Genomic DNA, 55,511 nt, shown 5'->3' with positions numbered 1-55,511 from the left:
GCATGATTTCGATATCACGCTGAACTTCTTCGTCTTCAAAACGACGACCGATCAGACGCTTAATAGCAAATAGCGTGTTCTCTGGGTTTGTTACTGCTTGACGTTTTGCAGGTTGGCCTACTAGCGTTTCGCCGTCGGTGTAAGCGATAACCGATGCGGTGGTGCGTTCACCTTCTGCATTCTCGATTACGCGTGGTTTGTCGCCATCGAGTACTGCAACACATGAATTTGTTGTACCTAAGTCAATACCGATAATTTTACTCATAATAATACCTCTCCGCTTCGCATTATTTTTTCTAATGCAAAGTATGTAATTCTATTCTTTATTTGAGTGCAAGTATTTCACTCTTGCACTCTAGATGTCGCTACACTGCATGTGTAGACAGCAATACTTTTTAGATAAGGCTAGTGAGATCCAATTTCAAATCGAATCCTAAAGTCGCCTTACCACATTCCACTTCTCAATAATTATTTGTTGATTGAGATTTTACGTGGCTGCATTGCTTCTGGAACTTCACGAACAAGATCGACGTGCAATAAACCGTTTTCCATGCTCGCTGCCTTAACAGTTACGTAGTCAGCAAGTTGGAATTTACGTTCAAAGTTACGCTCTGCGATGCCTTGATAAACGTAATTAGGTTTGGTTTCTACAGGCTTAACTTCACCAGAAACGATCAGCATATTTTCGTTCTGAGTAAGAGTTAGTGCATCTTCGGAGAAGCCGGCAACAGCCATCGTAATACGATAGTTATTTTCGTCTTTCTGCTCGATGTTGTATGGAGGGTATCCATTAGAAGATGGCTTTTTCGCGCTATTTTCCGCTAGGTTAAATAAGCGATCAAAACCAATGGCATGACGGTATAGGGGAGAAAAATCTACATTACGCATAATACTATCCTCATAAATAAGCAATAGTTCTTGGTGTTTTATTCACCAAGACCGGAGACATACTCTGTTGCACCTCATTGGCGCCTTAAGACATATGTTCCAAGTGTTAACAGGTTAAAGGAGCTTGTTGATATCGACTATTGCAACGTCAACGTCCCTTGATTACAGTTGCCATTACTTCCCTAATTAGGCGAAGTGGACAACTTAAGAACTCCATTCGGCAGTTCGTGTAATCAATATATGCTTCCGATATAAACCTGTCAACACTAATATTAGTTTTTTTTATTCTTCTTTTTATTTTGGCAGTACCGCAACTGTGATCATATCTTTCAGATTGATTTGTTTTGCTAACTGTTGAACATCAGCCACAGTCACCGCGGATGCTAACTGTTTAAACGTCTGCTCATTGGTAAGGTTCTCGGGATAACTTGAGGCTTTGTACATCAGACCAAACCAAAAACCATTATTCTCGTAGCTCTGTTCGATACCGTCAATCATAGGCGTCACTGCACGCTTAAGTTCATCACTCGATACACCCGTTTGCTGGATGTCGCTGATCAACTTACGATAGATATCAAAGACGACATCAACATTATCGACCGTGGTATTGCTGTTCAAACTAAGATAACCGTAGTCCTTGTACAGTAGTGACTGTGACGAATCTACCCATGGTGAATACGCCTTACCCGTCTTTTCTCGAATAGCATCGTTGACGCGTAGCTGCAAAATAGAACGCAGTACCGCTAATCCAACCACTCGCTTATAATCGCGTCCATCAGGCAGAGAGAAGTAGCCCGATGCTAGTGCCGTGTTCTGCTCTCCTTGGTGGTACAACGTATAATGCTCGCCCACGTTAAGCTGGATATCATCTCTTGGTCTAGGAACAAAATCTTGTGCCTTGATATTTAACGCCCCAAACGTCTGAGCGACATAATCCACCGCCTGTTGTTGGGTGATGTTACCCAGCAAAGACACTTCGATTGGACCTTGATTAACAGAGCGATCAACAAATGGCTTCAATGCGGTTAGCGGTAGTTTGTCGATTACCTCCACTTTCGGGTACTCCCAGCGAGGGTCATCTTGATACAGCACCTTACCGACATTAAAACCTAATACGCCTTCTGGAGTTGTCGGGTAACTGTCATAAACTGACTTGAGGCTCTGTACAGCAAGTGCATGACCGCTTGGTCTGTATCCAGGGTGCGTCAAAAATGCCGCAGCCACTTTTAGTTGGTCAAGGGCATCTTGTGGTGGAACTCGATAATGACCTTCGATAGCATCATCAGTCAGGTAGTAATTGGCGCCAATTTGTCTCCCTGAAAAAACCGATCGCAAATCGTTAATATCATGAGCTTCCAAACCTCCAGCAATAAAGGCCGAATCAAACAAGGTGGCTAATGCGGCATCTTTCTTCGCGAGATCAAGCTTGCCTTTACCCACTCGAATACTGATATAGACCGCGTTGGATTCAAACTCAGTTGGCTTAACATTGAGATAAACCCCATTATCGAATCGATATCGTGTTACACCTCCAAAGGCGGTTTTCTCGATTAGCTTGGCGTTACCTCGTTGCCCGAAGTTCTGATAGGCAAACTGTACTTTATCTGCTTCTGCATACGGCTTAACTTGTGTCGATTCACTGTCTTTGTATGCCTCAAGTACCGTCTGGGCCGTAACCTTGGACTGGGGTTTGTCCATCACATAAATTCTTGGGTGCTTGTCGCTCCAATGCTTGTTGAATATTTGGTTATACGCTGCAGTATCTTTCGGTAATACATCACTTTCGAATAATGACAGTGCAAACTCATTGCTCGTTGATACCGATTTATTGTTGATATCATTAACGACACCTGCTGCGTAGCTCGAACTCAGCGTATCTTTAGTGGCTTCAGCATCGAGCTTTAATAATGTGTGATATTTATCTAATTGACGCTGAATTTCTTGTTTAGAAAACCCGTACTTAACCGCCTGCCTTAGGGATGATTCCAGCATATTAACCCCGGCCTGCCATTGGTCCGACTTTGTCGCAACACTCAGTTGATTACTCGTAACAACATCAAACTGATTGTAAGAACCAACATAGGGAGATAACAGTTCGCCTTGGCTGGCGAAAGCTGTTGTCTCTAGGCGGTATTGAAGCGCCTGATTAGCTATATGAAGCATGAACTCTTCAACTCGCTTGGCACGAGAATCCGGCGCTCGGTTGATAGGCTCTAAGTAGTTAAGTTCAATATGTGTCGTCACATTGCTATCTTTAAACACTCTTGCTTCGGCTGTGGTTGGCAACGTCACTTGCTTGCCATAAGGAACAATGTCATGACCTTTGCTATCCCAGCTGGCAAATTGTTTCTCTACCATGGAGAACACAGATTGGACGTCAACATCTCCCGCAATAACTAAGGTTGTATGATTAGGCGTGTAATAGTTGTGGTAGAACGCTTTTAATCTCGCTTGATTAACTTCCTTCATACCTTCTAACGTACCAAGTGGGATACGATCGATAATATTCGCCCCTTGAAGTACATAGCTAGACCAATCTTTGAGTATTCTTAAGTCTAAAGTTGTTCGTTCGCGAACTTCTGATGAAATAACGGGTAACTCACGAGCAATAGCGTCCTTATCTAGTGTTAATTCTGATGCCGTTTCTCTCATCAAAAACAGGGCCGTCGATAGCGTCTCTTTATCGTTTTTAGGCAGTTCTAACATGTAAACCGTCTGCTTGAAGTTCGTCTCTGCATTACTGTCTTTACCAAAAGACAATCCGTGTCGCTCTAGAATCTGAACCATGTCTCCTTCAGGCACATGAGTAGAACCGTTAAACGCCATATGCTCTAAAAAGTGCGCAAGACCCGGTTGCTTGCCAGTTTCTTGTAACGATCCCGCACCAACTCGCATTCGAATCGAAATCGCTTTTTTCGGTTTTACGTTCTGAATCACGACAACCCGCATACCATTGTCTAAGACTTTTACATGCAATTTCTCATTCAACGGCAAATCGGACTGTTCAAACCAAAGAGTTGCTTTATTATTCGGCGTCTCAACATGTGCATTAGTTGCATATGAGAAAGATAAAAGGAGCAAGGTAACGATAAATGCTGATGATTTCATCAGATAAGCTCGACCTAATTGAGGAAAAACCATATCAAAAATTCCCTGAAAGTTGGTGTTGTCACTTGGGCGTAACAATACACAGATAGTGTGCATAGTTTCTTATTGTATTAAAAACTAACCAATGTCTTTGTAATAGTCTGTAGTAGCGTGTTTCGCAATTACATTGTTGCGAGGCATATGTGACAAATCACCTATTTCATAATTTTTGATAAATCTTTACCTACTATGGTATGGATTGCATAAGAGAATTCTGCTCTTATGGAAAGGATTATTAACGACGTCATCGAGCGTGAGAGTCGACAAAAAACCGTCCCAAAGAAGGGCGACGACCGCCACACTCCCCCGAAACGTCTTTTGTGCTTGTAATATAAGGAGTTATGCAATGCCGAAGGAAAATCAATATTCCCACATTTCTAGTAACGCTCGTCTTCGCAATACCACCGCGATGATCCTAGCGGGAGGTAAGGGAACACGGCTTAAAGAACTCACCTCAACTATCGCTAAACCAGCGGTCTCATTTGGCGGCAAGTTCAAAATCATCGACTTTGCCTTATCAAACTGTATCAACTCTGGTATTCGCAAAGTTGGCGTACTCACTCAGTACATGGCTCAAGACCTAATTAGCCATATACAATCAGGTTGGCAATCGTCCTATTCTGCCTTAGGTGAAGGTGTCCATATCATTCCTGCGCAACAACGTGTAGGCGAAAACTGGTATCGAGGCACCGCGGATGCTATCTACCAAAACCTCGATCTAATAAAACGACATGATCAAACTGAGCGCATCTTGATTCTTGGTGGTGACCATATCTACAAGATGGACTACTCCCGAATGATCAACTTCCACGTAGAAAGCGGCGCTGATGTCACCGTGGCTTGTATTCAAAAGCCTATCGAGCAAGCATCGGAATTCGGCGTAATGGGATTAAACGACGAAGGCGATATCATCAACTTTGTAGAGAAACCAACCAACCCAACTCCTATGCCTAACGATGACTCTAAGGCTCTCATTTCAATGGGCATTTACATTTTTAACGTAGACGTTCTAGATGCAGAGTTACGTCAGGCTCTTACCTGCCCTGACTATAAGCACGATTTCGGACACAACATCATCCCTAGCCTTATCGGTCGCAGCAATCTCAAAGGCTATGTATTTACAGAGCGTGGTCATCCGGGCGCCAATGGCTATTGGCGAGATGTCGGTCATGTAGATGAATATTATGCTGCTACCATGGACTTACTCGCACCGACACCAGAACTAGATATCTATGACAAGAGCTGGCCTATTATGACCAACCAAGTTCAGCGTCCTGGAGCTAAGTTTCTATTTAACGACCCGAATCGTCGCGGGTACGCCGTAGACTCAGTAGTTTGCGCTGGAGCAATTATCTCGGGGGCACAGGTTACACATACTTTGGTCTCTTCTGATGTTCGCATCGATGATTTTACCGAAATCACTGACAGTATTTTGCTGCCAAGTGCTTCGGTAGGACAAAACTGCAAGCTGAAGAAAGTGATTGTCGGCGAAAACTGTCACATTCCACACAGTATGGAAATCGGCTTTAACTTGGAATTGGATAAGCAGCGCTTTACCGTTACCGACGAAGGCATCATCCTCGTAACTCAGGACATGTTCCCGCTGAAAGAGGACAGCCCTCTCGTTTCCGAAGATCAGAAAAACGCTCAAACCGCATAACGACTTCTCGCATTTCTCTATCAAAACGCCCTATACCTAGGGCGTTTTTTTATCGATTAGGTTATACGTTGCGCGAGTTCTTTATAACTACCACCAGCACGAGCAGCACAAAGTACAGCCCAAGAAGCGGAAATGCAGAGCCGACTGGCAAAGTCGAAGCAACAAACGAGATCAACGCCGTACACAGCCAACTGCCCGAAAAAACGATGGCATTAGCGACACCGGCAATATGCGGGAAAGGTAGTAGCGCCTTTCCCAGATATAACGGAAACAGCATTCCCAGAGAAACGATAATCACGGCAACTGGCAACAAGAACGCCAACAGATTCAGCCCATAGATATATTGAAATGACATCCCAATCATTAACGCGGCTAGTGACACAGTGATTGCAACGTTAGTTTTCCGTTCAGCGGATATACTAAATAAAAAACGATTCGCCAAATTACCTAGCAACCAACATGCACCCAACGCTAAAGCAATGTTGCCATAAAACACCGGACTATAACCCAAACGAGATTGGATGATGAAAGGGCCGACGGTATTGAACGCTGGCAAAATACTATAGAAGACACCACAAATGATGGCAGTGCGTTGAAAGTTTCGATTTAAAACAATCTCGGTAAGATTGCTTCTGATTTGCTCCCCTCGTAATGGCTGTGCAACTTGCAGCGTTTCACTAAAAAACAACCAAAGAAAAACACCTCCTAATGCGACCCAGATTGCCAGCGCAATAAAGATCGATTGCCAACCAAACATAGATTCTAAATGTCCACCTACAAACGGAGACAAGGTAATTCCCATCGCAAACGAAATCGTAATCCAGTTAACCGCTTTCAGATACTCCGCTCCATGATACATATCTTTGATCACGGCCCTGCCGCCAACACAAACGAAAGACACGGCAAGCCCTTCAATCAGTCGAAGTACGATTAAGCTGTAGATATTGGGAGAAATGATGGATAGGAGTAAGGCAGTCACCAGCAGGAAGACTCCAATGAGCATTGGTTTCTTGCGGCCATATGCGTCGACAATGAAACCAGCAACTAGCTGTCCAAGACCAAAACCCAACATTGCTGCCGTAAATGACCACTGAGTCACCGTTTCAGAAGCCGAAAATTCGGTTCTGATGGAAGGAAGGGATGGTACGACAATATCCACTACTATCCCGCCTAAAGAGATGAGCAGGTACATAAGAATTGCGAGGTTATTTCTTTGCTGGTTAGTCATAGCAAGTAATAAAAGTATCAAGTTGGCCGTGTATCTATTCTTCCAATCGTAGCTCCCGTCAAAGTCTAGATAACAAAAATTCACAACTAACTCAGCGTAACGTTAATCTCACCATAACATTTTATCGATGCAATCCAAGAGTTCACCTCGTTGTCGTCAGGCATTTTCGCATCTACACCATACGTTTTGCCAATTTCGCTCGCTTTTCCTTTGCCGAAATTATGATAAGGAAGCACCTCTACCTTCTGGATATTTGTCATCAACTTCGCAAGCTGCGCAATTGCTGCAAAGTGGTCATCGGAAAGATTGTAACCGGGGATCATAGGGCAACGTAGAATCACCGATGAGTTGATTTCGTTAAGCAGCTGAAGGTTGGTATCTACCAAGCGGCGGGTCATACCCGTTAGCGTTTTATGAAGCTCATCTCCGGTGGCCTTGTAGTCAAATAAGAACAGATCAACATACGGTGCTATCGTTCGATAATGATCCGTTTTGGAAGCACCATTGGTTTCAACACATACATGCACACCATTAGCTTTGCACATTTTCGCCAGTGCTAAACAGAATTCGAATTGCTTAAGCGCTTCCCCACCGGATAGCGTAATGCCACCGCCTGACTTGTCGAAATACACCTTGTCTTTAATGACCTCAGCAAAAACCTGTTCTACCGTCATCTCTTTCCCATAGATCTTGAGTGCATCCTGCATACAAGCATCAACGCATTGACCACAGGTTTGGCAAGCTTCAAAATCAACGTGGTGGTTACCTTCAGCATCAAAGCTATGTACGTTGTTAGGACATACTTGCTCGCAGTGACGACAACCAACACATTTATCCGCATTAAACGCGAGCTGTTTCTGAGCGCTCAGTGATTCAGGATTGTGGCACCACACACACTTCATTTGGCAACCTTTCATGAACACTGCTGTTCTAACACCTGGGCCGTCATTGACACTGAATTTCTGAATGTCGAATACCACACCTGTCGTTGCTAATTGAGCGAAGGATGTTTGAGAAGTAGAGTCTTTGATGAGCATGTGCTGCCTCATAACTGTCGCGAGAAAAAAGGGCGAACCTAAACTGCCGTGTTCGCCCAATCGGAGGTGTTTAGTCGTTAAGCGTGCGATTTAGAATTTCTAGCTGTACGTCTTTATCTAGGTTGACGAATTTGGCACTAAATCCACCCACGCGAACCACAAGATTCGGGTATTTTTTTGGATTGTGATAAGCATCTTCAAGCTCACCTTTGCCAACTACGCTGACCATGATTTGTGGCCCGCCTTGCTCAAAGTAGCCATCCAGTAAGGCTTCAACGATCATGCGTTTGTTTTGGTACATATTCTTGCTGAACTTCATATTTTGTACTGAACCAGCATGTACCTCGGCTTTCAATTTTGCCAATGAATTTAGCATCGCTGTCGGTCCGTTCTTATCGGCGCCACTTTGCGGATTGTTGGCGTTACTCATATAAACGCCAGTGTGACGACCATCTGCCGAAGCGCTGGTTGCACGTCCCCACTCCGTGTTCACTTGGTTATTGATGATGACTACCAAGTAGCTATCCATACCCACTTTTGCCGCGGAATTTTTAATGCCGTTACATATGTACTCGTGCATTTCCACCGCAATATCATCAACATACGCATCATCATTACCAAACTTAGGTGCATTGATCAGGTCGTATTTCATACGGTCATAACCATCGAAATTGACGCGCAACGCTTGAATAAGCTCGCTATAACTGTATTTTTTGTCCTCAAAGATGACTTTTTTGATTGCCGCTAAAGAATCGTAAGCGTTGGTGTTGCCGTACGTTTCGTTAGTACCACCAAGCTTATATACGCCGCCATCCAGTAGAGCTTTACTGCGGCCAATACAGTCATCAGTCAAAATACTGGTAAATAGGAAACCCACTTCCTGATTCATCACTTGATAAGAGAATGCTTGAGCTTTCGAGGTCAGTTCAATATAGAAATCCAGCAGGTCTTTGTAGTTCTTGACCACATCATCAAAGCTTGTGACTTGCTCAGGTTGTAACAACGTGGTACCACCACTTTTGTTTTGACCGTCCCAGAAATCCGTGCCACCTGTCAGCGCAATGTTGAGAATTTTGAGGATGTTGATACACGTATTCGGAGTTCCAACACTTTTACCAGATAGTACAAACTCACCACAGCCGAATGGAACATAGTGTTGTGCATCTTGTTCGGAAATCTGCATCGAGTTCATCACAGCGGGAACGTTCACATCATCATTATAAAGAATCGGATAGGTCAGACCTTCGCCAATCGCTGCTAGGGCATCTTGGTAAACATCTTGATTCATCCCTTTATAAATTCGAAGAGTAAACTGCGGCTCAGTATCTTTGTTCTCACGCACTGCCTGAATCGCAAGCTTGCAATAAACATCTGCGGTTTCAGGATTACGTCGCCCAAGGCCACCGACAACGACGCGACCGTTAACCGTGGTTTTACGAGCTTCAATAAGGCGATAGTGTGATCGAATATAGTTGATGGCTTGACGTTCGGTAATGCGCCCCGCCTCCAAGTCGGCTACCAGCAAATCACCTAAGTAATCATCCATACGACCAAAGTTCACAACACCAGAACATAAGCTATACAACCATGAGAGCTGGATACCTTGTAAGAATGTTTGTGGTTTGTCATTACGAATGGCATTGAGCGCATCTATCAAATCATTCATTTGATGTTTGCGCGTTAGGTCTGTGGTGACTTCAAGCTGTTTTGCACACAGCTTGATGTGGTGATCAATGACCAGCTCAACAATATCAAAACAACCCAAGAAGGATTCATGTAGCGCAATGGCTTTTGTATCGTCACAAGCGCGAGCAGAATCGAGCTTGTCACCAATTAGGCGGCGCATACCGCCGATACCATTGTCAATCAGCTTATTGTAATCAAGGTACATGCCGCTAAGGCGTGCTGTGGCAATAGCAGGATAGTTTACGTCAACAAATTTACCAAGTGTGCTGTCGGTTAACGTTTGGCGGAAGTAAATGGAGCGCGTATCTCTCTCTTTCCAGTAGTCCAACAAGACGTCTACTCTGCTATGCTCTTCAGAAGAAAGTTCCGTTTTAAAGGCTTCAAGTTTGTCAAAATTGCAGTAGTGACCCACGCCACCTACAGAAGTCACACTACCAAAACCAATAGGCAGAGCATCTAGACGACCCACGACGATATCATCCGATTCGATTTGGCGGAACAACACAGGATAGAGTTCAGACAGGCAAGCAACTTCTCGTTTATAAAGATTTTCTTTGCTTTGATGGGCTCGCGTATACGCTTCCATAATTTCAAGCTGCATTATTGCTGGCTTCTCACATGGAATTTTCTTGTTTACGTCTACTTGGCTTGGATTATTTTCGATTTTGGATGACATGGTAGGGCTCCTCGTATCTTTATGAGATAACCATAAATCCCCACTAAAAATATGTAAATACAAATATTAGTGATTTTGCTAAAAGAATGATCGAGATCATGCATCAAAAAATGTTACTAACCACTTTGTTTTGGAATGGGCTTTTCTGGTAACATCTTAAGTATTAACGGATAGTCTCTCGCTACCTTTAACCAGATATGTGTTAACAGGTATAGGCTTAAGAGGCTTTGGTCAGCAATTTGTATAGTTGTAAATGAAGTAATGAAATACGTAGAAGTTTATCAAGCAATCAAGGCTGACATTATCAATGGCCTTTCTCCAGCTTGGTCTCAGCTCGAAGGTGAGCATGCACTATCGGATAAATTTGGTGTCAGTCGCCCGACGTTAAGAAAGGCGATTGAGAAATTAAAACAAGAGTCTTTTGTGCACTCCAGACAAGGTTCTGGGATTTTTGTTAATCCGCCAGAATTCTATCAAGACAACAATTTAACCAGTATTTCTGAGCGAATTAATAAAGACACTGACCTAAAAAACATCGTACTAGAATTTAGTTCAGTCCTTGCAGATCAAACACTTGCAGATAGGTTTCGTTTAGACGTTGGCGCCAGTCTTCATCACTTCAAACGAATGCGTATTATCAATGGTGAACCCGCTATTCTTGAAGAAACTTGGATGCCTAAGAGTTTATTTCCTGACTTTACTGAAGCTAATTGTGAGCACTCTGTTCTTACCTATGTAGAACAAGTTGCAGGGCATAACATAAGTCATGATGCAAAAACCATCTCCGGCAAGATGCTGAATGACAAAGAAGCATTCCTACTAAGAGTCGAACCTGGACACTTGTGCCTTTCTATCCAACATAATGTGTATCTCCTGCATTCAGTACTCGCGCAGTACACAATTGAAACCTTGGCTTCAAACGAACTGACCACTGTATCAATACGCTGATTTATCAGTTAGTTAGCCCCCCTTATAGGCGGTTTCATCCTATTAAAACCGCCTGTTCTCTCTCCTCAGCTTCCCTACGCCTTTGGGTAAAGCCCAGTAAAAATCACCACTTGACTTAACAAATATTTTTGTGATTTTGGAAGTGCTTTGGTTTCCAATATTCGTTATCCACCTCACAGTTCACCACAAATCAACATAACCACACACAATATAATGATTTAGATCAATCTCTATCTACAAAACCATTACTAAGATTATTTTAAATTTGTAAATACATAAATTAAAAATCCCTACCAAGAAGAGATCTACATTATGATGAAAGAGATCCTAAACGCGCAGCTAATCAAACTTGATTTGGCGGCAACCGACAAGGACGCGGTATTCAATGAATTAGCAGATGTGCTAGTCAATGCTGGCAAAGTATCTGACAAACAACAATTTGTGAAAGATGTCTGGGCACGCGAAGAAACCGGTAACACAGGTTTTGAAGATGGCATTGCACTGCCACATGCCAAGAGCGCCTCTGTTGTTTCACCAGCGATTGCCATTGGTATCAGCAAACAAGGTATCGAATACGGCGCGGAAGACGGTCAACCTTCTAATATCTTCTTTATGATTGCTTCGCCTGAAAAAGCGAGCAACTTCCATGTCGAAGTCCTTGCGAAACTATCTTCAAAGATAGTTGAGCCTACATTTTTAGAAAGCCTACGTAACGCGACCTCTAATGAAGAAGCGCTTGCCCTATTAGTTGCAGATGACAAAACATCACAACCAACTGTCGCCGCAACCAATGGCTTTATTATTGGTGTGACAGGTTGTCCGGTAGGGGTTGCACACACCTACTTAGCAGCAGAGGGCATCGAAAATGCTGCCGCCGAAATGGGGTACGAGTGCAAAGTTGAAACAAACGGCTCTGTCGGTGTTAAAAACATCCCTACTGAAGAAGAAATCGCCCGTGCCGACGCCATTGTTGTCGCTTGCGATAAACAAGTTGATCTCAATCGCTTTAAAGGCAAACGCGTTATTATCACTGGCGTCAAAAAAGCTATCAAAGATGCTGACAAGTTGATTGAGCAAGCTCTGGCTGCGCCGCTCTATGCTGGTGATGGCAAATCTAGCGCGAGCCAAGCAACAACGAGTCCTGGTGGCTCAGGAAAAGACCTATATAAGTACCTAATGAATGGCGTATCTCACATGATCCCATTTGTAGTGGTCGGCGGTATTTTGATTGCTATTTCCCTAGCTATAGGCGGAGAACCAACGCCAGGCGGCCTTGCTATTCCTGAAGGCAGCTTGTGGAACAAGATCCTTGATGTCGGTGTGGTCGGCTTCACCCTAATGATTCCGGTTCTAGCCGGTTATATTGCTTACGCTATCGCTGATCGTCCAGGGCTTGCGCCGGGCCTCATTGGAGGCTGGATTGCTAACAACGGTTCATTCTATGACGCTGATGCTGGTACAGGCTTTATTGGTGCCATCATTGCTGGTCTCTTGGTTGGTTACTTCGTGAAATGGATTGTCAGCTTCAATTATTCGAAGATGATTCAACCACTTGTCCCTATTATGATCGCGCCAATCGCTGGCTCGCTCTTTATTGCCGCCGTATTCATTTTTATCATCGGTGCCCCAATCGCAGGCATCATGGAAACCATGAACAACGTCCTAGCGAACTTATCAACCGGTAACGTAATCATCATTGGTTTGGTCATCGGTTTGATGCAAGGTTTCGATATGGGTGGTCCATTTGGTAAGGTGGCCTTCCTATTCAGTGTCGGCCTGATTGCCGAAGGACAAACTCAGTTTATGGGTGCACAAGCGGCAGCCATTCCAGTGGCTCCATTAGGCATGGCATTAGCTGCATTCCTCGGTAGCCGCATGAAACTATTCGAACGTGAAGAAGTCGAAAACGCAAAAGCCGCAACCGCTATGGGTATGGTCGGTATCTCTGAGGGTGCTATTCCGTTCGCTGCACGTGACCCATTTGCCGTAATCCCCGCAAACATGATTGGTTCAGCAGTAGCTTGTGTGCTTGGCTTTACCTTCGGTCTAACTTGCAACGTTGCACACGGTGGTCCAATCGTCGTTCTACTTGGTGCGTTCAACAAACCTGTTTTAGCGTTGCTCGCAATGGCTATCGGTGTTGTCACTACAGCCGCTGTTGCGATTACACTGAAGAAGATTCGCTATAACAAAGCACAAAAAGAGCAAGCGACACAGTTGGCACTGAGCTAACTCTCCCTGCATATTCGTTGTCTCTACCATAAGTGAGCAGACGACGTCATAAGCCAGCAGCGAACACTGCTGGCTTTTTTGCTTAGCCAAATACGCAAAGGTCGGCTCACCACAATCATGTCTGTTTAGGTTATCGTTTGCACACTAAATAGAGTTTCGATTTTGTCGTCGCAGATACGCTTTTTCCATCAAGAAACGCGGCTTGTTGTTCATCTAGCCAGAAGGGTAAAGCTTTGGGCCATGCAGCCACATCAATATGACGTTGTAGAGCTTCAATATCCGGCTTAGTTATTAAACTTGCATTTAATGATTGGCACGTCTGCTTCGCGACTTCATAAGAAAAACGCTGCCAACGTTGGTTGACTTCCCAGTTAGAAGTGCGTTGACTTTCCGGATAGGTGGGAATAAAGAATATCTGTTCGCCAATCTGTTGTTGGTTCTCAAAAACAACCTTTGATTCGTTGTAACTCTTAAGGACTGATGTCACTTGAACGCGATTCACAGGGGTTAAAACGTGCTGCCGGAGAAACGTCTCTTTTTTAATCAGACTTGAAATATAGCGTCCGGCCATCTTGGCATCGATAAATTGAGAGTAGGGACCAATCAAGCATCGGTAGTACTCTCCATCAAAAGACTGCACTAGGTTATTTTGCGTCGCAATTGCCACCCTTCGATGAGTATCATCAACATGAAATGGTTTAGAAGAGGCTCCGCATTGAACCCAATAGAAAGCTGGTTTGTGGTCGGGTTCATCATTTCCATACAGCCCTTTACCAATAGGGCAGTCCGGTGATAGTAGCGGCAAAAATGATGAGTATCGCGTTGTATCACAACGCTCTTGTACGTACTCAGTAACCACACTTTCATGTTCAAGCGCCAACAGCGGAAAGCTATTGATAAGTAAGACGGTTAGAGCGAACCGTTTGTAGTGTGAAACCAGCGAAGAGTACATTCCCAAAGCGAGTTCCTCTACAGCACTTCAGGAGCGCTCACAACCTCTCGCTCTGACGCTTCATCAATGCATTCGTTTAGCCATTGGATTCGTGCTTGTAGCTGTTTACATTGAAGCTTAGCGGAAGAAGTTTTCTGCCTGTCGTGAGCAACATTTTCTAGATAAAGCAGAATGTTGTTCAGCGCTTGTTGAGTTTGGTGCAAACCTCTGCGCAAATGTGAATGTATGACATCACTAGAATCCATACTTACGCTTGCCATCAACTTTGAGCACAGCTCATCTCGTGTTGCTGGGAATGCTAGCTTTCTTCCGAGCCAATTGGAAAGTGCCTCTCTCCCCTCTTTTTCAACTATATACTGTCGTTCTGTTGGCTGATAGCTGTGCTCGGTCGTACTCATACTAATCCAACCATGCAAGATCATTCGTTTTAGTTCGGTATATACCTGTTGAGAGTTAACTTGCCAGTATGGTAACGCATTGATAGTTCGAACTAACGTCGCACCATTCATCGCTTTTGTACTAAGGTGAGTCAATAAAATGTATTTGAGTGCCATATTCGCCAGATGATTCAAGGAGTTGGTTTAACATTCTCGAGAGCTAAGTTCAAAACCCTCTCTATTCATCATCTAAGGCAACGTTTATTTTCATATCTGTTTCGTATTGATTTAGTGCATACACCGACCAAATAACCGCAGGTATCCAACCAATTAACGTTATTTGCAGTATCAGACAGATCACTCCCGCAACAGGTTTTCCGATTGTGAAAAATTGCAGCCATGGAACAAGAATCGCTAGTAATAGTCTCATTAGTGTTTCCCTATTGACCAAAAGGTTGGTCATCTACCATTGAAAATATTGCACTAGTATATCTTTCACTCGAAAACATTGATGTCCGATTATTCTTGCTTTGTTTCCTTCATTCTTAATAGGTTGGCATCTATTTGAATCCGCAAATCCGGCCAATGCGATAATAAATTGTGGCAACCTAAAAACAAAACCAGAGGAAATCAGGCGATCTCCTCTGGTTGTTCATTTAGAACTTAAACCCGACGGTAAATCCAAATTGGGCGTTCTCTTTCACTGGGGTTCGTACTTCTTGGTTTGCTGTCATATAAAGACTTTGTACTCTTGCATCTGCATAGATACCCAAAGGCGTGGTTAGCCTTAAACCCGCAGCGGTCGTCAGATAGTTTCCTGAAAAATTACCGCTATATGAGTCAATATTATTTTGGGTGCCGCTAGGGAGAGCGACTAGAAGCCCCACATTGTGCGACTCAATAGAACCACTTACGTGTGCACCGCCAAAAGCCGCATACGGCTTTAGGTCCCACCCGTCCGCGATATTGAAAGCATAACCTATTTCACCTTCAATTCGCGCATCGTAACCATCCGCCTTGCCACCATACAACGCCTTAGAGGAGATTTGATTGTGCTCACCATCAAATCTCATTAATGAACCATTAACTGAGAAAATCCGATTAAAATCATAACCAAACTCGATTTTTGGCTGTGCCTTTAGTGTCCCTAGTCCATCCACTTTCATCCCTGTCGTTGCCCCGGCTCCAATACGAATACCAGCATAGTCATTGCTTGCTTGAGCCATGCTCGAGAAACCCGTTACTAAAGCAACTAACAGTACTTTTTTCATTTACTACCTCTGTCTTTGGAAATGACGCGCAAATAGCGCAAGTTACAACCGCCTAACCCCGCTAAAAAGCGGGGGAAGAAGGAGGAAGAGGTATGTACTACCTTGAAGCTAAGTGGGTTAGTTCGACAGGTAGTTTAATCTCGTCGACTGGGCAATCATGGGCTAGCGTTTGGTCACGCTTGGCAACACGCTCCAATGCAGCTTGTTCCCAACCTTGAATCCGCTCTGTGGCTTCGCCGTGTATAGGCGCAATACCCGTGTCATACACTTCAATAAACACATCGTTATTCTTAATCTTTGAATAACAGGTGTGTTGGTCTCCATAAGGGCAGTTGGAAATCACAACGTACAGGTCTTTTTCTGCGTACCACTCAATCGCAGTCCCGTCTTTCACTGGTGGAGTTGGACACATGCGAGCTCGCGTAATTCGGTTCTCATCTTGGGCAAAGCGATTGCCTTGAAAGATATTCCAATCATTACGGTCCGAGAAAAATTGAATCACTTCCTGACGCAAGGTGTCATCTTCAATGTTAGCTATGGCAGGAATGCGCCCAAAGCCGTGAATAAAGTTCTCATGACAAGAGTTACGCACGTTTTCTTTACCTTGTGCCAATCCAATCAACTCAGGAGAACAATGCGCCGCTAACCAAATGTGTGAAAAACCTTCTGGTAATTCGTCATATGGGAACTCATCTTCCACCAGCGTCGCCATCTTTTCGAAATGACGGCTTTGAGACCAGATACCGGAATAGAGTCTTTGGTTGAGCCCTTCAACCGCTGTAGAGCTTAAATGACAACTGTATTGCTCTAAGTCGGGAGTCACCATTAGCACGTCCATAATCTGAGTACGACCATTGTTGCCTTCTGCGTTTGGACGCTGCTCAATACGAATAACCTGACCTTTTTTCACTAAGAAGGCATTACCGGTTTCTGCTTCAAGTACGTCCGTGTAAACCAACTGACGTTTTTTACCAGACTTAGTCGCTCTCACTTTTTGATAGAAGTCCAAGTCTGGGCTGATTGCTCTCGCAAACGTCTCTACTGGATCAACATCAGAGTTATAACTAGAGTCGAAGTTTTCTACTTGATTTACATATTTATGGCACATAAGTATTTACCTATGATTGCAACATCCATGTAGGCTACGGCCGAGGGTTCCTGGCTCGACTTCAGAAATTTAGTAAGCGTCCTTGCTCAGTTTTTGTCCTTTAAAAGATTGATGTCTGTTACTTACTATTGCGCTTTGAAGATTTAAACAACGTCTTAATCTTGCGCTTTAGCAAGCCTACGAGGGGCTTTCCTAGAATGGCGATGGAGCCAAATAAAATGACTTCATTAATGGCAAAACCAATGCCGACTATCGATACCGTTTGTTCTGCTGACCAACTCATTGAAGCGCCTAGAGCTCCAAGTCCTGCTGGCACAGCAAACATCCCTATGTTGGTGATAATGAAGGCAACCAGCGCCACCTTCTTTATCGGAGTATCAACCAACATTGTTAGATTTGAGTCTGGTTGATTCGACATAAAGACCCCTCTCTATTTAATCGAGTTATCTTTGGTCGCAATGCGTTGGTAGATTCGCTCTTCCCAACCACCAATCTCTCCCAAGTGTTTGGTTTCCGGTTGAATTCCGGTGTCATAAACGCTCACATACACTGGGTTTGGACGAGCCTCTGGGTAAGGCAATGCCTGGTCTGCGTAAGGACAATTGCTTACCACTACGTAAATGTCTTTTTCAGCATAGAATTCACAGCCGACACCATCATCAACCGTCGGCGTAGGGGCTAAGACACAGCGCGTAATACCATTGTCGTCTTGAGTGAATTTATTTGGTTGGAACATATTCACATCATTTCGGTCAGCAAATGTCTGTACCACTTGACGTCGTAGTGTTTCATTTTCGATCGCTGCAATTGCCGGGACTCGGTTAAAGCCTTGAATAAAGTTCTCTTGGCAGCTATTCACGTTACCTTCTTCGCCATAACACATATGTAGCCATTCGGGGCAGCAGTGCGCTGCGAAGAAGATGTGACTAAAGTCTTCATCCATTTTTTCGTATGGAAACTCATCTTCAACCAAGGTTACGATTTTCTCCATATAACGGCTTTGTGACCAAACTGCGCTGTACAGCCTTTGATTCAGCCCTTCTACCGCGCTGGTATTTAGATGGTCCCCATATTGTTCAAGGTCTGGGGTGACGAAATGAACGTCGATGATTTGAGTGCGATTATTGTGTAGGCTTGGACGCTGTTCAAAACGAATGACCTGACCTGCTTTCACCAAGAATGCATTACCCGTGTGAGGTAACAACACATCATCATAGACATGCTGGCGTGTGCCATTAGCTTTAGTGCCACGAACGTCTTCATAGAAAGCGACGTTTGGTGAGACTTTACGCTCATAGGTTTTTACTGGGTCAATGTCTTCGTTGTATACAGATTTGATGTCAGTTGTCATGGTCTTTACCTTCTCTAACTATAAATAAAGCGCGTCCGTTCAACTATGTATTGTCAAAACGTTGTTGCCGTTTCCCCTCTGACAACGCCTATATTAGTCATTTTTTCTGAAATACAAATTCAGTAAACCTTAAGAAAAATTGACAGTTTAAGGCGGAGAGCTTAGCAATTACCCCGAGTTGCAAAGCTTATGAATTCACCTAACATTAAGTGTTATCTACAAGACCAAGAACTGAGGTGTAAGTTTTACTGACATGTTAACTGTTAATCTGCTCCAACTTCAGGCATTCGTTCTTGCTGCGGAAACCGGCTCATTTTCTGCCGCAGCAAGGAAAATGAAGAAGACCCATTCAGCAATCAGCATGACCATCTCCAATTTAGAATTAGATGTTAATCAAGCGTTGTTTGATCGTTCCACGCGCAACCCTACCTTGACGGCTGCTGGTGAGGTTCTTCTAAAAGAAGCCAAGCTTGTCTTAGCGCAGTGTGAGAATTTTGAGCGCTTGGCTAATGAACTTGACCCAGAAGAAGAAACGGAATTTACCTTGGCGTTGGATAGTGTTTACAGCGTTCCGATGGAAAAAGAGATCCTGACGTTGCTCGCCGACAAGTTTCCTAAACTCAAACTCAAACTGGTCGAGAAACCTTCCTCCGGAGTTATTGCATCAGTAGTAAAAGGTGAGGCTAACATTGGTTTCACCCTGCTAGAGCAACCTATTTTCAGCAATCTAGGATCCATCGCACTGCCTTCAGCGGAGCTGCTATACATAGCTAGTCCAGAGCACCCATTAGCCAAACTGGAAAAAGTGACACTCGTGGACTTACAACGTCACAGGCAAGCTTATCTTTCCCATGACGCCAAAGCTAAGGATACCACCGTCTCAGCCAACGTCTGGGAGTGTGAATCTATATCCGCCGCCAAGACGGCTATCGCCTATGGAGCTTGCTGGGGAATGGCGGTTGAACCCTTTATTCGACCGCAAATTACTTCAGGACTACTCGTTAAACTCAATGTTGAGTCATCGCTCAAAAAGAGTATTCCTGCGGCTTTAATATGGAAAATTGGTGATGAGTCAGGGCGCGTTCACAATGCAATTCGAGCTTTGTATTCCGAACAAAAGCCGAACTAAAAGACCATCAACTTTCTCGTCATATAATATAATTGAACGATTGTTCAAAATGTTTGCGATACCAATAAAAACGAGTTAGGATTTTTCTATCAAGTCGAATTCTGATGAAGCTAAAAGGCTTCCATTCAATGCATTAGGAGATGCTATGAGTAACGAATATATCCCACCTAAAGTTTGGACTAACGACAGTGAAAGCGGCGGCCAATGGGCTAGCATTAATAGGCCGGACTCTGGAGCGCGCCATGAACAGGCTCTGCCGGTAGGAGAACATGCGCTACAGCTTTACTCTCTGGCCACACCAAATGGGCAGAAGGTTACCATCATGCTCGAAGAGCTGCTTGCTCTGGGTAAATCTGACGCTGAATACGACGCTTACTTAATCAACATTGGTGAAGGCGATCAATTTGGCTCTGGCTTTGTAGACGTTAATCCAAACTCAAAGATCCCAGCACTGCTCGACCGTTCAGCACAGACACCTGTGCGAGTATTTGAATCGGGTAACATCCTACTCTATTTAGCAGAGAAGTTCGGAGCCTTACTGCCTACCGATCCTGCTAAGCGCGTTGAAGCGATGAACTGGTTATTCTGGCTTCAAGGCTCAGCCCCTTATCTTGGTGGCGGTTTCGGTCACTTCTACGCTTACGCACCAGAAAAATTCGAATACCCGATCAACCGTTTCACTATGGAAACAAAACGCCAGTTACATTTATTAGACGCTAGGCTCGCTGAGAATCAATACCTTGGTGGTGACGAATATAGCATTGCTGATATTGCGACCTGGCCTTGGTATGGCAATCTAGTGATTAACAACCAATACAATGCCGCTGAGTTTTTAGACGTAGAAAGCTATCCAAACCTCATTCGCTGGGCTAAAGACATCGCAGCGCGCCCAGCCGTTCAACGTGGTCGAATCGTTAACCGCTCTTGGGGCGAAGAATGGGAAACACTCGCTGAACGTCATAGCGCTGCTGATATTGATGCAGTATTGGCGAAGCAACCTAAATAAATAGCGTCACTGACTAAATTTAAGAGCGAGTTCTGCCCAGTTCTCGCTCTTCTGTTTGTATTTTGATAATTAGAAATACACCCTAAAACCTGCTCTGGCCTCAAGCTCTATATCAAATTGATCCAAATAGATCGCAGGGGTCACGTCCACATAAAACCCCACAGGCTTCACTCTAAATTCCGCTCCGATTCCCGGTGTAAAGGCGATATAACGACTATTGCGATTCACATAGTGTCCACCTGCGAAAAAATAAATCGGTGTATTCTGTATGCCAAAAACTTTGTTGACACCAAAGCCCATTTTATCGTCGAGGCTGACGTTAAAACGTAAATCATTATGTTTCACATCGAGCCCCCAATAAGGGTCACCAACGAATAAGCCAATACCGGTGTCTGCGTTAGCCATTGATACCGAAAATAGTGCAATGACTAAAAGTAGTTTGATACGTTTTTTCATTACTGTTCCACTGCTTGTAAAAGCCGCCAAAGTAAGTTAGCAATTTCAATATATTGTTAGCGATCTATAGGCTTGACCTATATTTCACAGTGCTGAATAACACTTGAGCAGAATTGACGCAGGCGTAACGCGGTAGAAATAGTTGCTCACATTTAGAATGTAAAACAAGAAAGTAGAAGGTAGGGTGCAACGAAAAACGACCGTCATAGGACGGCCGTTTGGATACACTACATTATCTTAAAGTACCGTAATGATGTCTTCTTGGGCTAAGCGCGCCTTCGGTAAGCCGTAGTTGTAGTCTTCACCATCTTTGTGGTAACCAAGAGCTAAAGCAAAGTCGCACACATAACCGCCCAATTCATCTTTAAAGATGTCACCGATCAACGCAGAATCGACACCTTCCATCGGAGTAGACGCAATCCCCATACGCGCTAGAGTGTGTAAAAGGTTGCCCAGTGCAATATACGTTTGTGCTTTGGTCCACTGGCCGTTGTAACCATTTTCATCGGTATTCAGCTCCGCAAAGCCAAACGCGCCATTCAACATTTGGTCAAACATTTCTGCAGGCAGGTGACCGGAAGTAACCTCTACATCCACCACTTTCTTATAGTCGTCTTTGGTGAAGTGTGGGTTATGCGCAAACAAAATCGTATGTGACGCTTCTTTGGCATGCGGTTGATTGAACTGATGCATGTTGGCGAACGTATCGTGAAAGCGCTGCTTAGCTTCATCACTTTCAATCACAATAAACTTCCAAGGCTGTGAGTTAATTGAAGATGCAGAAAGGCGAATCGCTTCTTTAATGACTTCCATATCTTCCGCAGAAATACGTTTAGCCGCGTCGTATTTTTTAGCTGTATAGCGGTTGTTTAGGTCTTTTATGATTTGATGAGTCACTGTGCTCTCTCCACTTATTAGAATCTCTAATAGCTTGGGGGAATTATGCTTTTTCGGTGAGTTTCAGCACCGTAAACCGCTACTCTAACCCTTAAGCCAAGCTTGTTGATGAGGTGTAGGTTAGGCGTATTAAAGGCGAAGAAAAAGAACCAAACGATCCAGACATTATGGACAATTAAATCCACAATACTAAAACGGTCAAGATTCAAACCTGCTCTGCTTATTTTCTCTTCAATCCGCGATCTCATCGACAACATTTTGAATAACATAGGACTATGCTAGTAATAAGACTTACAACGTGAGGGCATGGTTATGAAGTACAAACATATACTAGTAGCAGTAGAGCTTTCCAAAGAGAGCCACGTGTTAATAGATAGAGCCGTTTTTCTATCCGAGCTTCTGGATGCGGATGTGTCATTGATACACGTTGATGGCACCCATGGAGAAATTTATCCTGAACTAGTTGATATCAGACTCAACCCAGATCAGCGACCACTTCATTTAGAAACCATGGACCAACTGCATGAGTTTGCCGAGTACGCCAAATGTCCGGTTAAGCACTTCATTGTGGGTACTGGTGACTTGGGAGATAAACTAAAGAGCGCCATTGCCGAGCATGGGTTTGACCTCATTATTTGCGGCCATCATCATGATTTTTGGAGTAAAATTGTTTCAAGCTCTCGACAACTTATTAATACGTCACCAGTGGATGTTCTTGTTGTGCCACTTGAAGAATAAAGTCAAATTCAAGGGCATACATACCTCGCTAGGCTGCTCATATGCAGCCTTTATTTTGCCTGCTTTCTTAATTTCTTCTCTGCCTGCTATACTGTTGAACAGTCGTTCAACAGTATAGATTTCTTCCGTTATGGCCAAACCAGCAAAATTTAATCGTAGTGAAGTTATCCATAAAGCCATGTTGCTTTATTGGGAAAAAGGATTCCACGCCACATCAATGCGTTGCCTGCAAGATGCTATCGATATGCGCCCGGGGAGTATTTATGCAGAGTTTGGTAGCAAGGAAGGCTTGTTTAAAGCAGCGATCGAGCATTATTCGACTCAAGGACAAGCTCGTTTAGACGATCTCGTAAAGCAGTTTTCTTCACCTATTCAAGGACTTAAGGCCTTTATCTTACAGTCTGTGCAGCCTTGCAGTGTGAATAACCCTAACGCTATGTGTATGTTGGCTAAAACCGTCGCAGAACTTACCGAAGAAAATGAAGAATTATTAGAACTTGCGCGTTACTCACTTAGAAAAAATGAAGCCAAGTTTGCTGAAATTATTGCCGAAGCCCAATCCCTCGGAGAGGTCAATCAAGAACTCTCTCCTATGCGACTAGCGCAACACCTTCAGATTCAGATTATGGGGATAAAGACCTATATTCATTCAACCAATTGTTCACAAGCACAAACACAAGCCCTAGTTAATGATGTATTTTTAGGCAGTGTATTTAGAGTTGAGTGACAATACCTTAACCCCATGAAAAGCGATCTTTAATCATTGGATTAAGTGCAATCCCTGCACTCTGTTTCCTTCATTCTATTTTCTAGAATCTATAATCTGCACCGAAGTGGACTGCAGATAATGAGTAATCTCGACTCGTAGCGACCGCGACATACTCTGCCATTAAACCAATGTTATCTGATACAGCATAGCGAGCACCAATCCCGTAACTTGGGCTACTAATATTTCGAATATTACTGCTGTAATCACCTGAGATATAACCACTCACCCTCGCTTGTGTTACGCCGAGTAAGCCATAGATTTCAATGTTCTCTTTCAACTCATAGCTACCACGTAAATAAACGCTGCTATACGAACTTAAGTTTAACTCGCTACTGTTCTCATCAACGCCTCCAAAACGGTATTCGGCTGAAATATTGTCGTTAAATTTAAAACCAGCCTGCAAAAATCCAGTGCCAGAGCTGAAGTTTTCAATTTGATTTTCTTGATTTCCATAGCCTACGCTCGCACCCAAATAGATGCCGTGTGCCATTGAGGGTAACGCACATATTGTAGAGCCAAGAAGCAGTATTTTCTGGATAGCTTTCATATTAATGTTTCCTAGTTTATGAATGAGTCGCCTTTGAATCAGCAAGACGTATTATTCATAATCGGAACAACAAAATATGAAGACTAATATAGGCGTATTTTCATATTATGAACACACTAAGTGCTATTGGTTATCAATTTTCTTATGCCGCTTAAGCACATCAACTAAGTCGTATAATAACTCGATTTCTTCACTGTCCATCGACATCATTGTGTCCATCATATTGATTACACTAGCAGGGACAGCTAGTTTTCCACCATGTTGACGATCTATTTCGTCTACAGGAAACATCTGCAATAGGCTGACATCAAATACTTTGGCTAAACGAAAGATGTCTCTAATCGTAAACTCACTGCCTTGCTCACGATCCATTTTACTGTAAAACGCAGTTTTACCGATTTGAGCCAGCTCTGCGACCTGATTCTTAGTCATTCGGTTATGAACCATATAAGCTTCAATTCGTTCTATTAGCATAGCTCTAAAGCGATGTTCACTTTCACCATAGAACTCAAACCCTTCTGTTTCTAGCTCCGCCATAACACTCACTTTTTGCTAAATGTACATCTAGATTAGTTCAGTTTTCGTATTATGAAAATACTCGCATCTAGCAATATTGACTTCGCAGCAGGTCCGTTACTTAGAACGGATGAATATCAGCATCGGCATCATAATCACAAACATAACACCAACCAATTGGAACGTATGAACGTACGCAACCATCTGAGATTGCTCGTGCAGCATCATTTGATACTGTTGCAATGCCAATGGGTCAGTCATTGATAAACCTTGCGATGCTGCCCAGTTTTGTAATGCAGGGTTATAGGTATTAAACCCCTCACTCAACGCATGCCATTGCTGCTGGCTATCACGGTATTGGTAAGTGGTGGCAATTGAGATACCAAATGAGCTACCGATAGTTCGGAACAAGTTAAAGATACTAGCGCCCGCTACCGACTCTTCTCTTGGTAATGTCAGATACGCCAGAGACGATAACGTCGAGAAGGTCAAACCTAAGCCTAGGCCTTGAATAATGCTTGGCGTAACAATCCAGAAAGTATCAATCTCCATCGAATACAGAGTCATGAGATATGAACCGATACCAATGCAAGTCAATCCAAAGACTATCTTGAGTCGCGGATCAAACTGCGGATTCAGTCGAATCACCAGAATCAGCATACAAGCGGAGGCAAGACCTCTTGGAGCCATGAGCATACCCGTAGTGGCAACCGGATAGTCCAGTAGGCTTTCTAAGAACATTGGCTGCTGAGTGGTCAATCCAAACATGGCCATGGAAACGACTGCCATCATCAACGACGACACCATCAGGTTCTTATCTCGCAACAACCACAGAGGTGCAATGGGACTCTTGGTTTTCCAACTGCGATACGCCCACATAATCAAGCCTATTACAGACAGAACAATCGCGGTTTGAATGATTCGAGAGTCTAACCAATCTTCGTCATTACCCTTATCGAGGACAAACTGCAGCGCACCTACACCCAATGCCATAAAGCCAATGATCCACCAATCAAAGTTAGGTTTAGATTTATTCGATAGGTGAATGTATTTATAGATAAGCGCGGTACAAACCAAACCAAAAGGCAAATTCACATAGAAGATCCAACGCCAGTTGAGGTTATCCGTAATAACACCGCCAACAACAGGGCCGAGAATAGGCCCAAGCAGGATACCAATTGAAAAAATGGCCATGGCTTTACCCTTCTGTTCAGATGGATAAATCTGAACCAAAGTAGACTGCGCCAAAGGAATAACCGAAGCACCGAACGCGCCTTGAATAATCCGGAATAGCACCATCTCTTCCAAGGAACTGGCTTGGCCACACAGTGCACTCGCGATCACAAAGCCGATAACTGCCACGAGCATCACCTTACGCTCACCAAATCGCGATACCCAGAAGCTAGTCATAGGGATAAAGATCGCTTCCGCCATACTGTATCCCGTTAACACCCAGGTAATTTGGTCCGCCGTTGCCCCCAAAGCTCCCATCATATGTGACAGTGACACATTTGCCACTGTCATATCGATTAAAACCATGATGGCAGACAACATGACCGCCACAGTAGCGATACCTCGTTTATCAGCGGAGATTTGGTTGCTCATTTCGAGTCACTTTTCAGGTCGACAGTCACTTCAACACTTGCACCTACACGAAGTTGAGGCGAGTTTTCTGGCACATCCAATTTAAGTCGCACAGGGAAGCGTTGTTTGATTTTCACCCAGTTACCTGTCGCATTTTCAGGGGGCATAAGAGAAAACGAGGTACCGCTGGCTGGCGATAAACTTTCTATCGTCGCGTTCCATACCAAGTCGGGATACATGTCGATTTTAATCTCAGCCTTCTGACCTGGTTTAAGGTGAGTGAGATCTGTTTCCTTAAAGTTAGCTCTAACCCAGTAGCTGTTGTCAATGATCACTGGGAACAGCGTTTGGCCAACAGAAACAACCGTTCCTACGTGTGCACTAACTTCTCCTGATAGTCCATCTACTGGCGAAGTAATGTCGGTATAACTGAGGTTAAGTTCAGCCTGAGCCAACTGTGCTGCTGCTTGTTGGACGATGGCCGCTTCAAGACCTTGCTCACCTCTATTCGCGATAGCTTTCTCAACATTAGCTCTTGCTTGCTCTAGGCTTGCCTGAGCATTGGCTAATTTGTTCTTAGCCGTATCCAAGTCTTGTGGAGACGCCAATTTGCGAGTGACCAGTGAATCAGTACGTTTGTATTCGATCTGCGCTTCGCTCAAGTTCGCTCGCGCTGCATCCAGTCCAGCAACCGCTTCCGTCACCTGTTTATCAGCAACGTCATGTTGCTGCACTGCTAACTGATATGACGCTTTTGCTTGCTTTACCGCAAGTAAGTATGGTCTTTGGTCAATTCTAAGCAGCAAGTCGCCTTTGTTGATGCGCTGAAAATCCGCTACTTCAACAGAGACAACCTGTCCTTGAACCTGAGGAGCAACAGAGAGGATTTTCGCTCTAACATAAGCATCCTCGGTGCTAGGATGGCTATCTGCGTAGACCCATGACCAATACAGCGCACCAAATACTGCAGCACAAACCAGTAGAAAGAGAATCTTTGCCAAGCTAGAACGGGATGATTTCTTTTGATCGGAGTTATCACTCATTTACATAACCTACCTTTATATTTATGTGATCAGTGTAGGATTTTTTTATCACCAAACAACACTATGAGTTGAAACTTAATTAACCACTTTTGCAGATTGCAAAAGCCACTGAACAGTGTGCAATTGATATTAATCAAAATAGCCCAAACTGATGAATTTATGGGGCTTTATCATGTTTTCATTAGAGATAATGCCGCTATTAACTCATAGTTCACTAGCCTTGACGTCATAACTTAGGAAGATGTCATAGAGACACAAACTAGAAAGGACAATGACCGCATCAAAACAACAGATGACTTCTCGCTCGTCCTACGCCAACCACATTACTGCTAGGCACTTTTACACTTGTAAAACACCTTACTACCAACAGATTCCGTTCACACTACTTAACCTATTAATTCAATTAATTAATTTTCCTAAATGCTTCACAGACATTCGTCATTTATGGTCTAAACTCAAACAATAAACACTTTATATAATTATCAGAAACAAGGATTGTCTATGTCTTACTTTCCCAAAGCAGATGGTGTCATCGCTAAAGGACTCATCGTTGCGCTACCTATTCTCCTCCTTTCAGGTTGCGAAAAAACCGTCGAAGCCCCTCCTGCCGTCAAGCCCAGTGTAAAAGTTCTCGAAGTGACCATGAAAGAAATCACACCAAGTGAGGAATTCGTTGGTCGCACTGAAGCAACTCAAGATATCGAACTTAAAGCAAAGGTAAGAGGCAACTTACTCAAAACCTATTTTGAAGAAGGCAGCATGGTCGAAGAAGGGCAACTGTTGTTTGAGATTGACCCAGAGCAGTATGAAGCAGCCCTTAAGTCCTCCAAAGCACTTGTGGCTCAATCGCGTGCTGCCTATGACACGGCAGTTCGCAACTTTAAACGCGGCGAAGGATTGATTAAAGATAAGTACATCAGCCAAGCGGATTACGACAATCTATTATCCGCCAAACTGCAAAATGCAGCAGCGCTACAAAGCGCCAATGCCGAATTAGACAATGCCAAACTTGAACTGGGTTACACCAAGATCCATGCGCCATTTGCAGGAAGAATCGGCCGTGCAGAAGTGTTTTCAGGTGATTTGATCATTCCTGAACAAACCGAAATGGTGAACTTGGTACAAATGGAACCGATTTGGGTCAACTTCCAGTTACCTGAAAAGGTCATTATCAACGCTCAGAAAGCAGCTCGTGACGCTCAAAACCAATACAAAATCGAAGACCTACCAGTCAAACTGCGATTCCCTGACGGGTCTATGTTTGAAGAAACGGGCATGATAGATTTCATCGATAACCGTGTCGACGCCACTACCGGTACTCTGGCTGTCCGTGCCGAGTTTGCCAATTCAGAACACCTAATTGTTCCCGGACTTTACGTGACTGCAATAATCGAAGCTCCACGTGTTCAAGAAGTTATGCTCATTCCACAACGAGCGGTGCAAGAAGACCAGCAAGGTCGTTATGTATTAACCGTCAATAAAGAAAAAGTCGTCAAACGTAAAAACGTCACTTTGGGTAAACGATATGGTGTTGACTGGGAGCTGGAAGAAGGCTTGGAGAAAGGTGAACTGGTCATAACTGAAGGGCTACAAAAAGCCCGTGTAGGCGCTGAAGTCGAGTACGAAATGGATACCGTACAGCCTTTCGATGAAAACGACTCTTAAGGACAAGTTATGATTAGTAAGTTTTTTATACATAGGCCGAAGTTTGCCTTCGTTATCTCAATAGTCCTGACCTTGTCCGGTCTGTTGTCGATTCCCGCTCTGCCTGTAGCAGAATTCCCTAACATCTCCCCTCCAATGGTCTCTGTGACGACATCCTATCCAGGTGCGAGTGCTGAGGTTGTTGCTGACACCGTTTCTAAGGTTATCGAGGCCGAAGTTAACGGGGTGGAAAACATGATTTACATGGAGTCCAAGGGCGCAAACGACGGTAGCTATTCACTCAACGTTACTTTTGAGGTGGGGACCAATGTCGATATGGCACAGGTTAACGTCCAGAACCGGGTACAACAAGCCATGCCTAGGCTGCCCCAAGAAGTTCAACGAAATGGGGTAAAAGTTGAGAAACAAGACCCGAACATCTTGATGATGCTTAACTTAGTATCACCGGATGGAAGTCTAGATAACCTATTTTTAAACAACTACATGGGCATTAACATTAAGGATAACCTTGCTCGTGTTAACGGTGTATCTAAAGTAAGTATTATCGGCGGTATGGATTACTCCATGCGTATTTGGCTCAACCCCGATCGCATGGCAAGTTTAGGTGTTACCGTAGAAGAGGCCATTGCCTCAATTCAAGAGCAGAATATCCAAGTTGCGGCGGGACGTATTGGCGCGGCGCCAGTGCCTCGGGACCAACAATTTCAATACACCCTTTCCACCAAAGGTCGCTTGAGTCACCCTGAAGAGTTTGAACAAATCATCATCCGTTCAAACCCGGATGGTAGCGCTGTTTATATGAGTGATATTGCGCGTATTGAGCTTGGTGCTGCAAGTTACGATGCGGAAGCGATGCTGGATAACAAACCATCTGCACTACTTTTCATTTACCAATCAAGTGGCGCAAATGCACTCGAAGTAGCAAAAGGTGTCCACGAAGAATTATCCCGCCTGCGCGAGCAATTTCCTGAAGATATGGACTATAAAGTTCTCTACGACACCACTCAGTTCGTAGAAACGTCCATCGATGAAATGATTGAAACACTGTTGATTGCCGTAGCACTGGTTATCTTCGTTGTGTACATCTTCTTGCAGGACGTGCGACAAACCTTAGTTCCAGCTATCGCCATTCCGGTATCTTTAGTTGGTACATTTGCATTCTTACTGGCCACAGGTATGAGCATCAATACCGTGTCGCTCTTCGCCTTAATCCTCGCGATCGGTATCGTAGTAGATGATGCTATCGTTGTCGTAGAAAACACCACTCGTTTAATGGAGGAAGAAGGGCTTAACGCCGTTGATGCCACAACCAAATCTATGCAGGAGGTGACGGGACCTGTGATCGCAACAACTCTGGTGCTACTAGCGGTATTCGCGCCAACGGCCGTTATGCCGGGTATAACTGGGCAAATGTACGCGCAGTTCTCTATCACCATCTGTATTTCGGTTCTAATTTCCTCGGTGAACGCATTAACACTTAGCCCTGCGTTATGTGCTTCATTGCTTAAGCCACCAAAAACGCATGAAAAAGGATTCCATGCCAAATTCAATGTGATGTTTGAGAAGGCGACCGGAAAGTACACCAACTTTGTTTCGGGAATGGTGCGTAAGCTAATGCTCGTTGGTGTCGTCTATGTCGCCTTGATCGGCGCAACGGGCTATCTGGCTACTTCGCTCCCGACCGGATTTGTCCCTACGGAAGATAAAAAAGCGTTCTTCGTCGATGTGCAATTACCTAATGGCTCTTCCATCAACCGTACCAAAGAAGTTATGACGCAAATGGTAGACGAGCTAAACCAAATGGATGGCGTAACCAATGTGATTTCAGCAAGTGGTTATTCGATTATTTCTGGCGCGGTATCGTCTAATGCAGGCTTGATGGTTGTCATTCTTTCTCACTGGGATGAGCGACAAGATCCATCCTTAGTCGAGTCGCAGATCGTACAACGAGCTAACGCCGCACTATCGCAATACAGTGAAGCGACGGCGGCTGGTTTCTCCCTACCAGCGTTACCGGGTGTAGGTACGGTTTCTGGTGTAGAGTTCTATATACAAGATACCTTGGGCAGAACGCCAGCCGAGCTCGCTGGTGTCATGCGAGCAATGTCCATTCAAGCAACTTCTGAGCCTGAGCTAACGACGGCGTTTAGCACGTTCCAGGCCGATGTACCACAACTATTCGTCGACGTAGATAGAAACAAAGCCAAAGTACAAGGCGTTGAACTAAGCAGTATTTTCACTACATTACAAACGATGCTTGGTTCTATGTATGTAAACGACTTCAACCGATTTGGTAAGGTTTTCCGTGTAAACATGCAGGCGGAAACTGAGTTTCGTGATTCAGACCGCGACATCGCTCGTTTCTACATCCGAAACAAATACGATGTTATGGTTCCGCTTAATACCTTGGTTAACGTCGAGCCTAAGCTAGGCCCCGAATACATTAACCAATTCAACTTATATAGCGCGGTTAAAGTCAACGCATTCCCAGCACCCGGCTACAGTTCGGGACAGGCGATTGATGCTGTGAAGCGAATCGCGGATACAACTTTCCCGAACGGCTATACCTATGAGTGGTCAGGGCAAACGTACCAAGAGTTGAAAGCAGGTAACTTAGCGCCATTCATCTTTACCTTGGCTCTTATCTTTACCTATCTATTCTTAGTTGCACAGTATGAAAGCTGGACGATTCCAGTGTCGGTTATGCTCGCTGTTCCAGTCGCTATTCTAGGTGCATTTATCTACATTTGGATAATGGGGTCTGACGTTAACTTATACACCCAAATCGGCTTGGTGCTGCTCATCGGTCTTGCTTGTAAGAACGCAATCCTGATTGTAGAGTTCGCCAAACAACTCAGGGAAAGCGGTATGAGTATCACCGACTCAGCCATAAAGGCCGCGCGACTGCGTTTCCGTGCAGTCTTGATGACAGCCTTCTCGTTCATCTTGGGAGTAATCCCACTGGTCATCGCAACCGGTGCAGGTGCTGCAAGTCGTGTCTCACTAGGTTATGCGGTTATGGGCGGTATGATTGCGGCAACAATTGTAGGTACCTGTCTCGTTCCAGTGTTCTACGTAATGTTGCAATCACTTCGGGAGAAAGTAAAAGGACGTAGTTCTTAACGAACCCAATAAAAAAGCCTGATTTATCAGGCTTTTTTATTATTTCTTAAAAGAGACTACGACTTATCAAGTTCGAGCGTAATTCTCACAAAGTTGTCGTCTTCGTATTGTATCTGGTAGCTAAAGATATCATTGGCATATATCGTTTTGAGGAACAGATGCTTTTCACGTACCGTTCCTCTAAATAAAATCGATATTCCTGATAACAGTTGGTTACGCGCACCGAAATGTGCGTTTAGGTCCGTCGATAACACGCACAGCAAACAACCATTCTCATCATGATTGAGATCCACTTTCTCAGGACTCGATAACAGTACTGTGGTACCTAATTTCTTTTCCAACTCACGAATTAATAGTAGATAGCTATCTAAATGTGGCTGCGAAACGTCAGGTTTAGCTTCAACCCCTCGCAATAAAACATCTTCTAAATCCACTTGCGATTTCTTTGCTTGCAAGCTCATGGCTTTTAATTGCTTTCTAATCGCTTTGTACTTGTTACTTTTTAGCTTCGGTTTTAACCATCGAACCAGTAAATCGTTTTTCTTGGCAAGATCGAATAATTGGGATTTGGACTCTAACTTCTTGAATTCTAGATGTAACAAGGCGTGCAAAGACACCTCGGTCAATAACTGAATTGATACCGAGTTAGACGTACTCATTTGCTTTGAACTGGATCCTTTGTTCTGCATTGTAGTCTGTTGGTATTAAAGAAAGGGAATGGTGCCGAGAGAGGGACTCGAACCCTCACACCAAAGGCACTAGCACCTCATGCTAGCGTGTCTACCAATTTCACCATCTCGGCATCGATAAATGCATCACTAAATGAAGCATCTATTTATTACCGCTATTTTAGCGGATGCCGAAATGTTAACTGACGATTTTTTACTTGTATAGCGTTTCAATAGATAAAATCAATAAAACCAGTTCGTTTGATGAACAAATAATCACATTGGCGATTTCACATCCACTCATTTTGAGTATACGAACCTAGACACCCACGCTTGGGTACTGGATTAACACGAGCTTAATGCTCAATACATTAATGAAAGTGATATCTGAATTATAGTTCACTTAGTGTATTGGTGTGATCAAGCCAGATAAAATATCCCCTTACATATTCAAGCTGAACGCTTATACCGACGAATATTGATGGAGTATAAGGCCTATCTATACAAGATTTGGCGACACTACCTAATTAATCGATATTGAGCACTAATAGCGATTCAGCCTATGAAAGAACGAATCAGAAAAGTCAGACGCTCAACATAACTGACAGGCCGTACGACAATAATTAAGAGGCAGAATAGCACTCATAAATCTCGCGTCGTACGGTCCTTATTACAAAAAAGCGATAGGTATGAGCAGTGATATTGCTCCAATACCTAAGTTAATTTCAATCCAACAACGCTAAGGATAGCCTGAAACAAGGCAATGACATGTTCAGACTATTGAAACACTCATTACTGGTTACCAGTGCCGTCCCAACGCTGGCATTTGCAGGTGAACGCCGATCATCCGATAGGCTTAAACTTGGTCCTCAGGAAGTTCCTTCACACCTCCGCGGTACATATCTGAAACCATATCACGATATCGCAAAGCCGAACGAGTAATCAAACCATGAAAAACAAGCTAACAGCAGTACTTCGACTTCTAACCAAGTGGATATTAATAGTCAGTGGTTTTTTATCACTAAGTTATTTCTTTTCATTGCTATCACAAGTGCATGGCAAAGACCTCCCAGAAAGCTATTTCAGCGATGGTATGCCAACCATCTTAGGGCTTCTCAACTCAGAGCTCTTTATGGGTATTATTTTCGTTATCACCATATCTATCATCGTTTACGTTTTGTACCTGTTATGGCAGTTGCACGAAGTCGCTGTTCACCGCAGTCAATACATGAAGAGCGCTCATGCAAATCTAGTATTTGCACTGTCACTTTGCGGGTTGTTTATCGATAAATTATGGTGGGTATTAGCGGTAATTATTGCCTTCACTAACTGGGAAGCCCTAGCATCCGCACTGAGTAAGGTCATTCATACCGGTATCCACGGCGATAGAAAAGAGGAGCAATCGTCATGAAAGAAATCATGCTTCCCTATGTGCTAATTGTTTGGCTGCTAGTGAAATTAGGCGTCATCAAGTGGACCCTCCGTAATGCTGTGATTAGCGTCGGCTTTGGTACCTTTTTAGCATTTATGCTGTTTACGGCTCACCGGTTTTGGTCGCCAGCAGATTTAACAGACAGTACCACTGTAAAAGCGCCACATGCAGTCTTGAGTCCATTATTTGGTCAACAGGTGAAAGATATCTATGTCACTCATAACCAACGAGTGAAGAAAGGTGAACTACTCTACACGCTAGAGTCAGAAGACACAGATGAAGAATTGAAGAGCCTGCACTCTAGCCTTATTGCCGCTGAACATCGAATTATCAGCATAGAAGAGCAGATTGCGATTGATGTTAAGAACCATCAACGCTTAATCAACCTAGATGAATTTAGCTCTGAACAAGAAAGAGATGAGCTGCATACCAAAATACAACAAGGGAATGCAGACCTAATGGCGGCTCGCTCCGATGTTGATGGTATTCAAGCTCAAATCAACCAAAAGCAATGGTTAAACGACCGCAACCAGATCAGAGCACCTTTTGATGGTGTGGTAGGTGTGATTAATATTGCCAAAGGCTCTCGAACTGGCAACTTGTATCTCTATAACATCGAGAAGAAATTCGTCGAAATGCGAGTAAGTGACCAAACTTTCCGACATATAAAGGAAGGTCAGTTCGCCGAGTTTTACGTTAATTCTCACCCAGGTGAAGTGTTCCGCGGTCGAGTACACAGTATTACAACCAATACAGGTGAAGCGACCGTATCTGCTCGCGGTAACACGCAACAAGTCCGCCAGCACGTAGGAAACAACACCAGTGCACATGGTCGTACTGTTGTTATTGAATTTAATGAACCGGAAGGCTACGACGTACCACTTGGCGCCACAGGTTCAGGCTGGATATCAGCAAGCAAACCATCTCAGGCACTTGGTTTTATGGACATTATCGGTGGTGCCACGGTACGACTGAAAGCACTTAAAGCTTATCTAAGTGCGATTTAATGTTAACCCTCTTAAGGTCCGCGCATAGTTGGAACTCTGATTGGAACTGGTAAGGAAAATTGGGCCTAATACACCTCACTTATGTGGGGTGTTTTTTTATATTTGACCAGATACCTATCCGTATTATTCTTCCTTGCTAGTACCTTGACCTAGGCACGGTAATAGCAAAACAACCTATTCGAATAATGCATACAAACCAACTACCTCCTATTGGAACTTTTCATTATCTTTTGCATCGCTCTCAACAAGAAGAGTATCAATAAAAGGCAATTAAAATGAAAAAGACAGCAATCGTTCTAGCGTTAACTTCAGTATTTACAACTAATGCTATGGCAGAAGGTGTAACGGGTGGTGTGGAACTAGATGCTAAGTTCGTAGATGGTGCAGCCGAATATAAAGCAGACAATGGATCTGGTATCAAAGCGTTCATCGGTTACGAAGGTTTCGGTGCTTCGGCTAAGCGCAAAGCAAACTTTGAAAATGAGTACAACCTTAACTACACCCATGATTTTGGTAACATCTGGCTAAAAGGCGAATATGAGTTCGTTGATAAGAAGAGTCGTCAACAACCAGCTAACGACCAAAATAAATTTGGCATTACCGTTGGTGGTAACGTGGCGGAACTATTCGATACCTCATTGCGTTTGCGTAAAGACACCGACTTAAACTCTAATACGCTCGCTCCACGTGGAGATATCTATCGCTTTGATCTGGCAGCTGGTAAGCAAGTTACTGAACGTGTGTACCTGAATGCCAAAGTGGTTGGTCAAAAACAGAATAAGAAAGAAGCAATTACTGTTGGCGACAAGAACAAAGACTCTATCTACAACCTAGAGCTTCGTGCCACATTTACCGCTATCGACAATATGATCCCATATGTAGAAGTAGGTAATGAGGGCAAATTTGGCACTGACACTCGCAATACCTACGGCAAAGTGGGCGTTGTTTTCCCATTCTAATTTGACCCTATTAGTTAAAACGCAAAGATATTCGAAGGAATGAATATCTTACAGTGAACCTATTATTCCCTCTTCACCCCTTCGAACAGTCTTACCGCTCAATATCTTCAGAACAACACTAGAACTGGTAATTAAACTCTACCCTCTGGTCGCCTTCAAAATAGCTTTGTTCTTGCGTCCAGTTTGCAAAATAACGCACGTTAAAGCGAGGCGTAAACTGATAAGACACCGCAAATTCATTCGTAAAGATAGAACTCATTCCTACGCCGTATGCATTGTCGACATAAGATTTAGAACCAGATAGAGTCGTTAACCACATCGGATTGTAGTTAAGCCATAGCTTATCCGTAACCGCATATTTCGTATAAGCCCCCACTACTGCGTATGTCCCTGGAACTGTGTAACCATTATCTCGTGGTTCGGTTTGACAATCGCTGTTAGCATCGATGCAACTAGGAAAATCCCCATTACGCACATTGACACCCAATCCTGCAAGTGGATAGAGGTTAAGGTTGCCCCATTTTGGCAATGCTTGAATAAAACTATAGGATGCATTCAAACTTTCTTGCTCCACGTTATAGTTCAGATCAAGTTGACTACCGCGACCATTGGTGGTGTCCACACTAAAGTTTCGAAAACGAACGCTATCAATTGAATTATCACGACTACCCGTTCCAGACCAACCGAGATATTCTCCAGCTATTCCCTTCACTTCGATGATGTTCATCGCCATGGTATCAGGGTTACCTGTGTCGTATGTGCGCCCGACTTTGATGTTTAAACCTTTGTCCGATGTCCCAGCACCCGCTTGAGTATAAACCGCTAAAGGGTCAGACATATCTTGGATTTCAGTATCAGAATTTTGGTTTGCAAAAGAAGAAAAAGAACAAACAGCTACCGTAGCCGCCGTTAGAAAAGAAATGTGTACACGCATATAAACTCACCCTAATACAAAACAAACCTCCTTTTGTATTACCAATACTACTTTCTCGATTGGCAGCACCTCATCCATAAAGTGCTGGGGAAGCCTAAAAGCGAGAGGCTATAACCTCAATTAACCCAAGGTTATAGCCTCTATTACTCTGCAAGTATTGACTTGAACACAACTTAATAAAAATCAATCAATTAGTTGTCTAGTATATCATCCTGCAGACTGACAAAAGTGTTAGTTATATCACTCGATCACCAGCCATCATCAATCGCAGCGTCAACAATGGCATCCTCAACCACAGCGTCTTCATAGTCTGAAATAATCGCGTCTTCAACAACTGCTTCACCAATTAACTGGTCGCATTCTGCATCGGCATACGCACCATCAATTACACCAGCAGCACCGCCAATCATTGCTCCTGATTTAGCATCACCTGCCACGGCTCCGACGATCCCGCCTACTATTGCACCATCAACCGCATCAGTGATGACATTCCCTCCGTCGCATGGGTGGTATGCCATAGCTCCGTTTGACCACACGTAAACCGTAAAACTTAATAGCAACGCTCTATTTAACTGTCTCTTTTTCATCTTTTTCTCACTATTAATATTCATTTGGTGCAACGCGCTTCTTGATAGACCAATACTAAGTTTTGTCATTAAGCAGGCAAAAATAGGTTCCATAAACAAAACCGAGAGTTACCTAAAACTCTAATCGGTAAAACATCAATTAAGCCGTGTATTCGAACAGTTAATATCACACGCCACACATTCCAATAGTTCGGCTAGTAACTCATTTGTTATTAAAAATTCACGAGCGTAATATCCGGACAATTTCCAATAACTCGGTGGCTGACATGTTTAAAATATTCATAGAAAGACCTAAATTCGCGATAGTGATAGCCCTACTCATTTCGCTAATAGGAGCCATTTCCGCAGCAAACTCACCCATAGGCAGGTATCCAGATGTCGCGCCTGTTACTGTCGAAGTCCGAACCTTTATGGATGGAGCAAGTGCTAATGTCATGGCTAAATCGGTGGCGCCAGAAATAGAAAAACAAGTTAACGGCGTATCTGGTATGGAATACATGAAATCCACCAGCGGAGCTGACGGCACCTATACGCTGGAAGTGGTGTTTGAAAGTGGGACAGACTCCGACAAAGCAGTGAACCTCGTCCAAAATCGTGTAAACCTTGCGCTACCGGAGTTGCCTGGGGATGTCATGCGCAATGGTGTCAAGGTAGAAAAGCTCTCTAATGGTTTAATTCTTGGGATATCTATCACCGACCCGTCAGGCGGCGCCTCGGCCATTGATATCAGCGCCTTCTCTGGAGGCCCGTTAAAAGAGAAAATCCAGCGTGTGAACGGCGTGTCGAAAGTAGATGTCCTCGGAGAGAAGAAGTACTCCATTCGAGTTTGGCTCAATCCAGATAAAATGAAGTATTACTCTATCAACGTAGGAGACATCAATGATGCTATCGCTACACAAAACAAGATAGCTTCAGCAGGCAGCCTCGTTGATGACAAACTGGAGTTCCCAATCACTGTTAATGGTGGTCTCGCCACTCCAGAGGAGTTTGGAGATATTGTAGTTCGCTCAGACGAACTGGGTAAGACCATCTATTTGAAAGACGTTGCTAACATTGAGCTTGGTAGTGAAATATACACTGCCAATGCCTATGGCGAGAATGCTAACGGAACGGTTTTATTCATTTATAAAACACCAGAAGCAAACGCGATGAATGTCGCTAAAGAGATTAAGGCACTGTTAGATCAACCTAACCAGTACCAAATTAAAGTCGTTTATGATGCCACTACCTTCATCGATGGTGCTATTTATAGCGTGCTGGAGACCTTAGTACTCGCAGTTGCAATCGTGTCTTTAGTTACTCTGATCTTCATGCAAAACTTCAGGCTAACACTGATTACCGTTACGGCCATCCCAGTATCTTTAATCGGAACCTTCGCCGTCATGAGTGCGCTAGGTATTCAAGTTAATATCATCTCTATGTTTGGCTTAGTCATGGCAATAGGGATCGTCGTAGACGCTGCCATCATTGTCATTGAGAATGCAGAGCATCAGCTTCACGAGAACCCCGAACTTACCGTTAAGCAGGCCGTCTCTAAAGCATTGGATATCACTTTCTCACCAATTATCGCTTCAATGCTAGTCTTGCTCGCTGTATTCACTCCATCGTTGTTTATTCCAGGAATGGCTGGAACCATTTACTCTGAGTTTGGCATCGTGCTGTGTGCCTCGGTTGTTGTTTCGACCTTAGTTGCCTTGACGCTAACACCAGCACTTTGTTCGTTATTTATGAAACCACCCAAAAAGAACATCATCGCCAAATCTGTTGAGTGGGTGATTACTCAGAAAATTCGTGCCTTTACTGGTTTAGCATGGACAGCGACCCGTCTGCCTTTGATAACGATCTTACTATTGGGCGGTGGCCTTTATCTCTCCATTGACCGTGGCGTAAACCTACCTACTGGCCTGCTTCCTGAAGAAGATACCAGCGCCATTTTTGTTGTCGGTAGTTTCCCTCAAGGCACTGCTCTAGCAGCAACAGATCAGTATTTGGCAACATTAACTCAGCAACTCAACGAAATTCCAGGAATCTCGACCAGTGTTGAAGCGTCAGGTTTCAACTTACTGACCAATACCGCCGAGATGAGCAGTTTTATGATGTTGCTGTCATTGGATGACATGCAGAGTCGTCAAGCAAGTGATGCGGAATTGACGGAACAAATTAACCATGTTTTGTCTGAGAATATCGATATCCAAGCGTTCGCATTTAAACCGCCTGTAATCCCAGAACTAGGGATGGTTGATGGTGTTAATTTCGTCTTGCTAGCACCAGAACTGAGTCCAGTTGAGTTGTACGAACTAACGCTAGAATTTAATTCTCGCTTGATGGAAGACGAACGAATTGGTTTGGCAATGGGCCAGTTTGAAGTCACCAAACCATCGATGAAACTGAACATCAAACGGCAAGACCTCCTCAAATATGGTGCTACGTTTGCTGAAGTGGTGGAAGGTATGCAAACGCATTTTGGTGGTATGTATATCAACACGTTTAATATGGATGGTCGCAATTACAAGGTCATGGTGCAAAACGATCCCAAATTCCGATTAGACCCAGAAGCTTTAAAGAAAACCGGACTTTCTAAGGCTAACGGCACCCGAATAACTTACGATAAATTCTTTGATTTTGAAGAGATCAAAGTGCCTAACTTCATCACCCGATACAATGCAGAACAAGGTGTTTTCATTGATGTTATCCCTGCCATTTCCACTGGCCAAGCCATTAGCGTAATTCAAGAGCTAGCGGATGAGTTAGGTTATCGAGTCGAGTTTACTGGTGCTGCAAAAGAAGAAGTCTCCGCGGGTAATACGGTGGCTATTGTGATGGGCTTAGCGATGCTCGTGACATTTCTTGTTCTTGTCGCCCAATACGAATCTTGGCTAATTCCATTGGCGATTATGCTTACCGTCCCCACGGCCATTATAGGAATTGTAGAAGGTGTTATACATATTCAAGGCAACATCAATATTCTCACGCAACTCGCCGCTATCCTACTAATTGGTATGACAGTTCGAAATGCGATTCTCATCGTAGAGTTCGCCAAAACACTACGAGACGACAATAACTTCACCATCAAAGAAGCAGCCGTACAAGCGTTACGTCTTCGTGCTAGAGCAGTATTTATGACGGCATTTTCATTTGGTGTCGGACTTATACCACTGATGTTAGCTAACGCAGTTGGCTCTGGAGGTCAACAAGCGTTAGGTTGGGCGTCATTTGGCGGAATAGTTTCAGCAACTTTCATTGGCTGTATCATGGCGAGCGTGTTCTTTGTCGTCATTCAACAAATTCGGGAACACTTTAAGTCTATTCCCGCTTAACCAAACTCGCAGAGCCTTCCCTAGGCTCTGCGACCAATTTGTTATGATATTGGCGCTCGTCGAAGCGATGACAACGAGAAGCCAGTAACCAGCATTGTGCCACTAATAACCAGAACCGTTCCGACAATGGTATTCACACCTATTGGCTCTCCTAAAAACAGATTACCCCATAAAATACCAAACATAGGAATAAGGAACGTTACTGATAAGGCAGAGGAAGGGCCAATGTCGTTAACCAACCGGAAATACAATAGATAGGCTGCGCCAGTGCATACAACGCCAAGTAACAGCACAGAGATCCAAACTTCTTGTGTGGGTGTTTCTCGCATTGGCACAAATGGAATCAGCGGCAACACGATAAGACAAGCTGCCCACATGCTACCGTGTGCATTATTGAATGCAGGAACAGACGGTGCATTTTTCGCATAATTGGTTGCGATGCCATAACAACAGGCCGCCATCACGCCAGCAATTATCGGCAATGTCGCTTGCTCACCAATACGAACTGCATCCCAGCCGACCAATACCGCAACACCAACAATCCCAACCAATAAGCCAAGTGCACCACGCTTAGTTAGCGGTGTTTTGGTCCAAAATACACCAATAACTGCCCCCCAAATCGCTGCGGTAGAGTTAAGTATAGAAAGTGTGGATGCGTTGAGTGTTTGCGCGGCATAGGCAAATAACAAGAAAGGCAATGCCGTATTAAACAGCCCGATAATAAAAAAGTGTTTGGTGTGCTTGGTAAACTCAAGTTTCTTTTTTAAATAAACACTGATGATAAGAAGCGCAAGGGCAGCAAAGAAGACCCGCGCCTCAATGAGCACAGCAGGCCCCATAACATTGGCGGCAATACGCATGAAGAGAAAAGACCCACCCCATATCGATGCCAATAGTACGAGTCTTAGAAAACTTGCCAAATTCATCGTTGTTACTTGTGTCTGATAATCGTTGCCCTTACTTTGCGTGATGGTTAGAAAAACCACAACCCCTACCAAAGGCTTATTCAGCTTACAGTACCGAAAATGGCGAACAGTACATGTCCCCCCCACCACTTATAGATAAAAAATGATTATCATTACAACTTCTATACTCAACTCTACAAACAATGATGTTATGAATTCAAAATGCCCAATCTATGAATACAACAAAGTGGGCACCTACGCAGTAAAGCCTATCAACCCGACAGGCCACTTTCTTTTATTTGCCGGTTAAACTCTCGATCAGCGAGTTCTTGCTCATCGTAAAGGTCTTCCAAAACGACTTGATCCATTTCCATCACATCAAAGAATTGATCCTTACAATAACTAGCATTCCACTTAGGTAACATATCGGGATCATTAGCAATGTTACTTACGTGTTCTGCGGCAAAATGTGCATAATGCTCAAACAATTCTTCGTCGGTGCCATTAGCTACCCATGCTAATTTTTTAAACCACACTGCAGATTGTTGCTCTGAAATATGCTCATTTACCTTGCAAACAGACATCGCCACCAACGACTCGGTATAATTTTCATAGTGGGGCAACGTATTATGAACATGTGCACCGCAAGCAATAGCTAATGAAGGAATGAAGGTGGCTAAAATAATCGTGGTCTTTTTCATCGTTTTTGTTCCTCTGGCTGTGTACACATTTGACTAACATGACCTTTCTGTTCAGCTTCTTGAATAAGCTGCTCACCTAAAGCAACACCTTGAAGGTACAGAGGATCTTCCTCATTAAATACGTAGGGTTCGTTAAGCACATCTTCAGAAAGTCCTTCTATTGTTTCACGGACTATTTTCGAGTTGTGTTCGGTATACTCTAAGGTCAAAGAGCCAGTTCCAACACAATACACATTGACGGTTTCCACTGCGGCCGCAGCCATTATTGCGTTGTCTCGGCTAAATAATGTGTCGTGAGAGTGTTGCGCTGCCATTGCTTTAAACGTGCATAGATATAGCGCTGTTACTACAATCGTAAGTCGTCGCATAAATAGGTTACTCGTTGTTGAAGTTTGGGAAGGAGTTTGTGAGCACCGGACCTCTATGCCCACAAACAAAGTCGCTACTCTTGTTCTTGTTGGGTATTACCTTCTCGAGTGTCGCGATATGGATCTGCTGAATCTTTACGATGCACGGAACGAGGTTCCAATCCATGAGCTTCGCGCATTTTGTCAACCATTCGCTGCTTCTCTCCCATCCCCTGCTTCATGCTTTCTGGCAATACTTCCGTTGGCACGATCAGGTCACGATCCAACGGCCATTCTTTCAATAGTTGAGGGTGGTAACCTTCGGGGTAATACAATGCTTCATCAATTTCTAAATCACGAATCTCTTGCTCTTGAATATCGGCTCGTGAATTTTTCGGCATTGGAACACGAAAAACTTCACCGTCATTGAGATTAAACTGGGGAGCTCGATTATTTGGAAAATCTGGAATAATCCCCTCTCGAACCCATGCTTTGTCCGGTGTAATGTTCGCGACTATCATGTCGGGGGCGCCAAAGTGATATGGACCTTTCCAGTGCTCACGTACCTGAGCCACAGTTTCGTTATTGTAGTAAGGGTCAAACTCCATATGAGTAGTCATAAACAAACGTGGCTGTATTTGATCTGCTAACCATCCCGCCGCATAGCCTGACGTATGATGAGTATCAATGGTATAGCGTGTTAGAAAAGCAGGCACTCCTTGAACGATAGACGCCAATCCGACGAGCTCAGTCTGAACCTCGGTTACGAACAAATCGCAACCTTTGGCATACTGAATATCAAGTTCAGTAGGTCGACCATCCCCAGTCCAAACAAAACAGAGCGACTCCTCGTCATTGATTGTCCAATCAAGGCGATACGCTGAGGCACCGTCTTTTGCGTGAGAACGTCTCCAATGTGATACTTTGACGCCATCAACATCATAGATAATGCCGCCATCGTCTTTGAAGTCGAACTCGACAACTTCTATATCATTACCTGACGGGAAAACATCAAACGCGTCTTGATGCCAGGAAAGCATTTGCAACATGCCTTCTACCATATGTCGCGTCCCATCTTCCGGGTTGCGACCTGATGGACCGTAAATCGTCAGTGGTTTTTCCCACCGTCCATTCCAGCCTCCAAATTGGTACAAGTAAGGAAGAGAACCAAAATGGTCTACATGCAAATGAGTTATGAAGATCTTGTCCAGTTCGTTTAACGCAACACCAGCCCCAATATAGTTAGCAATTGACGCCTCACCAATATCGAACACGAAATTGTCGCCGTTGCCTAACTCTACATATATGGAGGTATTAGCTTGACCTGGGCGAATCATCGGAGAAGTCCCCATGAAGGTCACTCGCATTTCGTTAGTTAACAGCTCTTCTGTCCTTGGATACCAATTAGCGGCAGTAACCATATGATCCATTGGTTCAATGCCATCAAACATTAGACCTTCTTTCCAGAGTTCTTCGCCAGTTTGGATATCTGTTTTGAGCCCTCCTTGTAAAATGGCATGTATTTCCTCTGGTGAAGAATAGATTTTCCCACCCTGTTTCATCAACTCTTCTGTATTGACGTTTTGTTCATAGTTATAGTGCTTGTAGCCCGAGAAACTGGCCGAGTTTTCAGACTGATAATGTTCAAAAGGGGTTTGAGCTAAAACTGACGTCGATAGAAGAATCGAGCCAGCAACAGCCGTCATTTTATGGATTTTTGGCATAATAGTTCCTCCTCTCCCAAAACAGGGAAAAGTGATAAATGAATATAAATGAGAGAAATCAGTTGTTGCTGAGCAACGAGTATTCTGTTGCTTCTAACTGTTCAACGTTACAGTTTTGGGAGTAGGCGAAACCACTAAAGATGAGTGCGATTAAAGCCATAATTGAGACAATACGGACATTTTTCATTTTCTCGAAATCTCTTAATTGAATGAAAAAATCACATCCGTGTGTCTATGTCCACCACCTTAAACATAACAACAAACGCTAAAAATAGAGTAAATATAGCTTTATACATAAATTTCATTTATGTATTTGAATCTAAATTCGAATTAGCGCACTCCAACTAAGGTCAATTGACAGTCACCTTTGCTCTGCTAGGATAAGAAATAACACTCACTAAATCAGATCGTTATGGACTTAAATCTACTTACAACTTTTGGCGCGGTTTATCGTCATCGCTCTATAACAATGGCAGCAGAAGAATTGGAGCTCACTCAACCCGCAGTTAGTGCAGCTTTGAAGCGTCTGGAAGGAGTAGTGGGTAAGACACTGTTTGTTCGTTCAGGGAGAGGTATTGCTCCGACAGGTGCAGCCGTTGCATTGGCAGACAAAATTGAAATGCCGCTTTCGATCTTAGAAACGATAGAAAAGCGACAAGAAATTACCAAAGTCTATTGCAGTGAAGCGCTGATGCACCTGGTATGCGATTTACCAGGACTGTCATTTATCGAGGCTCCATTGAGTGAAGAGCAGCTCCTTGCCGATATAGATTCTCAAAAAGTTGACCTCGCCATTGATATTGCAACGAGTATGAGCCAAGCCCATATCGTAGAGGATATTTTCGATGAGCCCGCCGTCTGCGTCTGTAGACAAGATCATCCAGACATCGGCGATACGCTGTCATACGAGGAGTATTTCAAAGCCCAACATATTGCACTGAAAATTCGTCGTAACAACGTCAACATGATGGATTTTTTATCTGAGAAGCCCAGCCCACCGAGAGTTATAAAGGCCGAAACTGGTTCGGTGTCAAGCATGTTAGCACTAGCAGCAACAACAAACCTGATCGGAGCATCAACCCTCTCTCTGGCAAATCATTTGGCACCGATGCTCAATCTCAAAGTATTCCCCATTCCTCTGGAAATACGTAATGTCCAACACCGGATGATCTACCACCGCCGTTTTATTAATGATGACGATCACAAGACAGCGCGAGAGACGCTTAAAGCCGTCATTCAAAACAATCAATATCTGTAAAAATAACCACCTATCACACCAATAAAGTTGATGGGCCTAACAGGCTTGCACTATGGTTAACGATAAAGGTGAAAACGTTGTAACGTCAAAGGAGTGACTGTGAAACGAGTAATTCTACTATTCACCCATTTGGGTGCTCTGTTTTGTGGCTTTATGCTAGGCATTTACGTACTGCCTATTTTGACTCAACCAGAGTCTCCTTCCATCGAGAGTATCCAAACCAATTCCAACAACATTGTCTACTCGGGCACCTTCGATAAAGACCGTCAGGACAGCGACTTTTTCCACTGGGGGGAAGGCAACATTAGTTTTACCATTAATAGCGCAATGTTCGTTGGAGAGCTTGCTCCGGGACCAGACTACAAACTGTATCTATCTCCAACCTACGTCGAAACAGAAGCGGATTTTAATGCTAACAAAGCTAGCATGTTACAGGTGGGAGATGTGAAAACCTTCGATAGATTCTTGCTATCGCTGCCAGAAGGCACAGACTTAAGCCAATACACGGCAGCGATCATTTGGTGTGAAAGCTTTGGCGAGTTTATTACCTCAGCCAAATTACAAGCAAACTAACTCCATAAACGGAAGTTAAGGATTTAGCACACCATCAACTAATACCGCATAGGAGCTGTAATCAGAATTAAGTATGGTTGCAGCAGCTCGGTAACCCGGCTTCAAAGTACCCACGTCGTCCAGATTAAGGGCCTCGGCTGGATAGGTTGAAGCCATTCTCAATACCTCAGCCTCATTAAGTCCCCAAGCAATGGCATTGGCGACAGACTGATCCATGCCAATATGCGCACCGGCTAGAGAGCCACTTGAGTTCACCAGTTTGCCATCTTGTACCGAGATTTCTTCTCCATCTAAGACAAAACGATTGGTTCTGCTGCCGACACTTGCCATCGCATCGGTCACAATAAGCAACTTCCCTTCTGGTTTAAGCTTATGAGCCATCAAAACGTTTTGCGTTGCAACATGAATACCATCGACAATAATGGAGCACCAAGCATGGTCGGTCATTAATGCCGTACCAACAGTACCAGGCTCACGCCCTTCAAGCGGTGACATCGCATTAAACAAATGGGTAAAGCCATTTACTGAAGCAAGTTTTTCTGCCGTTAACTGATGCTGAGTTGCATTACTGTGCCCACAAGACACCACAACGTGGTGCTGCTGCAACCAATTTAGAGCCTGCGTATCAACATTCTCTGCCGCTAACGTGACTAAGCTAACCCCTCGCTCTAACCACGGGAAAGCTTCTAGCTGTTCAATCGTTGGGCTATAGAACTTATTGGCATCGTGCGCCCCTTTCTTGTCTTTATTAAGCCAAGGCCCTTCTAGATGAACACCTAATACACCTGCTACGCCCTGCTCGATCGCACACTCCGCAGCAATTAACGCCGTTTTCATTTCCTCTGGCGTTGCACTGATCAAAGTTGGTAATAGATAGGCTGTACCGTGTTGACGATGTGCTCGACAAATCGTGTCTATGCCGTCTGCAGTTGTATCAGAGTTAAACATGACATCGCCGCCGCCATTCACTTGAATATCGATAAATCCCGGCGCAACGATTCTGTCGCCAACATCAGTAACAATGACTGAACTAGGCAATGTCGACGTGGGGACTATGTCGACAATCCGGTCTCCTTTCCAAACCAATGCAGAGTCGGAATGGTACTGCTCGCCATCAAAAATCGTCTTGGCTGTGATTGCTCGTATCGTCATTTGTCTATCCATTCCTTTCATCAACAGCCTATGAGGCTGCGAAATACTATTCTTTACCCATTTCACTATGAGAATTGGGCTGCGGCACCCAATAAACAAGCATCATAATCACCGGTCGCCTTAACGACGTCTACTTGAAATGCAGCTGGCATTGTTTCGATATAGTCTAGAACTAATGGAATGTACACCTCCGTTAGCCCTATTCCTCCACCTAGACAAACAAGATCTAAGTCTAGTGTAGCTTTCAAATTACAACACAGCTGAGCAACCGCATGCGCACTCTTTTTGATGATGTCCATTGCTTGCGCATCGTCGCGGGCGAGTTTAAATAACTCAATATTCGAGATTGTCGGGTGGATAGTTTGACGAGCAACTCGGTTAATTGCCGTTCCAGAGGCAATGCTTTCAACACAACCACGTTGCCCACACCCACAGACCGGACCATTGAGATCGATACTGGTGTGACCGATATGTCCAGCGAGATGCTGACTCCCTTTATACAGTTGCCCATTAAGAACTAAACCACCACCCACACCAGTTGATACCGTTATGTACGCCATATTGTTAACGGTTTTTTTGAGAGAGCGATATTCATACCAAGCTGCAGCTTGAGCATCATTGAGAATGGCAACAGGCTTATCCGTTTGCGCTTCTATCTCTTTATGTAACGGAAACGGTTGAGGGAAGGCAAGAGTATCAGGATTAATAGAAGTAATACCTTCTGGTTTCACCCATCCCGTAGTGGATATGCCAATCTGTGTGACTTGGTGTATCCATGACCGACACTGTGCAAGAATTTGACTAGCAAACTCTTGTACACATGTCGTCTCAGGCGTCGCTAGCTGAGCACGCTCTATCAGTTCACCATTTTGAACCAATCCTAGAGCCACTTTAGTACCACCAATATCAATAGCTAACGTGCTCATACTGTTTTACCTCTGCTTGAGTTGCCGCATTGAACCATTGAGTCACCACTTCTAGTCTTGTCAGTGCAGAGCCTACTGTAACGGCTATTGCGCCATTGGCAATCGCTTGTGCTGCTAACTCCGGCGTATTGTATCGCCCTTCTGCCATGGTAAAGAAGCCTTCGGCTGCAAATCTTCGAACTAGATTTAAGTCGGGCTCGGTAGGCTCTTCGCCACCCACATAGCCTGACAACGTCGAACCAATGATTTCCACACCTTGCTCATAAGCCCAAACGCCATCTTCAAAACATGAACAATCCGCCATACCAAAACAAGGCGTGCGTTGAATGGCGTCTACGATCACAGCTCGAGACTCAGGACGAACCCGACTCGTTGCATCAAACGCAATGATTGTTGCGCCCGCCGCCGCTAGCGCTTCGACATCTTCAACATAAGGGGTAATTCTAACTGGACTGTCAATAAGGTCACGTTTCACGATGCCGATAATTGGTATAGTCACATTAGCTGCTACCGCCGCAACATTTTTAACACCTTCGATACGTAGAGCTTTGGCACCCGCTTGCTGCGCGGCTAAAGCCATGGCAACAATGAATTCAGTTTTCTCGAGTGGACTTCCGACAACTGGCTGAATAGATACTACCGTTTGCCCACGCAATTGCTCTTTTAATTCTCTGATTTTTAGACTTTTATCTCTCACTTCGAGCCTCTCGTCTTATGTTGGCGTCAACGAAATATTGGACATGCTTCCTTGTCCCAAAACCGCTTAACGAGTCTTTAAACAGATAAGTTAGGCTAAATTTTGTCCGTGATCACAGTTTGTGAAAAGTTGATTTGAAAATAATCTTCACGACCATAATAATCCATAACGAAGATTTTTTTCAAACAAAATAAAATTTTTTTTTGAAACTCGCGAATCTCGCCAAACAATGGACAAAAGGGAAGAACATGAAAGCTATAAATAAAATTACTATCGCTATGCTGACATTAGGATGTGCAGTTTCAGTACAAGCGGCGACAACACTTAAGATGGGCATGCAAGCCTCTGTTGGATCTGTGGAATATACCTCTGCAAAACTTCTTGCTGATACAGTAGAAGAGATGAGTAACGGCGACATCAAGATTGCTTTGTACCCTAGTGCGCAACTCGGTGATGACCGCGCTATGCTTCAGCAATTAACCCTTGGCGATCTCGATATTACTTACGCTGAATTTGGTCGTATGGGTCTATGGATCCCACGCGCAGAAGCAGTAACCCTACCTTACGTTGCCAAAGACTACGAACACCTACGTCGCATGTTTGATTCAGATTTTGGTCAAGGTGTACGTGAAGAAATGCTGACTAAATTCAACTGGCGTGCTCTAGATACTTGGTACAACGGTACTCGTGAAACCACCTCTAACCGTCCTCTAAACACGATTGAAGATTTCAAAGGTCTGAAGCTACGCGTTCCTAACGCTAAACCGAACCTAAACTATGCAAAACTTTCTGGTGCATCGCCAACACCAATGGCGTTCTCAGAAGTGTATCTAGCACTGCAAACCAACGCGGTTGACGGTCAAGAAAACCCATTGCCAACCATCAAGACAATGAAGTTCTACGAAGTTCAGGACAACCTTGCTATTACTAACCACATCGTTAATGACCAAATGGTGATTATTTCTGAATCAACATGGCAAAAGCTTTCAGACGCCGATAAGAAGATTGTCAGCGAAGCAGTAGCAAAAGCAGGTGCTGCTCATACTGCATCGGTTAAAAAGCAAGAAGCTGAGCTTATTTCTTTCTTTGAATCTGAAGGCGTGAAAGTCACTTACCCTGATCTCGCACCATTCCGTGAAGCAATGCAGCCTCTATATACGGAATTCGAAGAGAAGATTGGCGAGCCTATCGTTAAGAAACTTGCTGCAATGTAATTGCCGCGATCAATTCGACGTTCGCTTGAATTGAAGTTGTAATCTCGGCTGGCCGGTTTGGTCAGCCTTGGAGCCTAAAATGATACGCAAAATATTTGATAATATTGAAGAAATCATAACAGTGCCGCTGATGGCGGCCCTGTTAGTGGTGCTGACTTGGCAAATAGGAACACGCTGGTTGCTGAACGATCCTTCTTTGTGGAGTGAAGAATTAGCTCGTGTGCTGTTTATGTATATGTCACTCATCGGTTGCGCGATGGCCATCAAACGAGGCACCCACGTCAACATCACCTTTTTCTCGGATAAGCTTCCACAAAATATCCGTTATTCATTAGTAATCGCACTCGAACTCGCTGTGTTGGTGTCCATTTTCGCCATCATTTACCTCGGGTATCAGCACGTACAACGTACCGCTTTCTTTGAACTCATCACCTTAGGCATCTCTAGTAAATGGATGAACTACAGCCTACCTCTTGGTGGCGTGTTCATGGTCGTCCGACAGTTGCAAAAGATCTTCTCAATTGGAGCTGAGTTTAAACAAGCTAAAAGCGAAGACGCTTCTAGCTCATCGCAAGTTGCCCAGAGGTAAGGAGTTCTCATGGCAGGTTCAATTTTCGGCTGGCTGGCTCTGTTATTTGCAGGTATGCCTGTTGGCTTCTCACTGATATTTGTTGCTTTAGTATTCTTGGTATTAACCAACAGTACTGGAATCAACTTTGCGGCTCAGCAAATGCTTGGCGGCATTGATAACTTTACCTTACTCGCAGTGCCGTTCTTTGTTCTTACTGGACACTTGATGAACAGCGCGGGAATTACCGAACGTATTTTCAACTTTGCTAAGTCTATGGTCGGCCACGTGACCGGTAGCTTAGGGCATGTAAACATCATGGCAAGCTTGCTGTTCTCTGGTATGTCTGGCTCTGCTCTCGCGGATGCTGGTGGCTTAGGTCAGCTTGAAATCAAATCCATGCGTGACGCAAAGTACCATGATGACTTTGCCGGTGGTTTAACTGCAGCCTCTTGTATCATCGGTCCACTAGTACCGCCGTCTGTACCACTTGTTATTTATGGTGTGGTCTCCAATACCTCTATTGGTGCGCTGTTCTTGGCGGGTGCAGTTCCCGGCATCCTATGTTGTGGCGCGTTAATGGTGATGAGCTACTTCATCTGTAAAAAGCGCGGTTACATGACGCTGCCAAAAGCATCACGCAAAGAGCAGTTTAAGTCGCTAAAAGAAGCCTTTTTATCCCTGCTTACACCAGTCATCATCATCGGTGGTATTTTCTCGGGTAAATTTACACCAACAGAAGCAGCGGTCGTATCCTCTCTTTACGCTCTGTTTTTGGGTACGGTGGTATACAAACAGCTCACACTCGCAGGTTTCGTCGACATTCTAAAAGAGACCGTCAATACCACAGCTGTAGTAGCACTTATGGTTATGGGTGTCACCGTCTTCGGTTGGATTGTCGCTCGTGAACAATTGCCGCAAATGCTAGCAGACTATTTCCTAACCATTAGTGATAACCCACTAGTACTGCTTCTGCTAATTAACCTATTACTGTTGTTCCTAGGAACCTTTATCGAATCACTAGCACTATTGTTGTTGCTGGTACCTTTCCTCGTACCGGTTGCGGCGGCTGTAGGCATTGATCCTGTTCACTTCGGTGTGATGGCTATTCTTAACCTCATGATTGGTATTTTGACACCACCTATGGGCATGGCGCTGTATGTTGTATCTCGCGTTGGTGACATTCCATTCCATGTGTTAACCAGAGGCGTTATCCCTCTTCTAGTGCCACTGTTCATCGTATTGGCATTAGTAGCAATCTTCCCTCAAGTGACGCTTTTCTTACCAGAGCTGTTCTTAGGATACGGACAATAACAATTACGCAGGCCAGCATTGGCCTGCCATTAATAGCAATTTGAAGGCCAATAAAATGAGAAAACTACAAGGACTTATCGCAGCACCACACACTCCTTTTGATGCAAGTAATCGAGTGAACTTTGCTGCGATTGACCAAATCGCAGAACTGCTTGTAGAGCAAGGTGTAACAGGCGCATACGTTTGTGGCACAACTGGTGAAGGTATTCACTGCTCTGTTGAAGAACGTAAAGCCATCGCTGAGCGTTGGGTAACAGCATCAAAAGGTCAGTTAGACCTGATTGTTCATACTGGCGCCTTGAGTATTGTTGATTCCTTAGAGCTAACCAAACACGCAGAGACCCTCGACATTATGGCAACATCTGCCATTGGTCCATGCTTCTTTAAACCCGGTTCAGTTGAAGACTTAGTGGACTATTGCGCCCAAATAGCGGCCGCGGCGCCGTCAAAAGGCTTCTACTACTATCATTCAGGAATGTCAGGGGTCAATTTAGATCTTGAGCAGTTCCTAATCCAAGGTGATCAGAAAATCCCAAACCTTATGGGTGCCAAATTTAACCACGTAGATCTCTATGAATATCAGCGCTGTATGCGTGTTGCTGAAGGTAAATTTGATATTCCATTCGGTGTTGATGAGTTTTTACCTGCCGGTCTTGCCGTTGGCGCAGTTGGTGCGGTGGGCAGCACTTACAACTACGCTGCACCACTTTATTTGGAGATTATTGAAGCCTTCAATCAAGGCGATCAACCACGTGTGACAGCACTCATGGATAAAGTCATTGCTATCATTCGAATTCTGGTGGAGTATGGCGGCGTCGCTGCAGGTAAAGCAGCAATGGAAATTCATGGTATAGACGCGGGCGATCCGCGCTCACCAATTCGAGCCTTGACCGCTGCCCAAAAAGCGGATGTGGTAGCGAAAATGCGAGACATCAACTTTTAAATATCGAGTAGGAAAAGGAGGCAATCGCCTCCTTTTTAAGCTTTCAGACAAACCGTATATCATTTCTCCATGAAATGCCGCGAAATATATTAATTGTTGGTGTTAAAGCGTTAGGTAGTCTGATATTTTTAATCTAGGTACAAGAATTAAGGGGATACCGTGGGATCACCGAACAATCTACTGGTTCGTTTGCGCTCCAACATGGAACCACTCAGTAAGAAATTAAGACAAGTCGCGGACTACATTCTTGAGAATGCTCATGAAGTGCAGTTCCAGACCATCACTGATCTTGCTCGAAATACCCAAACCAGTGAAGCGACTGTAGTGCGTCTTTGCCGCGATATGGGTTACAAAGGTTATTCCGACTTCCGCATGGCCTTAGCAGTGGACCTGAGCCAAAACGCCAGTAAGTCTGCACCTGTTAAAGATGGTGACATCTGCGATATTTCGGCAAGTAGTGCGGTTGATAGTCTCCAAGATACCGCAAAGCTGATTGACAGAAAGGCACTGGACAGGATTTGTACCTTAGTACATTCCGCCGACTTTATTGGTTGTGTCGGTGTAGGCGCATCAAGCATCGTGGGTAGATACCTAGCTTACCGACTTATCCGAATCGGCAAGAAAGCGATTATGTACGAAGATACTCACTTGGCAGCTATGAATGCTAGCCGCTCTACACAAGGCGACTTGTGGTTTTCTGTATCGAGTTCAGGCTCCACCAAAGAAGTAGTTCATGCAGCAAAGCAGGCGTTCAGTAAAAATGTCCCTGTAGTTGCACTAACTAACATTAATCACAGTCCGCTCTCGGCAATTTCAACGGAAATGTTAGTAGCAGCTAGACCGGAAGGTCCCTTAACCGGTGGAGCATTTGCATCCAAGGTAGGTGCTTTATTATTAGTGGATGTCCTCGTAAATTCACTTTTGGACAAGTACCCTGAATATAGTGACTCCGTCATGGAAACCGCCGAAGTTGTGGTACCACTCATGTCATAGACGCTATCAAACTACCACTTTTAAGCCCATCTTTTGATGGGCTTTTTGTTGCATAAAAAACCTTCTTTATAACGATTAGATAAAAATTATTTTTATTGTTAACTTGATCAAAGAATATTTTCTCCAAAGATCGATAATGTGTATACATTTTGGCCAAACAGGCCATCACCTATCGATAAGGAAATATCATGAAGACAAGGAACTCACTCTTTGCACTCGCTCTTTCATCATTGATTATCACTAGCAACACTCTCGCATCTGAGTCATGGCCAGATTTACCCGAAGGTATCAAAAGTGGCGTCAGTGCACAGATAGGCGACAAAGTGTATGCTGGTCTTGGTTCCTCTGGCAGCGCATTCTATTTACTCGACCTTGCTAATATTGACAAGGGATGGCAAAAGCAAGCTGACTTTATCGGTCCCGCAAGAAATGGCGCTACCGCAACCGCAGTTAACGACAAGATCTATATTTTTGGAGGCGCAGGAAAAGAGCAAGCTGATGCCACCTCTCCTATTTTGTTCGACACGGTTTATCAGTTCGACACCACGAACGACACCTGGTCTCAAGTAAAAAGCACCAGCCCAGTTGGTTTGCTTGGCGCCGCTTCGTATTCTCCCAACGGTAGCCAGATTGTTTTCTTCGGCGGCTACAACAAAGCCTATTTCGATCAGTATCTTTACGACATAAACACCACCGATAAGAAAGCTCAGCCAGACAAATGGCAATCCATTGTCGACAACTACATGGGCATGGCGCCTCGAGATTACAAATGGAACGATAAAGTCGTTAGCTACGACCCAAAAACGAATCAATGGAATACTCTAATTGTTTCACCTTATCTGCCGAACTGTGGCAGCGCGTTGGTATCCGATGGCAATACTGCCACGCTGGTCAGCGGTGAAATCAAGCCAGGGCTTAGAACCGCAGAAGTAAAACAGTTTAACTTTGGCGCCGCTCAACCGTGGAAAAGCCTCAACTCTCTTCCTGCACCTCAATCTTCGAATGTCCAAGAAGGTGTGGCGGGGGCTTTTGGTGGTGAGTCAAACGGCGTAGTTTTAGTCGCAGGTGGTGCCAACTTCCATGGCGCTAAACAGGCCTTTGAACAAGGCAAACTTTTTGCCCATAACGGCTTTAGTAAAGCCTTCAATCCTGAGATTTATGTCTTAAAAGACAACTTATGGCAGCAAGCAAACAACCTCCCTGAAGGCTCCGCCTACGGCGCATCATTTACCACACCAAAAGGTGTGCTGATTGCAGG

At 44.1% G+C, this 55,511-nt stretch carries 51 protein-coding genes and 1 tRNA gene (1 of these 52 running past the window's edge); 22 read left to right on the top strand and 30 right to left on the bottom strand.

All coding sequences use genetic code 11. From position 1 onward, the window contains the following. The 3 genes from AWH66_RS09605 to AWH66_RS09595 all read right to left on the bottom strand — a co-directional run. Window positions 1-265, bottom strand: a 265-nt coding sequence (locus AWH66_RS09605) for an Hsp70 family protein (RefSeq protein ID WP_167360942.1), incomplete at its 3' end; no start/stop codon positions are given. 203 nt (window positions 266-468) lie between these two features. Beyond that, on the bottom strand, window positions 469-888 hold the full coding sequence (locus AWH66_RS09600; protein WP_063604860.1) for an Hsp20 family protein: 420 nt from the start codon (window positions 886-888) through the stop codon (window positions 469-471). Window positions 889-1,182: 294 nt separating this feature from the next. After that, entirely contained in the window at window positions 1,183-4,029 is a 2,847-nt protein-coding gene (locus AWH66_RS09595; protein WP_167360941.1) for a M16 family metallopeptidase, read from the bottom strand. Between the two features lie 352 nt (window positions 4,030-4,381). Here AWH66_RS09595 and glgC point away from each other — a divergent pair, with 352 nt between their 5' ends. Next, window positions 4,382-5,695: a glucose-1-phosphate adenylyltransferase gene (gene glgC / locus AWH66_RS09590; RefSeq protein ID WP_063604859.1), complete on the top strand. Its 1,314-nt coding sequence runs from the start codon at window positions 4,382-4,384 to the stop codon at window positions 5,693-5,695. A gap of 61 nt (window positions 5,696-5,756) precedes the next feature. Here glgC and AWH66_RS09585 read toward each other — a convergent pair whose 3' ends face one another. From AWH66_RS09585 to AWH66_RS09575, 3 genes are all read right to left on the bottom strand, one after another. Next, on the bottom strand, window positions 5,757-6,887 hold the full coding sequence (locus AWH66_RS09585; protein ID WP_063604858.1) for an MFS transporter: 1,131 nt from the start codon (window positions 6,885-6,887) through the stop codon (window positions 5,757-5,759). 122 nt (window positions 6,888-7,009) lie between these two features. Continuing rightward, window positions 7,010-7,960, bottom strand: coding sequence for a glycyl-radical enzyme activating protein (locus tag AWH66_RS09580; RefSeq protein WP_063604857.1), 951 nt, complete (start codon window positions 7,958-7,960; stop codon window positions 7,010-7,012). Between the two features lie 70 nt (window positions 7,961-8,030). Continuing rightward, window positions 8,031-10,322 carry a pyruvate formate lyase family protein gene (locus AWH66_RS09575; RefSeq protein ID WP_063604856.1) on the bottom strand — a complete coding sequence of 764 codons (2,292 nt, stop codon included), beginning with the start codon at window positions 10,320-10,322 and terminating at the stop codon, window positions 8,031-8,033. A gap of 261 nt (window positions 10,323-10,583) precedes the next feature. On the opposite strand from AWH66_RS09575, the gene AWH66_RS09570 reads away from it, so the two are divergent. Both AWH66_RS09570 and AWH66_RS09565 read left to right on the top strand, forming a co-directional pair. After that, entirely contained in the window at window positions 10,584-11,270 is a 687-nt protein-coding gene (locus AWH66_RS09570; RefSeq protein WP_063604855.1) for a GntR family transcriptional regulator, read from the top strand. A 312-nt stretch (window positions 11,271-11,582) separates the two neighbouring features. Next, window positions 11,583-13,502, top strand: a complete 1,920-nt coding sequence (locus tag AWH66_RS09565; protein WP_063604854.1) for a PTS fructose transporter subunit IIABC — start codon at window positions 11,583-11,585, stop codon at window positions 13,500-13,502. 130 nt (window positions 13,503-13,632) lie between these two features. Here AWH66_RS09565 and AWH66_RS09560 read toward each other — a convergent pair whose 3' ends face one another. The 7 genes from AWH66_RS09560 to AWH66_RS09530 all read right to left on the bottom strand — a co-directional run bounded on the left by AWH66_RS09560 (window position 13,633) and on the right by AWH66_RS09530 (window position 18,561). Then, entirely contained in the window at window positions 13,633-14,460 is an 828-nt protein-coding gene (locus AWH66_RS09560; RefSeq protein ID WP_143081485.1) for an SPOR domain-containing protein, read from the bottom strand. Window positions 14,461-14,471: 11 nt separating this feature from the next. Next, on the bottom strand, window positions 14,472-15,008 hold the full coding sequence (locus AWH66_RS09555) for a PadR family transcriptional regulator (RefSeq protein ID WP_063604852.1): 537 nt from the start codon (window positions 15,006-15,008) through the stop codon (window positions 14,472-14,474). A 61-nt stretch (window positions 15,009-15,069) separates the two neighbouring features. Continuing rightward, window positions 15,070-15,261 (bottom strand): YqaE/Pmp3 family membrane protein, encoded by a 192-nt coding sequence (locus AWH66_RS09550; protein ID WP_063604851.1) that lies wholly within the window; start codon window positions 15,259-15,261, stop codon window positions 15,070-15,072. A gap of 226 nt (window positions 15,262-15,487) precedes the next feature. Next, window positions 15,488-16,102: an outer membrane beta-barrel protein gene (locus tag AWH66_RS09545; RefSeq protein WP_063604850.1), complete on the bottom strand. Its 615-nt coding sequence runs from the start codon at window positions 16,100-16,102 to the stop codon at window positions 15,488-15,490. Window positions 16,103-16,199: 97 nt separating this feature from the next. Next, the gene (locus tag AWH66_RS09540; protein ID WP_063604849.1) at window positions 16,200-17,210 is read right to left on the bottom strand and encodes a DUF1989 domain-containing protein; all 1,011 of its coding nucleotides are present in this window, start codon (window positions 17,208-17,210) and stop codon (window positions 16,200-16,202) included. Between the two features lie 118 nt (window positions 17,211-17,328). Continuing rightward, window positions 17,329-17,628 carry a hypothetical protein gene (locus AWH66_RS09535; RefSeq protein ID WP_063604848.1) on the bottom strand — a complete coding sequence of 100 codons (300 nt, stop codon included), beginning with the start codon at window positions 17,626-17,628 and terminating at the stop codon, window positions 17,329-17,331. A gap of 12 nt (window positions 17,629-17,640) precedes the next feature. Next, window positions 17,641-18,561 carry a DUF1989 domain-containing protein gene (locus tag AWH66_RS09530; RefSeq protein WP_038226100.1) on the bottom strand — a complete coding sequence of 307 codons (921 nt, stop codon included), beginning with the start codon at window positions 18,559-18,561 and terminating at the stop codon, window positions 17,641-17,643. Between the two features lie 253 nt (window positions 18,562-18,814). Here AWH66_RS09530 and AWH66_RS09525 point away from each other — a divergent pair, with 253 nt between their 5' ends. Together AWH66_RS09525 and yghU are read left to right on the top strand one after the other, a co-directional pair. Beyond that, entirely contained in the window at window positions 18,815-19,690 is an 876-nt protein-coding gene (locus AWH66_RS09525; protein ID WP_083399993.1) for a LysR family transcriptional regulator, read from the top strand. Window positions 19,691-19,835: 145 nt separating this feature from the next. Beyond that, the gene (yghU, locus tag AWH66_RS09520) at window positions 19,836-20,696 is read left to right on the top strand and encodes a glutathione-dependent disulfide-bond oxidoreductase (protein ID WP_063604846.1); all 861 of its coding nucleotides are present in this window, start codon (window positions 19,836-19,838) and stop codon (window positions 20,694-20,696) included. Window positions 20,697-20,765: 69 nt separating this feature from the next. Here yghU and AWH66_RS09515 read toward each other — a convergent pair whose 3' ends face one another. Next, window positions 20,766-21,152, bottom strand: a complete 387-nt coding sequence (locus tag AWH66_RS09515) for a hypothetical protein (RefSeq protein ID WP_063604845.1) — start codon at window positions 21,150-21,152, stop codon at window positions 20,766-20,768. 237 nt (window positions 21,153-21,389) lie between these two features. Continuing rightward, complete coding sequence (locus tag AWH66_RS09510; RefSeq protein ID WP_006069354.1) at window positions 21,390-22,049, bottom strand: nitroreductase family protein; 660 nt, start codon at window positions 22,047-22,049, stop codon at window positions 21,390-21,392. A 312-nt stretch (window positions 22,050-22,361) separates the two neighbouring features. Between AWH66_RS09510 and AWH66_RS09505 the strand changes: the two genes are divergently transcribed. Both AWH66_RS09505 and AWH66_RS09500 read left to right on the top strand, forming a co-directional pair. Further along, a complete protein-coding gene (locus AWH66_RS09505; RefSeq protein WP_006069355.1) occupies window positions 22,362-22,787 on the top strand; it encodes a universal stress protein in 426 nt (141 codons plus the stop codon). Window positions 22,788-22,917: 130 nt separating this feature from the next. After that, entirely contained in the window at window positions 22,918-23,514 is a 597-nt protein-coding gene (locus AWH66_RS09500; protein WP_063604844.1) for a TetR/AcrR family transcriptional regulator, read from the top strand. 82 nt (window positions 23,515-23,596) lie between these two features. Here the strand turns inward: AWH66_RS09500 and AWH66_RS09495 are convergent, their stop codons facing one another. The 4 genes from AWH66_RS09495 to AWH66_RS09480 all read right to left on the bottom strand — a co-directional run bounded on the left by AWH66_RS09495 (window position 23,597) and on the right by AWH66_RS09480 (window position 27,246). Further along, a complete protein-coding gene (locus tag AWH66_RS09495; RefSeq protein ID WP_063604843.1) occupies window positions 23,597-24,103 on the bottom strand; it encodes a porin family protein in 507 nt (168 codons plus the stop codon). A 123-nt stretch (window positions 24,104-24,226) separates the two neighbouring features. Next, entirely contained in the window at window positions 24,227-24,640 is a 414-nt protein-coding gene (locus AWH66_RS09490) for a helix-turn-helix domain-containing protein (RefSeq protein WP_063604842.1), read from the bottom strand. A gap of 96 nt (window positions 24,641-24,736) precedes the next feature. Further along, complete coding sequence (locus AWH66_RS09485; RefSeq protein WP_063604841.1) at window positions 24,737-26,224, bottom strand: MDR family MFS transporter; 1,488 nt, start codon at window positions 26,222-26,224, stop codon at window positions 24,737-24,739. Continuing rightward, window positions 26,221-27,246 carry an HlyD family secretion protein gene (locus AWH66_RS09480; RefSeq protein ID WP_063604840.1) on the bottom strand — a complete coding sequence of 342 codons (1,026 nt, stop codon included), beginning with the start codon at window positions 27,244-27,246 and terminating at the stop codon, window positions 26,221-26,223. Before AWH66_RS09480 ends, AWH66_RS09485 begins: the two co-directional genes overlap by 4 nt. Window positions 27,247-27,747: 501 nt before the next feature. Here AWH66_RS09480 and AWH66_RS09475 point away from each other — a divergent pair. Beyond that, a complete protein-coding gene (locus tag AWH66_RS09475) occupies window positions 27,748-28,911 on the top strand; it encodes an efflux RND transporter periplasmic adaptor subunit (protein WP_063604839.1) in 1,164 nt (387 codons plus the stop codon). Window positions 28,912-28,920: 9 nt separating this feature from the next. Further along, window positions 28,921-32,034, top strand: a complete 3,114-nt coding sequence (locus AWH66_RS09470) for an efflux RND transporter permease subunit (RefSeq protein WP_063604838.1) — start codon at window positions 28,921-28,923, stop codon at window positions 32,032-32,034. Between the two features lie 56 nt (window positions 32,035-32,090). On the opposite strand, the gene AWH66_RS09465 is transcribed toward AWH66_RS09470, so the two are convergent. Both AWH66_RS09465 and AWH66_RS09460 read right to left on the bottom strand, forming a co-directional pair. After that, on the bottom strand, window positions 32,091-32,693 hold the full coding sequence (locus AWH66_RS09465; protein WP_083399992.1) for a DUF2913 family protein: 603 nt from the start codon (window positions 32,691-32,693) through the stop codon (window positions 32,091-32,093). 59 nt (window positions 32,694-32,752) lie between these two features. Continuing rightward, window positions 32,753-32,836, bottom strand: a tRNA-Leu gene (locus AWH66_RS09460). A gap of 634 nt (window positions 32,837-33,470) precedes the next feature. Here AWH66_RS09460 and AWH66_RS25910 point away from each other — a divergent pair. The 4 genes from AWH66_RS25910 (at window position 33,471) to AWH66_RS09445 (ending at window position 36,100) form a co-directional block, all read left to right on the top strand. Continuing rightward, window positions 33,471-33,644 carry a hypothetical protein gene (locus tag AWH66_RS25910; RefSeq protein ID WP_167360939.1) on the top strand — a complete coding sequence of 58 codons (174 nt, stop codon included), beginning with the start codon at window positions 33,471-33,473 and terminating at the stop codon, window positions 33,642-33,644. Window positions 33,645-33,651: 7 nt separating this feature from the next. Further along, entirely contained in the window at window positions 33,652-34,113 is a 462-nt protein-coding gene (locus tag AWH66_RS09455) for a hypothetical protein (RefSeq protein WP_063604836.1), read from the top strand. Continuing rightward, window positions 34,110-35,141, top strand: a complete 1,032-nt coding sequence (locus tag AWH66_RS09450; RefSeq protein WP_063604835.1) for an HlyD family secretion protein — start codon at window positions 34,110-34,112, stop codon at window positions 35,139-35,141. Before AWH66_RS09455 ends, AWH66_RS09450 begins: the two co-directional genes overlap by 4 nt. A gap of 275 nt (window positions 35,142-35,416) precedes the next feature. Next, entirely contained in the window at window positions 35,417-36,100 is a 684-nt protein-coding gene (locus tag AWH66_RS09445) for a hypothetical protein (RefSeq protein ID WP_063604834.1), read from the top strand. A gap of 118 nt (window positions 36,101-36,218) precedes the next feature. On the opposite strand, the gene AWH66_RS09440 is transcribed toward AWH66_RS09445, so the two are convergent. Then, a complete protein-coding gene (locus AWH66_RS09440; protein WP_063604833.1) occupies window positions 36,219-37,034 on the bottom strand; it encodes a hypothetical protein in 816 nt (271 codons plus the stop codon). A 248-nt stretch (window positions 37,035-37,282) separates the two neighbouring features. Then, window positions 37,283-37,621, bottom strand: coding sequence for a glycine zipper family protein (locus tag AWH66_RS09435; RefSeq protein WP_063605152.1), 339 nt, complete (start codon window positions 37,619-37,621; stop codon window positions 37,283-37,285). A 266-nt stretch (window positions 37,622-37,887) separates the two neighbouring features. Between AWH66_RS09435 and AWH66_RS09430 the strand changes: the two genes are divergently transcribed. After that, window positions 37,888-40,938, top strand: coding sequence for an efflux RND transporter permease subunit (locus AWH66_RS09430; RefSeq protein WP_063604832.1), 3,051 nt, complete (start codon window positions 37,888-37,890; stop codon window positions 40,936-40,938). Between the two features lie 41 nt (window positions 40,939-40,979). Here the strand turns inward: AWH66_RS09430 and AWH66_RS09425 are convergent, their stop codons facing one another. The 4 genes from AWH66_RS09425 to gntH form a co-directional block, all read right to left on the bottom strand. Then, complete coding sequence (locus AWH66_RS09425; protein WP_063605151.1) at window positions 40,980-41,864, bottom strand: DMT family transporter; 885 nt, start codon at window positions 41,862-41,864, stop codon at window positions 40,980-40,982. A gap of 251 nt (window positions 41,865-42,115) precedes the next feature. After that, a complete protein-coding gene (locus AWH66_RS09420; RefSeq protein WP_063604831.1) occupies window positions 42,116-42,544 on the bottom strand; it encodes a hypothetical protein in 429 nt (142 codons plus the stop codon). After that, complete coding sequence (locus AWH66_RS09415) at window positions 42,541-42,912, bottom strand: hypothetical protein (protein ID WP_063604830.1); 372 nt, start codon at window positions 42,910-42,912, stop codon at window positions 42,541-42,543. Before AWH66_RS09415 ends, AWH66_RS09420 begins: the two co-directional genes overlap by 4 nt. A gap of 74 nt (window positions 42,913-42,986) precedes the next feature. Then, window positions 42,987-44,615: a guanitoxin biosynthesis MBL fold metallo-hydrolase GntH gene (gntH, locus tag AWH66_RS09410; protein ID WP_063604829.1), complete on the bottom strand. Its 1,629-nt coding sequence runs from the start codon at window positions 44,613-44,615 to the stop codon at window positions 42,987-42,989. A gap of 412 nt (window positions 44,616-45,027) precedes the next feature. On the opposite strand from gntH, the gene AWH66_RS09405 reads away from it, so the two are divergent. After that, window positions 45,028-45,873, top strand: coding sequence for a LysR family transcriptional regulator (locus AWH66_RS09405; RefSeq protein WP_083399991.1), 846 nt, complete (start codon window positions 45,028-45,030; stop codon window positions 45,871-45,873). A gap of 99 nt (window positions 45,874-45,972) precedes the next feature. After that, window positions 45,973-46,446 carry a DM13 domain-containing protein gene (locus tag AWH66_RS09400; protein WP_063604828.1) on the top strand — a complete coding sequence of 158 codons (474 nt, stop codon included), beginning with the start codon at window positions 45,973-45,975 and terminating at the stop codon, window positions 46,444-46,446. Window positions 46,447-46,461: 15 nt separating this feature from the next. Here the strand turns inward: AWH66_RS09400 and nagA are convergent, their stop codons facing one another. The 3 genes from nagA to AWH66_RS09385 all read right to left on the bottom strand — a co-directional run bounded on the left by nagA (window position 46,462) and on the right by AWH66_RS09385 (window position 49,221). Then, window positions 46,462-47,598 (bottom strand): N-acetylglucosamine-6-phosphate deacetylase, encoded by a 1,137-nt coding sequence (gene nagA, locus AWH66_RS09395; RefSeq protein WP_063604827.1) that lies wholly within the window; start codon window positions 47,596-47,598, stop codon window positions 46,462-46,464. A gap of 65 nt (window positions 47,599-47,663) precedes the next feature. Continuing rightward, entirely contained in the window at window positions 47,664-48,524 is an 861-nt protein-coding gene (locus AWH66_RS09390) for an N-acetylmannosamine kinase (RefSeq protein ID WP_063604826.1), read from the bottom strand. After that, complete coding sequence (locus AWH66_RS09385) at window positions 48,505-49,221, bottom strand: putative N-acetylmannosamine-6-phosphate 2-epimerase (RefSeq protein WP_063604825.1); 717 nt, start codon at window positions 49,219-49,221, stop codon at window positions 48,505-48,507. Before AWH66_RS09385 ends, AWH66_RS09390 begins: the two co-directional genes overlap by 20 nt. A 248-nt stretch (window positions 49,222-49,469) precedes the next feature. On the opposite strand from AWH66_RS09385, the gene AWH66_RS09380 reads away from it, so the two are divergent. From AWH66_RS09380 to AWH66_RS09355, 6 genes are all read left to right on the top strand, one after another. Then, window positions 49,470-50,435 carry a sialic acid TRAP transporter substrate-binding protein SiaP gene (locus tag AWH66_RS09380; RefSeq protein ID WP_063604824.1) on the top strand — a complete coding sequence of 322 codons (966 nt, stop codon included), beginning with the start codon at window positions 49,470-49,472 and terminating at the stop codon, window positions 50,433-50,435. A gap of 79 nt (window positions 50,436-50,514) precedes the next feature. Beyond that, complete coding sequence (locus tag AWH66_RS09375) at window positions 50,515-51,024, top strand: TRAP transporter small permease (protein ID WP_006075311.1); 510 nt, start codon at window positions 50,515-50,517, stop codon at window positions 51,022-51,024. 9 nt (window positions 51,025-51,033) lie between these two features. Beyond that, entirely contained in the window at window positions 51,034-52,317 is a 1,284-nt protein-coding gene (gene siaM / locus AWH66_RS09370) for a sialic acid TRAP transporter large permease SiaM (RefSeq protein WP_063604823.1), read from the top strand. 55 nt (window positions 52,318-52,372) lie between these two features. Beyond that, window positions 52,373-53,260 carry a dihydrodipicolinate synthase family protein gene (locus AWH66_RS09365; RefSeq protein ID WP_063604822.1) on the top strand — a complete coding sequence of 296 codons (888 nt, stop codon included), beginning with the start codon at window positions 52,373-52,375 and terminating at the stop codon, window positions 53,258-53,260. Window positions 53,261-53,419: 159 nt separating this feature from the next. Beyond that, a complete protein-coding gene (locus AWH66_RS09360; protein ID WP_031493297.1) occupies window positions 53,420-54,253 on the top strand; it encodes a MurR/RpiR family transcriptional regulator in 834 nt (277 codons plus the stop codon). A gap of 188 nt (window positions 54,254-54,441) precedes the next feature. After that, on the top strand, window positions 54,442-55,511 hold the 5' portion of the coding sequence (locus tag AWH66_RS09355) for an N-acetylneuraminate epimerase (protein ID WP_063604821.1). 82 nt of this gene lie beyond the right edge of the window; only the first 1,070 of its 1,152 coding nucleotides appear in the window; the start codon lies at window positions 54,442-54,444; its stop codon lies off the right edge, out of view.

Origin of the sequence: Vibrio barjaei (assembly GCF_001639065.2) — a bacterium.
In the GTDB taxonomy this organism is placed as follows: Bacteria; Pseudomonadota; Gammaproteobacteria; order Enterobacterales; family Vibrionaceae; genus Vibrio; species Vibrio barjaei.
Note: the sequence above shows the minus strand (reverse complement) of the source record. Positions and strands in the feature narration are given on the sequence as shown.

Coding starts and splice junctions, on each gene's coding strand:
- AWH66_RS09580 (WP_063604857.1), bottom strand. CDS start 7,960: ATGCTCATCAAAGACTCTACTTCTCAAACATCCTTCGCTCAATTAGCA.
- gntH (WP_063604829.1), bottom strand. CDS start 44,615: ATGCCAAAAATCCATAAAATGACGGCTGTTGCTGGCTCGATTCTTCTA.
- AWH66_RS09565 (WP_063604854.1), top strand. CDS start 11,583: ATGATGAAAGAGATCCTAAACGCGCAGCTAATCAAACTTGATTTGGCG.
- AWH66_RS09420 (WP_063604831.1), bottom strand. CDS start 42,544: ATGAAAAAGACCACGATTATTTTAGCCACCTTCATTCCTTCATTAGCT.
- AWH66_RS09600 (WP_063604860.1), bottom strand. CDS start 888: ATGCGTAATGTAGATTTTTCTCCCCTATACCGTCATGCCATTGGTTTT.
- nagA (WP_063604827.1), bottom strand. CDS start 47,598: ATGACGATACGAGCAATCACAGCCAAGACGATTTTTGATGGCGAGCAG.
- siaM (WP_063604823.1), top strand. CDS start 51,034: ATGGCAGGTTCAATTTTCGGCTGGCTGGCTCTGTTATTTGCAGGTATG.
- AWH66_RS09505 (WP_006069355.1), top strand. CDS start 22,362: ATGAAGTACAAACATATACTAGTAGCAGTAGAGCTTTCCAAAGAGAGC.
- AWH66_RS09535 (WP_063604848.1), bottom strand. CDS start 17,628: ATGTCGAATCAACCAGACTCAAATCTAACAATGTTGGTTGATACTCCG.
- AWH66_RS25910 (WP_167360939.1), top strand. CDS start 33,471: ATGTTCAGACTATTGAAACACTCATTACTGGTTACCAGTGCCGTCCCA.
- AWH66_RS09530 (WP_038226100.1), bottom strand. CDS start 18,561: ATGACAACTGACATCAAATCTGTATACAACGAAGACATTGACCCAGTA.
- AWH66_RS09405 (WP_083399991.1), top strand. CDS start 45,028: ATGGACTTAAATCTACTTACAACTTTTGGCGCGGTTTATCGTCATCGC.
- AWH66_RS09435 (WP_063605152.1), bottom strand. CDS start 37,621: ATGAAAAAGAGACAGTTAAATAGAGCGTTGCTATTAAGTTTTACGGTT.
- AWH66_RS09585 (WP_063604858.1), bottom strand. CDS start 6,887: ATGTACCTGCTCATCTCTTTAGGCGGGATAGTAGTGGATATTGTCGTA.
- AWH66_RS09375 (WP_006075311.1), top strand. CDS start 50,515: ATGATACGCAAAATATTTGATAATATTGAAGAAATCATAACAGTGCCG.
- AWH66_RS09540 (WP_063604849.1), bottom strand. CDS start 17,210: ATGTGCCATAAATATGTAAATCAAGTAGAAAACTTCGACTCTAGTTAT.
- AWH66_RS09570 (WP_063604855.1), top strand. CDS start 10,584: ATGAAATACGTAGAAGTTTATCAAGCAATCAAGGCTGACATTATCAAT.
- AWH66_RS09430 (WP_063604832.1), top strand. CDS start 37,888: ATGTTTAAAATATTCATAGAAAGACCTAAATTCGCGATAGTGATAGCC.
- AWH66_RS09525 (WP_083399993.1), top strand. CDS start 18,815: ATGTTAACTGTTAATCTGCTCCAACTTCAGGCATTCGTTCTTGCTGCG.
- AWH66_RS09515 (WP_063604845.1), bottom strand. CDS start 21,152: ATGAAAAAACGTATCAAACTACTTTTAGTCATTGCACTATTTTCGGTA.
- AWH66_RS09550 (WP_063604851.1), bottom strand. CDS start 15,261: ATGAGACTATTACTAGCGATTCTTGTTCCATGGCTGCAATTTTTCACA.
- AWH66_RS09450 (WP_063604835.1), top strand. CDS start 34,110: ATGAAAGAAATCATGCTTCCCTATGTGCTAATTGTTTGGCTGCTAGTG.
- AWH66_RS09470 (WP_063604838.1), top strand. CDS start 28,921: ATGATTAGTAAGTTTTTTATACATAGGCCGAAGTTTGCCTTCGTTATC.
- AWH66_RS09455 (WP_063604836.1), top strand. CDS start 33,652: ATGAAAAACAAGCTAACAGCAGTACTTCGACTTCTAACCAAGTGGATA.
- AWH66_RS09480 (WP_063604840.1), bottom strand. CDS start 27,246: ATGAGTGATAACTCCGATCAAAAGAAATCATCCCGTTCTAGCTTGGCA.
- AWH66_RS09380 (WP_063604824.1), top strand. CDS start 49,470: ATGAAAGCTATAAATAAAATTACTATCGCTATGCTGACATTAGGATGT.
- yghU (WP_063604846.1), top strand. CDS start 19,836: ATGAGTAACGAATATATCCCACCTAAAGTTTGGACTAACGACAGTGAA.
- AWH66_RS09465 (WP_083399992.1), bottom strand. CDS start 32,693: ATGAGTACGTCTAACTCGGTATCAATTCAGTTATTGACCGAGGTGTCT.
- AWH66_RS09425 (WP_063605151.1), bottom strand. CDS start 41,864: ATGAATTTGGCAAGTTTTCTAAGACTCGTACTATTGGCATCGATATGG.
- AWH66_RS09575 (WP_063604856.1), bottom strand. CDS start 10,322: ATGTCATCCAAAATCGAAAATAATCCAAGCCAAGTAGACGTAAACAAG.
- AWH66_RS09440 (WP_063604833.1), bottom strand. CDS start 37,034: ATGCGTGTACACATTTCTTTTCTAACGGCGGCTACGGTAGCTGTTTGT.
- AWH66_RS09390 (WP_063604826.1), bottom strand. CDS start 48,524: ATGAGCACGTTAGCTATTGATATTGGTGGTACTAAAGTGGCTCTAGGA.
- AWH66_RS09555 (WP_063604852.1), bottom strand. CDS start 15,008: ATGGCACTCAAATACATTTTATTGACTCACCTTAGTACAAAAGCGATG.
- AWH66_RS09475 (WP_063604839.1), top strand. CDS start 27,748: ATGTCTTACTTTCCCAAAGCAGATGGTGTCATCGCTAAAGGACTCATC.
- AWH66_RS09365 (WP_063604822.1), top strand. CDS start 52,373: ATGAGAAAACTACAAGGACTTATCGCAGCACCACACACTCCTTTTGAT.
- AWH66_RS09415 (WP_063604830.1), bottom strand. CDS start 42,912: ATGCGACGACTTACGATTGTAGTAACAGCGCTATATCTATGCACGTTT.
- AWH66_RS09485 (WP_063604841.1), bottom strand. CDS start 26,224: ATGAGCAACCAAATCTCCGCTGATAAACGAGGTATCGCTACTGTGGCG.
- AWH66_RS09445 (WP_063604834.1), top strand. CDS start 35,417: ATGAAAAAGACAGCAATCGTTCTAGCGTTAACTTCAGTATTTACAACT.
- AWH66_RS09495 (WP_063604843.1), bottom strand. CDS start 24,103: ATGAAAGCTATCCAGAAAATACTGCTTCTTGGCTCTACAATATGTGCG.
- glgC (WP_063604859.1), top strand. CDS start 4,382: ATGCCGAAGGAAAATCAATATTCCCACATTTCTAGTAACGCTCGTCTT.
- AWH66_RS09500 (WP_063604844.1), top strand. CDS start 22,918: ATGGCCAAACCAGCAAAATTTAATCGTAGTGAAGTTATCCATAAAGCC.
- AWH66_RS09595 (WP_167360941.1), bottom strand. CDS start 4,029: ATGGTTTTTCCTCAATTAGGTCGAGCTTATCTGATGAAATCATCAGCA.
- AWH66_RS09490 (WP_063604842.1), bottom strand. CDS start 24,640: ATGGCGGAGCTAGAAACAGAAGGGTTTGAGTTCTATGGTGAAAGTGAA.
- AWH66_RS09545 (WP_063604850.1), bottom strand. CDS start 16,102: ATGAAAAAAGTACTGTTAGTTGCTTTAGTAACGGGTTTCTCGAGCATG.